The 57,671-nt window shown below is 35.3% G+C and carries 38 protein-coding genes (1 of these 38 running past the window's edge); 25 read left to right on the top strand and 13 right to left on the bottom strand.

Translation table 11 applies throughout. The annotated features are described in order from the left end of the window. Positions 1-305: 305 nt before the first annotated feature. Entirely contained in the window at positions 306-755 is a 450-nt protein-coding gene (locus AC3E9W_RS06480) for a DUF1810 domain-containing protein (protein ID WP_306155966.1), read from the bottom strand. Positions 756-1,225: 470 nt separating this feature from the next. On the opposite strand from AC3E9W_RS06480, the gene AC3E9W_RS06485 reads away from it, so the two are divergent. The 12 genes from AC3E9W_RS06485 (at position 1,226) to ku (ending at position 15,345) form a co-directional block, all read left to right on the top strand. Beyond that, complete coding sequence (locus AC3E9W_RS06485; RefSeq protein ID WP_488767612.1) at positions 1,226-1,534, top strand: hypothetical protein; 309 nt, start codon at positions 1,226-1,228, stop codon at positions 1,532-1,534. 102 nt (positions 1,535-1,636) lie between these two features. After that, the gene (locus AC3E9W_RS06490; RefSeq protein WP_456896031.1) at positions 1,637-3,292 is read left to right on the top strand and encodes a peptidase domain-containing ABC transporter; all 1,656 of its coding nucleotides are present in this window, start codon (positions 1,637-1,639) and stop codon (positions 3,290-3,292) included. A gap of 2 nt (positions 3,293-3,294) precedes the next feature. Next, on the top strand, positions 3,295-4,647 hold the full coding sequence (locus AC3E9W_RS06495) for an HlyD family secretion protein (protein WP_306155963.1): 1,353 nt from the start codon (positions 3,295-3,297) through the stop codon (positions 4,645-4,647). 1 nt (position 4,648) lies between these two features. Next, on the top strand, positions 4,649-6,046 hold the full coding sequence (locus AC3E9W_RS06500; protein WP_456896034.1) for a TolC family protein: 1,398 nt from the start codon (positions 4,649-4,651) through the stop codon (positions 6,044-6,046). Positions 6,047-6,583: 537 nt separating this feature from the next. After that, positions 6,584-7,705 (top strand): N-acetylglucosamine-6-phosphate deacetylase, encoded by a 1,122-nt coding sequence (gene nagA / locus AC3E9W_RS06505; protein ID WP_488767614.1) that lies wholly within the window; start codon positions 6,584-6,586, stop codon positions 7,703-7,705. Positions 7,706-7,859: 154 nt separating this feature from the next. Further along, positions 7,860-9,074, top strand: coding sequence for a hypothetical protein (locus tag AC3E9W_RS06510; protein WP_488767615.1), 1,215 nt, complete (start codon positions 7,860-7,862; stop codon positions 9,072-9,074). Beyond that, positions 9,065-10,093, top strand: a complete 1,029-nt coding sequence (locus tag AC3E9W_RS06515; protein ID WP_488767617.1) for an NHL repeat-containing protein — start codon at positions 9,065-9,067, stop codon at positions 10,091-10,093. Before AC3E9W_RS06510 ends, AC3E9W_RS06515 begins: the two co-directional genes overlap by 10 nt. Before the next feature lie 702 nt (positions 10,094-10,795). Continuing rightward, positions 10,796-11,827: a methionine ABC transporter ATP-binding protein MetN gene (metN, locus tag AC3E9W_RS06520; protein ID WP_488767618.1), complete on the top strand. Its 1,032-nt coding sequence runs from the start codon at positions 10,796-10,798 to the stop codon at positions 11,825-11,827. Next, positions 11,820-12,473 (top strand): methionine ABC transporter permease MetI, encoded by a 654-nt coding sequence (locus AC3E9W_RS06525; RefSeq protein ID WP_306155956.1) that lies wholly within the window; start codon positions 11,820-11,822, stop codon positions 12,471-12,473. The genes metN and AC3E9W_RS06525 overlap by 8 nt, the downstream gene beginning before the upstream one ends. A 194-nt stretch (positions 12,474-12,667) precedes the next feature. Continuing rightward, positions 12,668-13,489 carry a methionine ABC transporter substrate-binding lipoprotein MetQ gene (metQ, locus tag AC3E9W_RS06530; protein ID WP_488767621.1) on the top strand — a complete coding sequence of 274 codons (822 nt, stop codon included), beginning with the start codon at positions 12,668-12,670 and terminating at the stop codon, positions 13,487-13,489. A 226-nt stretch (positions 13,490-13,715) separates the two neighbouring features. Beyond that, entirely contained in the window at positions 13,716-14,315 is a 600-nt protein-coding gene (locus AC3E9W_RS06535; protein ID WP_488767622.1) for a murein L,D-transpeptidase catalytic domain-containing protein, read from the top strand. Positions 14,316-14,565: 250 nt separating this feature from the next. Further along, a complete protein-coding gene (gene ku, locus AC3E9W_RS06540) occupies positions 14,566-15,345 on the top strand; it encodes a non-homologous end joining protein Ku (RefSeq protein WP_306155953.1) in 780 nt (259 codons plus the stop codon). Here the strand turns inward: ku and ligD are convergent. The 10 genes from ligD to AC3E9W_RS06590 all read right to left on the bottom strand — a co-directional run bounded on the left by ligD (position 15,342) and on the right by AC3E9W_RS06590 (position 34,413). Continuing rightward, positions 15,342-17,918 (bottom strand): DNA ligase D, encoded by a 2,577-nt coding sequence (gene ligD, locus AC3E9W_RS06545; protein ID WP_488767624.1) that lies wholly within the window; start codon positions 17,916-17,918, stop codon positions 15,342-15,344. The two genes, ku and ligD, sit on opposite strands and share 4 nt — an antisense overlap. 15 nt (positions 17,919-17,933) lie before the next feature. Further along, entirely contained in the window at positions 17,934-18,386 is a 453-nt protein-coding gene (locus AC3E9W_RS06550; protein WP_488767626.1) for a hypothetical protein, read from the bottom strand. A 428-nt stretch (positions 18,387-18,814) separates the two neighbouring features. Beyond that, positions 18,815-20,305, bottom strand: coding sequence for an aminotransferase-like domain-containing protein (locus AC3E9W_RS06555; protein WP_488767627.1), 1,491 nt, complete (start codon positions 20,303-20,305; stop codon positions 18,815-18,817). A 324-nt stretch (positions 20,306-20,629) separates the two neighbouring features. Beyond that, the gene (locus AC3E9W_RS06560) at positions 20,630-21,901 is read right to left on the bottom strand and encodes an acyltransferase family protein (RefSeq protein WP_488767628.1); all 1,272 of its coding nucleotides are present in this window, start codon (positions 21,899-21,901) and stop codon (positions 20,630-20,632) included. A gap of 80 nt (positions 21,902-21,981) precedes the next feature. Then, positions 21,982-24,975, bottom strand: coding sequence for a serine hydrolase domain-containing protein (locus AC3E9W_RS06565; RefSeq protein WP_488767629.1), 2,994 nt, complete (start codon positions 24,973-24,975; stop codon positions 21,982-21,984). A 60-nt stretch (positions 24,976-25,035) separates the two neighbouring features. After that, complete coding sequence (locus AC3E9W_RS06570; RefSeq protein WP_488767630.1) at positions 25,036-26,544, bottom strand: sodium:solute symporter; 1,509 nt, start codon at positions 26,542-26,544, stop codon at positions 25,036-25,038. Positions 26,545-26,711: 167 nt separating this feature from the next. Further along, positions 26,712-27,539 (bottom strand): N-acetylmuramic acid 6-phosphate etherase, encoded by an 828-nt coding sequence (murQ, locus tag AC3E9W_RS06575; protein WP_306155946.1) that lies wholly within the window; start codon positions 27,537-27,539, stop codon positions 26,712-26,714. Positions 27,540-27,904: 365 nt separating this feature from the next. Next, positions 27,905-29,104: an exo-beta-N-acetylmuramidase NamZ family protein gene (locus AC3E9W_RS06580; protein WP_488767632.1), complete on the bottom strand. Its 1,200-nt coding sequence runs from the start codon at positions 29,102-29,104 to the stop codon at positions 27,905-27,907. Positions 29,105-29,361: 257 nt separating this feature from the next. Next, on the bottom strand, positions 29,362-31,095 hold the full coding sequence (locus AC3E9W_RS06585) for a RagB/SusD family nutrient uptake outer membrane protein (RefSeq protein ID WP_488767634.1): 1,734 nt from the start codon (positions 31,093-31,095) through the stop codon (positions 29,362-29,364). A 33-nt stretch (positions 31,096-31,128) separates the two neighbouring features. Next, positions 31,129-34,413 carry a SusC/RagA family TonB-linked outer membrane protein gene (locus AC3E9W_RS06590; protein WP_488767635.1) on the bottom strand — a complete coding sequence of 1,095 codons (3,285 nt, stop codon included), beginning with the start codon at positions 34,411-34,413 and terminating at the stop codon, positions 31,129-31,131. Positions 34,414-34,663: 250 nt separating this feature from the next. On the opposite strand from AC3E9W_RS06590, the gene AC3E9W_RS06595 reads away from it, so the two are divergent. The 10 genes from AC3E9W_RS06595 (at position 34,664) to AC3E9W_RS06640 (ending at position 52,364) form a co-directional block, all read left to right on the top strand. Beyond that, positions 34,664-35,413: a DeoR/GlpR family DNA-binding transcription regulator gene (locus AC3E9W_RS06595; RefSeq protein ID WP_488767636.1), complete on the top strand. Its 750-nt coding sequence runs from the start codon at positions 34,664-34,666 to the stop codon at positions 35,411-35,413. 298 nt (positions 35,414-35,711) lie between these two features. Beyond that, on the top strand, positions 35,712-38,627 hold the full coding sequence (locus AC3E9W_RS06600) for an FAD-binding and (Fe-S)-binding domain-containing protein (protein ID WP_488767638.1): 2,916 nt from the start codon (positions 35,712-35,714) through the stop codon (positions 38,625-38,627). Positions 38,628-38,652: 25 nt separating this feature from the next. Next, positions 38,653-39,480 (top strand): alpha/beta hydrolase, encoded by an 828-nt coding sequence (locus AC3E9W_RS06605; RefSeq protein WP_488767639.1) that lies wholly within the window; start codon positions 38,653-38,655, stop codon positions 39,478-39,480. A 504-nt stretch (positions 39,481-39,984) separates the two neighbouring features. Continuing rightward, the gene (locus AC3E9W_RS06610) at positions 39,985-41,820 is read left to right on the top strand and encodes an outer membrane protein assembly factor BamB family protein (RefSeq protein WP_488767641.1); all 1,836 of its coding nucleotides are present in this window, start codon (positions 39,985-39,987) and stop codon (positions 41,818-41,820) included. 306 nt (positions 41,821-42,126) lie between these two features. Next, positions 42,127-43,608: a glycoside hydrolase family 10-like protein gene (locus AC3E9W_RS06615; RefSeq protein ID WP_488767643.1), complete on the top strand. Its 1,482-nt coding sequence runs from the start codon at positions 42,127-42,129 to the stop codon at positions 43,606-43,608. A gap of 10 nt (positions 43,609-43,618) precedes the next feature. Next, positions 43,619-46,120: a beta-N-acetylhexosaminidase gene (locus AC3E9W_RS06620; RefSeq protein WP_488767645.1), complete on the top strand. Its 2,502-nt coding sequence runs from the start codon at positions 43,619-43,621 to the stop codon at positions 46,118-46,120. 4 nt (positions 46,121-46,124) lie between these two features. Beyond that, positions 46,125-47,429, top strand: coding sequence for a serine hydrolase domain-containing protein (locus AC3E9W_RS06625; RefSeq protein WP_488767646.1), 1,305 nt, complete (start codon positions 46,125-46,127; stop codon positions 47,427-47,429). Positions 47,430-48,237: 808 nt separating this feature from the next. Then, complete coding sequence (locus AC3E9W_RS06630; protein WP_488767647.1) at positions 48,238-50,100, top strand: TonB-dependent receptor plug domain-containing protein; 1,863 nt, start codon at positions 48,238-48,240, stop codon at positions 50,098-50,100. Positions 50,101-50,295: 195 nt separating this feature from the next. Then, the gene (locus tag AC3E9W_RS06635; RefSeq protein ID WP_488767649.1) at positions 50,296-51,927 is read left to right on the top strand and encodes a sulfatase-like hydrolase/transferase; all 1,632 of its coding nucleotides are present in this window, start codon (positions 50,296-50,298) and stop codon (positions 51,925-51,927) included. Between the two features lie 176 nt (positions 51,928-52,103). Then, positions 52,104-52,364 (top strand): hypothetical protein, encoded by a 261-nt coding sequence (locus AC3E9W_RS06640; protein ID WP_488767651.1) that lies wholly within the window; start codon positions 52,104-52,106, stop codon positions 52,362-52,364. Positions 52,365-52,496: 132 nt separating this feature from the next. Here AC3E9W_RS06640 and AC3E9W_RS06645 read toward each other — a convergent pair whose 3' ends face one another. Both AC3E9W_RS06645 and AC3E9W_RS06650 read right to left on the bottom strand, forming a co-directional pair. Beyond that, positions 52,497-53,255, bottom strand: coding sequence for an SDR family oxidoreductase (locus AC3E9W_RS06645; RefSeq protein WP_488767653.1), 759 nt, complete (start codon positions 53,253-53,255; stop codon positions 52,497-52,499). Between the two features lie 14 nt (positions 53,256-53,269). Continuing rightward, entirely contained in the window at positions 53,270-54,850 is a 1,581-nt protein-coding gene (locus AC3E9W_RS06650) for an FAD-dependent oxidoreductase (protein WP_488767655.1), read from the bottom strand. A gap of 210 nt (positions 54,851-55,060) precedes the next feature. Here AC3E9W_RS06650 and AC3E9W_RS06655 point away from each other — a divergent pair, with 210 nt between their 5' ends. The 3 genes from AC3E9W_RS06655 to AC3E9W_RS06665 form a co-directional block, all read left to right on the top strand. Next, positions 55,061-55,396, top strand: a complete 336-nt coding sequence (locus AC3E9W_RS06655) for a hypothetical protein (RefSeq protein WP_456896090.1) — start codon at positions 55,061-55,063, stop codon at positions 55,394-55,396. Between the two features lie 103 nt (positions 55,397-55,499). Further along, positions 55,500-55,703 carry a hypothetical protein gene (locus tag AC3E9W_RS06660; protein ID WP_306161145.1) on the top strand — a complete coding sequence of 68 codons (204 nt, stop codon included), beginning with the start codon at positions 55,500-55,502 and terminating at the stop codon, positions 55,701-55,703. A 216-nt stretch (positions 55,704-55,919) separates the two neighbouring features. After that, on the top strand, positions 55,920-57,671 hold the 5' portion of the coding sequence (locus AC3E9W_RS06665; RefSeq protein WP_488767657.1) for a PAS domain-containing sensor histidine kinase. Its footprint extends 918 nt past the window's final position; only the first 1,752 of its 2,670 coding nucleotides appear in the window; the start codon lies at positions 55,920-55,922; its stop codon lies beyond the right edge, outside the window.

Below are 57,671 nucleotides of genomic sequence, written 5' to 3' on the forward strand. Positions count from 1 at the left end.
TTGGCAGAACACTAGTTTACCAACAGACATTCCTAGAAAATGCTTAAATGTTCCGCTAGGAACATTTCGTCGGTAGTTTTTTGGCCACAGATTAAATGATTTTCACAGATTTTTTTATATGTTCCGCTAGGAACATTTTATCGGTAGAATCATGTAGCAATAAATATTCACATTCCGTAGGAACGTTTCATTTTTTTAAATCATTTTTTTTAAATTGGGTATATCAAACGTTCCTACGGAACATGATTGCTGGGTTATTATTGTTTTTACCAACCAAACATTCCTACGGAATGATTATTTGATATTTATTGTTCCGCTAGGAACATTTCGTTGGTTGCAAAATTTAAAGTCAATGGATCTAAATGTCCATAAAAAAAGGTATCCAAAACTTGTTGAAATACAGGATCTGCATTTTCTACCTGAACAAAAAGACTCATAGAAGAATGTAGTTTCCTAGCTCCAAGTTCGCCCAAAATGCCTTCAGCAGATTTTTTCTTGTATGTCAAAAGTAATTTTGAAATCTCGATTAAATGTTTCGCCAAAATGGGGTGTTTCAAATATTCCGTTGCTTCTTTCAAATCGGCTATACCATAATAATCAGAAAGAGTACTTTTTCCTAAACCTTTAATCTGCGGGAAAATAAACCACATCCAATGCGTTTCTTTTTTACCTTTTTTGATTTCAGAAAAAGCAGTTAAATAAAGTTTGTTCTGTGCATCTAAAAATCGGGTCAAATCATTTTTTGCGTAGATCATCTTTTGATTGTGTATTAAATGGTTAAATCTAATTTCTGTAACGGGTAACATTATATATTTTTTTATAGAACTAAGTCAAATTTTCGATATCCAAAAGTAGAACGGATATCGCTGTAAGAATTATAGAATTCTGATCAGTCTTTACATAATTCCGATAGCTCTGTAAGAATGACTTGTTAATTAATTTTTAAAGTTTCTAAATAAGCGAAATTCTAATGTTATTTTAATGTACGGCAAAAAATATGGGTCTAACTTGCGCGCTCACAAAAATTAGAATAACACCGCTAAATCATTGGGTTTTTAGATGAAAAAAGATCGTTTTTTGCCAACTAAAAAGTAAAATTTAGCAGTAGAATAAAATATTTATTTTAGAAATGTTGAATAAAATTAAAAATAGCTTTTTATGTAAATGCCTTCAGGCGTTACTTGTCGGCTATTTTTTAATTAGCAGTTTGAACATTTCTAACAGCGTGAGCCGCATCTTAACAGATAATGCTGAAACCTACACCGTAAAAGGGATTACGTGTAATTTCTTGAAAAAAATCTTCAAATGTGACGGAATTCCAGAAGAACTGGATGACTATAAAACAAAAGATACTAAAACAGCCAAATTAGCAAAAGGAATTCCCTTAATGGAATATTTGATTTCATCAGAATCATTGATGCCTAATATGGGTTTTCGAATTGAATCTGAAGGAAAAAAATATATTGACAATACAATCTTCTCCTTTGGTTTTCATGGTAAAATAGACATACCGCCTCCTCGGCTGAATTCATAAATACTTGTTTTTTAAGGATTAGGATCAAAATCTTAATCTATAAGTGCGGTTTTTGCCGTATATTTATTCTATGTAATAATCTTGTATTTATACTTACATTTCATGACACCATTTAAACGTTTTTATAACTTATTGCAGCTCGATAAGCGCGATGTATATCAAATTATCTTCTATGCTGCATTTGCAGGGTTAGTAAATCTTTCTCTGCCTTTGGGAATCCAAGCCATTATTAATTTTATTCAAAGCGGACAGCTGAGCGTTTCGTGGATCGTTCTAGTGATTCTGGTAACAATTGGAGTTGGTTTTGGAGGAGTCCTTAACATTTTACAGCTGCGTATTGTAGAGAATCTGCAGCAGCGAATTTTCGTTCGTTCTTCTTTCGAATTTGCTTACAGAATGCCTTTAATTAAATTTAAAGAAATGTATTCTGAGTATGCTCCAGAAAAAGCCAATCGTTTTTTCGATACGCTGATGGTGCAGAAAGGTACAGCTAAATTGTTGTTAGATTTCTGTACAGCATTTCTTCAGGTCGGTCTGGGGATTATTTTATTAGTTCTGTACCATTCTTTCTTTATGGTAATCGGACTTCTTTTTATTGTGATCTTATATGTCATTTTTAAATTTTCGTATAAAGACGGACTGGAAACCAGTTTGAACGAATCAAAATTTAAATATAAAGTTGCAGCTTGGCTTCAGGAAATTGCCAGAAACAGAGAAAGTTTCCGCAGAAAAGGAGCTTTTGAATATGCTCTGGAACGAAATGACGGCTATGTAACCAACTACGTCAATTACCGTGAAAAACACTTTCAGGTAATGAAAAAACAATACATTCAGCTTACTATTTTTAAGGTAATTGTTACTGCTGCCTTATTATCGATCGGTGGTTTTCTGGTAATTCACCACCAAATGAACATAGGGCAGTTCGTAGCAGCTGAAATCGTAATTGTATTATTAATCAACTCGGTAGAGAAAATTATCTTCGGATTGGAATCTTTTTACGACGTTTTGACTTCTGTTGAAAAAATCGGTCAGGTGACAGATATGGAGATTTCATGCATTCCGCAAACTTCAGACAAAACAGAAAAAGGAATCAATATCGAAACCGAAAGCATTAATTACAATTATCCGCAACACAATAAAAAATCGCTTAAGAATATCAATTTAAAAATCTCTCAAGGAGAAAAAATTATTCTTACCGGAACAAACGGTGCAGGAAAAAGTACTTTACTGCGATTACTTTCGGGCGTTTTAGAACCAGAAAGCGGCGCTATGTATGTGACAGACAATTATATGAATCGTCTTAACGAAGATACTTATAGAGCGCAGGCAGGAACGTACTTGCAGGGCGACACGCTTTTTGCAGGAACGATTCGCGAAAATATTGTTTTTGGAAACGAAAAACTAAATAGCGATGATTTAAAATGGGCTTTAGACAATGTTGGTCTTACACCGTACATTAAAACTTTCGAAAACGGGCTGGAGAATCAAATTCATCCCGGAGGTCGTGAACTTTCTGCTTCTGATGTTCAAAAAATTCTTTTGGCCAGAAGTATTGTGGGGAGACCGAATATCTTATTCTTAGAAGATCCAGTAGATAAAATGGACGACATTACTTCGAGTAAAATAGTTGACTTTTTACTTTCTGAAGAAAATGACTGGACTGTTATTGTAACTTCTAAAAATGATGTTTGGAAAAGCAAATGCACTCGTATGATTACGATTGATGACGGAAAAATTATTAACGACATAAAGCTTTAATCATGCTCAACATATCTAAAGATAATAACGTACTTATAACGCCGGGCAAATACAAATCGATTACAAGCGTTGCCCGCAGACCGCATTACAGAATTTTGAACAAAGTCATTATCGGATTTTTGATTTTTCTAGTTTGCTGCCTTTTCTTGCCTTGGACGCAGAATATTTCAGGAAGCGGTTCTGTAACAACTTTAAAACCAGATCAAAGACCGCAAACGGTTCACAACGCTATTGCGGGACGTATTGAGAAATGGTTTGTAAAAGAAGGAGATTATGTAAAAAAAGGAGATACGATACTTTTTATTTCGGAGATCAAAGAAGATTACTTGGATCCGAATCTGGTTGGCAATACCAAACAACAAGTAGATGCCAAAAAAATGGCTGTAGAATCGTATGGCGATAAAGTAAACTCGCTTGACGTGCAGGCGCAGTCGCTAAACACAGAAAGACAATTGAAATTACAGCAAGCGCAGAACAAAATTCGCCAGTCATTGCTAAAAATAAAAAGTGACAGTATGGATCTTGTGGCAGTTAAAACACAGCTTCGAATTGCCAAAACGCAATTTGATCGTTCAACTGCTTTAAACAAAGAAGGTTTAAAACCTTTGACAGATGTCGAGCAAAAAAGATTAAAATTGCAAGAATCTGAAGCTTATGTAATTACGCAAGAAAATAAATTGCTAAGCAGCAAAAACGAATTGATTAATGCGAAAGTAGAAATCAATAGAATTACGGCAGAATATGCTGAAAAAATATCAAAATCGAGAAGCGACAAATTTACCGCTTTAAGCACGCAATACGATACAGAAGCTCAGGTAAATAAGCTAGAAAACCAATACACCAATTACAGACTTAGAAACGGTTTGTACTACATTACAGCACCTCAGAGCGGTTATGTAAACCGTGCTTTATTGGCTGGTCTTGGAGAAACGATCAAAGAAGGAACTTCTGTGGTAAGTATTATGCCTTCTAAATATGATATTGCGGTAGAAACCTATGTAGATCCAATCGATTTACCGTTGGTTCACCGAGGTGCAAAAGTTCGTGTTTGGTTTGACGGATGGCCGAGAATCGTATTTTCTGGATGGCCAGGATTGTCTTACGGAACTTACGGAGGAAAAGTCGTTGCTATTGAAAACTTTATAAGCCCGAACGGAAAATACAGAATATTAGTAGCTCCAGATGGAGTAGACCGCCATTGGCCGAAAGAGTTAAGTATTGGAGCTGGAGCGCAAAGTATTGCTTTGCTAGAAACGGTTTCGGTTTGGTATGAGATTTGGCGTAACTTGAATGGTTTCCCGCCAAACTATTATAATTCAGGCGAAAAAGAAGAAAAAGGAAAGGAGAAAAAGTAAAATGAGAAATCTTGTAAAACTGTTTTCTTTCTTACTGGTATTTTGTTTTTCTACGCTGCAAAGTCAGAACTTTAATCAAGAGGAACTTACTTATATCGAGTTCTTGGGTTATGTAAAAAAATACCACCCATTGGTAAAACAAGCCAATCTTGAAGTGTCCAATGCGCAGGCAAAATTGATGACAGCACGAGGCGGATTTGATCCAAAATTGGAAGTAGATTACAATAAGAAAGAATTTAAAGGCACAGAATATTATTCGTTATTAAACAGCAGTTTCAAAATTCCGACTTGGTATGGAGTGGAGATCAAAGCAGGTTTTGACGATACCAGCGGAGAATATTACAACCCGCAAAATAAAACTCCAGAAGCGGGTTTGACTTCGCTTGGAATTAATGTTGCTCTTGGTCAGGGAATGTTTATTAACCAAAGAATGGCCGATGTAAGAGAAGGAAAACTTCAGGTAAAACTAAGCGATGCACAGCGAAAACTAAGAGCAATCGAAGTTTTATATCAGGCTAGTGAAGCGTATTTTGAATGGAGAAAAAGCTATAACGAAGCCGAATTGTACAAAAACTATTTAGGTTTTGCCAGCACTCGTTTTCAAGGAGTTAAAAAACTAATCGCTGCGGGAGATGCACCGGCAATTGATAGCGTTGAAGCTAAAATTACAGTGCGAAATAGAGAGCTGAATGTTGAAAACGGAAATCTAAAATTAGCGAAAGCAAAACTAAAACTGGCTAATTTTTTATGGATTGAAAATGTTCCAGTTGAATTGGGAGACGTAGTAAAACCAGAACAAAATCTAATACAGACAATCGAAGAGACCCTGAGAACAGATGCTATGATGGTAGATGTGGAGTCGTTAGATTCGCATCCGAAAATTCAGTCTTTAGAAACTAAAATGGATATCTTAGAAGTCAATCGTCAGTTGAAAGCCAATTCATTGCTTCCAAAAATAAATGTCGGTTACAATTATATTTCAGAACCGAATTATTGGAATAACTTCAACGCTGATGATTATAAGTTTAACATCGATTTCAGTTTCCCGATTTTCTTGAGAAAAGAACGCGGAAGCTTAAAAATGGCAAAACTGAAAATTCAGGATATGCAATACGATATTGGACAGCAGCGATTGGAGCTTAAAAATAAAATCAAAGCACAGCAAACCGAAATTGCTTCTTTGCGAAAACAAAAAATCGTAATCGATAATCTGGTAAACGATTATATGACGATGCTGAACTCAGAAGAAAAATTATTTTCTTTTGGCGAAAGTTCGATTTTCTTAATCAATTCCAGAGAAAATAATTTGGTAAGCGCAAAGCTTTCGCAAATAAGTCTAGAGAATCAATTTTATCTTTCGAATGCCGAATTGTATAAAATATTGGCCAATCCAGATTAAAGATTAACCATTCTAATTCAGCATAGCCCACGATTTCAACCGTGGGAGCGTAAAGAAAATCCGTATTGTATTTCAATAATTTATGCATAAATATGTCGCTCCTCTGGAGCTTTTGAATTCACGGGTTTAAAATTTATCTATAAATATTTTGCTCTTCCAGAGCACAAATGATTTTAAAAGTCCCAGCGGGACGAAATATTTATAGAAATATATTTTTAATTAAGCAAAAGAACCCCAGCAGTGTGAAACCTACCATAGCCCACGGTTTCAACCGTGGGAAACGGATGAAATTTCCGCATTGTGTCAGAATAAATTTGCGCAATGAAATATGCAATTCACGGTTTCAACCGTGGGAAACGTAAAGAATGTCCATATGATTGGCAGCAAAAAAGAAGCTTTATCTCTTGTAATAGCTTCATTATATTAATTTTCAGAATTTAAATTCAAAAAAGCTTCAGATCTCTTTCTGAAGCTTTTTTATTTAGAGAATAATCCAAACTTCTTTTTAAATTTGGAAAAAAGAAATTAATCCAAAACATGAAACAAGCAATTGTCAATGCTGTGGTGCATACAGGTGACGAAATAATAGAAAATGGAGTTGTAATTGTAGAAAACGGAACTATTATTTCGGTACAAAAAGAAATTCCAAACGATATTGAAACAATCGATTTGAACGGAAATCACCTTGCAGCGGGATTCATAGATATTCAAATAAACGGCGGAGAAAAGTATTATTTCAGCCAGACTCCAAACGAAGAAACCATTCAGGATATTTATGATGCCAGCATGAAATACGGTACGACACAGGTTTTACCCTGTTTAATTTCTTCTTCGCGAGAAACCATTCTGCAAGGAATTGAAGCCGTTCGCGATTACATGAAAAAACATAAAAATGGCGTAATCGGAATGCATTTGGAAGGCCCATTTTTGAATCCGTTAAGGCGTGGCGCTCATAGTATTGATCAAGTGAGAAAACCAACGAATGAAGAACTTCAAGAAATTATCAGCAAAGGAAAAGACGTTATAAAAGTCATCACCATTGCTCCAGAATGTTTTACAGAAGAACAATTGAATATGCTGATCGAAAGCGGTATAACAATCTCTATCGGACATTCGACCATAACACATAAAGAAGCGCAAGTTTATTTTTCTAAAGGAATAAACCTAGTAACGCATTTATTCAACGCCATGACACAATTCGGACATCGTGAGCCAGGTTTGGTTGGAGCCGTTTTTGAAAATGAAGAAGTATATGCACCCGTTATTTTAGACGGAGTTCATTGCGATTACGCAGCCGCTAAAATTGCATATAAATTGAAACAGGATAAGTTTTTCTTAATTAGTGACGCGACATTTTTAGGTCGAAAAGTTTCCAACTTTAAATGGGATAATTTCGATGCTCATTTAGTAGATGGTTTCTATAGAAATGAAGATGGGAATTTGGCAGGTGCTTCAATCTCGATGACAGAAGCCGTGCAAAATGCCTTTAATAATCTGAACATTTCGGCAGATGAAGCCATAAAAATGGCAACCACAAGAGTCGCTGCAGCAATTGGCCTGCAGGATAAAGTAGGAAAAATCAAGTTAGGATTTCCTGCGAGTTTTGCCCAGTTCAATTCTGATTTATCTGCAATCAAAACTTTGGACTTGAGCCAATAGAATTCTAAAATATAACTTTTAAGTATAGTAGGTATTGGTATAAACTTACGGTTAGTATATTTTATATTCGTATTTTTCTTGCAAGAAGCTTGTTTATACCAAGCATATTTATAGTTTTGCATGAATATTTAACCCCAAACCTACTTACTTACTGATGAGAAAAAACACTCACTTTTTTGTACTTGCCCTATTAGCAAGTATTATTTTTGGCTGCAGTGATGATGGCGAAAACTACAAGCCAAATTACCTTCCAAGTATTGACGCTTCAGCTTTACCCGCAGAAAATAAACCGATGACCATGTTTGAAGATGACGAAAGTTCTTCGAAAATGTATGATAAAACAGACCGCTGGTTTCGAGTAAACGAACCCTTTCAGGTTATTCAAAAAGGAAAAGATTCTGTACAAGTTTCGTTGTATTCTCCAGTCGGATTGACAGATGTAAAAGTTTATGCCAAACTGCCTAATTACGACAAGAAGTTTTTGCTTTTTAGCTTTTCAAAAGTTCCCGCATTTCATCGTTCGTTTCATAAAATTCCTTTGACAGACAAGACAAACGATTATTTGTTAGAAACTGGAAATACCGTTACAATCGATAAAATAGAAGGATTTTCGTCTGGAGCAATCGAATTTTCTGTAGAATCGGAAGATCCTTTATTTCAGAAATTCAAAAAAATAAAATCGAACCATTTAGTTCAGTTTCATGACGGTTACCACATTAATGAATTGGGTAAATTTCTTCCAATGAATCCGGCATTGGCAAAAGAAGCGATTACGATGATTATCAATTATTCGTATGCACTAAGCCATCCTTTGTATTACAGCACTTTTACCAATTTTGACAAATACAAACAAGAGCAAGCAGCAACAGCAGGAACTGCAATAAACGGGGCCTTAAACTGGCACGGAAATGCTGACGATGTTGATGGCGTTTACGATTATTATTCTAAAGAAGAAATCGAAAAAATATATTGGAATTACTTGGATAAAAGACCCGTTTGGATGGCTATGGTAGGAGGAGATTCTGCTTGGGGTGGAGGAAATCTGGCATCGCAATGGGAATCGGGTTATGTAACCGGACATTGGGTTGGAGAAATGTCGGTTTGGTCTCACGAATATTCGCATCATATTGGTTTTAGCCATAGTAGCAATCTTGCAAATAGCGGAGAGGGCGGAGGACAGCAGGAAATGTTGACTCATTTTTATAAATACCTAATTCATCTGAATGATCTTCCGTTTACAGATCCAGAGGTTTTAAAAACGTATTCAAAAACAGCTTACGTAAAAGGAAGTTATAAAAAACCAGTATTTAAAATCGATCCTAAAAACCCATTTTTGCTGAAATATAAAGGCGAAGGAAAATGGAACTAAAATATACCTCACACATGAAACATATCCTGCCCCTAATTTTAGCACTTTGTCTGTTTACCAATTGCAGTAAAGACGATGTTGCCTCTAAAGATTACACCTATTATTATCCGACTGATGAAGCTGTAATTACGAACGAAAATATTCCAGGAAGTACAGAAGCATTTGACCCAAAAGGCATCGCTATTGCGAATGAAAAACTGTATGTGATCAACGGAAATGTTTTGGAGATTTTTAATGCTCTAACATTGCAACACATTAAAACCATAAAAGAATATAAAAAAGGAACCACAACTATTGCGCTGACGAGTTTAACATCGGTTAGCGTTGATAACGGCCGTATTTATGTTGGAAGTACAGAATCGAGATTATTTGTTTTTGATGAAATTACGAATGCCGGAATCAGCACGGTTGGAAACGGACAATGGTGGCAGACTTTTGTACACGTTTTTGGCGTTGTGGCAAAAGACGGATTGATATTCGTAAAAGAAAAAGAAAAAAGCATCAAGGTTTTTGAAGCTTCTCAAATTACCGAAACAAGCGATTGGAATTTACAACCAATTGCCAAACTGAATACCTTAAACGGATACACTGAAGTATATTCTATGGATGTTTCTGATGGAAATCTGGTTGTAGCAGGAAGAGATGCAAAAAGCTATTTATATTACAATATTGCCCAAATTAAAGCCAATGCTGCGGCTTCGTTAACGACCCCTATTGAGCCACAAAAAGTGCAATTTGTAGATATTAAGCCAATTGCAGTATCTTTTAGTAAAGATTGGGCTGTAACTTCAGAAAATGTGGGAAGCGCGTCTTATTTAAAACTATTTCCAAAAGCAGATTTCGTTAAAATGAATTACAAAGCAGCTTTAAGCGTTTCTGATATTTTAGGAAAAAATGCTTTCGGAACTATTGTAGGGACAGCTCAGCTAGACGACCGTATTTTCTTATCGGATAATACCAATAAAAAAATCAGAGTAATCAAACTGAATAAATCTGTAATTGCAGAACAAAATAATTAGAAATTAAATTCCAATATTTTTAAATTCCAAATTCCAAATGTCAATTGGGATTTGGAATTTTTATATTTAGAGTTTCATTCCATTTGGACTTTTTTCATTTTGAATATTTTCAAGATGCGAGAAATCCCGAAGGGATTATATGTTTATAGAAAGATATTAAGATAATGTAATACGACCCCATCGGGGTCGCACATACAACTATTTTGAGCTTTTATAAATATTTGACCTCTTCGAGGTCCTAATGAAAATGATTTAAGAGTTTCATTCTGATTATTTGGGATTTGGAATTTAAATATTAGAATTTTCATTCCCCATTTGGAATTTGGAATTTTTTTATTTGGAGTTTAATTCCATTTGGAATTTCAAAGATCAATTGGAATTTGGAATTTTTTATTTGGAGTTTCATTCCCATTTGGAATTTGGAATTTCAAAATTGGAATTTTTCTAAAATAACCTACTACATTGATAGGGAAATAAAAGTTTTAGCAATTTATGCCTTAAAATTGAAAATAACTATTTAAATTTGCACTCGCTATGAAGAAACAGAACCAGAAAATGAATAATTATTATCGCTACAGTATGATGTGCTGTGTTGCTGTTATGGTATTTATTGATCTGGCTTATATATAAAATAATAAAATTTATTTCGAAAAGCCTTTCAACTTATTTATGAAAGGCTTTTTTGTTTTTAAAACTCAAAAAATGATTGAATTAAAAAATGTAACCAAAACTTTCCATCAGAAAGACAAAATCGTTTCGGCTTTGTCTGATGTCTCGCTGACAGTTCCTGAAGGGAAAATTTTTGGTGTAATTGGAACTTCAGGAGCAGGAAAAAGTACGCTGATTCGCTGTGTCAATTTATTAGAAAGGCCAACTTCTGGTGAAATTATAGTGGATGGTAAAGCACTAATGCAATTATCAAATGCAGAATTGGCGATTGAAAGAAGACAAATCGGAATGATTTTTCAGCACTTTAATCTGCTTTCTTCTAGAACCGTTTTTGATAATGTGGCTTTTCCATTAGAATTGGCAGGAACTCCAAAAAACGAAATCAAAACGCGTGTTTTAGAATTATTGCAATTGGTTGGTTTAGCCGAAAAAGCAAACGATTATCCAGCAAGTCTTTCGGGCGGACAAAAACAAAGAGTTGCGATTGCGAGAACTTTAGCCAATAATCCGAAAGTGCTTTTGTCTGATGAAGCGACAAGCGCATTAGATCCTGCAACAACAAGATCGATTTTAAATTTACTGAAAGACATTAACAAACGTCTGAATATTACAGTTCTATTGATTACACATCAAATGGAAGTAGTAAAATCAATTTGTGATGAAGTGGCAGTAATCAGTCACGGAAAACTGATAGAGCAGGGAAGTGTAGGCGAAATTTTTGCTGATCCAAAACACGAACTGACAAAAGAATTTATCGCTTCGTCTCTTCATATTGATATTCCAGAAGTTTATCAGGATAAATTGCAAAAGCAAGATAACGGAACTTTAAATCCGTTATTGAAATTGGAAATGACAGGAAAATCGGTTAATGAGCCTGTGATCTCAGAAGTGTCAAGAATTTTTGATACCGATTTCAAAATTGTAAGCGCACAAATGGATCAGGCTGGCGAAGTTAATTTTGGTGTCATGCTGATTGAATTATCAGGGAAACGCGAAAATTACGATGCGGCGATTCAATATTTTAATTCCAAACACATTAAAACAGAAATTTTAGGTTATGTCTGATTCTATTATAGATTTATTGCTAAAAGGAACATGGGAAACCATTGTTATGACTTTTGTATCGGGATTTTTCGGTTTTTTATTGGGACTTCCAACAGGAATTTTACTTTTCCTAACCCGTAAAAACCAAATTTTGGAGCAGCCAGTTTTAAACAGAACATTATCTGTTATAGTAAATGTTTTTCGTTCTATTCCATTCATTATTTTAATCGTTTGGATGATTCCGTTTACACGTGCCATTGTAGGAACTTCAATTGGAGTAAGTGCCGCTTTGGTTCCGTTAAGTATTGGTGCAGCGCCGTTTATTGCACGTTTGGTAGAAAATAGCTTGCTAAGTCTTCCGTCAGGATTGATCGAAGCGGCAAGAGCATTAGGCGCAACACCTTTTCAGATTGTATACAAAGTATTATTGCCAGAAGCATTGCCATCATTAATCAATGCGGCTTCGATTACTTTAATCACGCTTGTCGGATATTCGGCTATGGGTGGAGCAGTTGGCGCTGGCGGATTAGGACAAGTTGGTTATCAATACGGATATATTGGTTATGATGCCGTGACGATGAATTCTGTTCTAGCTTTATTGGTCATTTTAGTATTTATAATTCAGTTTGCAGGAGATAAATTATCAAAACGATTTGACCATAGGTAACAATAAAGATTAAATTTTACCGCAAAGTGCGCAAAGTTTTTTTTAGAATATGATAGGTTTTACAGAAAGGCAAAGTTCGCAAAGCTTTGCGAACTTAAATTGTGTTCAACAATGAAATCTTGTTAACCTTTTGCGAAAAACCTTTGCGAACTTTGCGGTAAAAATACACACATAAATAATTAAAAATTGAAAATATGATTACGAAAACAAATTTTTTAAAAACGGCTGGAGTTGTAGCTTTAGCACTTGTTTTATCAAATTGTGGAGGCGATAAAAAAAATAATGATCCTCATTTTATTAAAGTGGGAGTAGCTTCTGGACCAGAATTAAAAGTGGCTGAAGCGGCTAAAAAAGTAGCCAAAGAAAAATTCGGATTGGAAGTAGAACTGGTTTCTTTCAACGATTATGTAATTCCAAACGAAGCATTAAGTCAAGGCGATATTGATGCTAATGCATTTCAGCACAAACCGTACTTGGATGAACAGTCTAAACAAAGAGGATACAAACTGGCAATTATCGGAAATACATTTGTTTATCCAATTGCGGGATATTCTAAAAAAATAAAAAGTCTTTCTGAGTTGAAAAACGAAAGCGCGATTATTATTCCGAATGATCCAACAAACGGCGGACGTTCTTTATTGCTTTTACAGAAAAATGGATTATTGAAATTGAAAGATGGAGTTGGTTTATTGCCAAAAGTGACTGATATTGTTGGGAATCCTAAAAATTTAAAAATTTTAGAATTAGAAGCGCCTCAATTGCCTCGCGCTCTAGATGATGAAAACGTTTCTATCGCCATCATCAACAATACATTTGCTTCTGCGGCGGGATTGGTTCCGTCTCGTGATGCTTTGTTTATTGAAGACAAAGAATCTCCTTATGTGAATTTGGTGGTGAGCCGCGAAGACAATAAAAACGAAGAAAAAGTAAAACAGTTTCTGCAAGCTTTTCAATCTCCAGAAGTAGAAAAAGTTGCTCAGGAACAATTTAAAGGTGGAGCGGTAAGAGGATGGTAATTTGAGTTATGAGTTATGAGTTATGAGTTATGAATTATGAGTTGTGAGTTATGAGTTGTGAGTTGTGAGTTTAACTTGAAACCTGAAACCATAAAAGACAGATGATTTTATCATCTGTTTTTTTTATAAAATAAAATCGTATTATGTTGTTTTTCAGTCTTTTGTAGGTATTTGTTTTTTAGAACGGCAAGTAATTTTGTACTGTTAATTTCTAAGAACAATTACAATGAAAATTCTAAGTCTGATTGCTTACTCTTATTTTATTTTCTTTGGAAATCCGAATGAAAGTAGAGTCTCAGGAGAACCAATAAGTCCTGATATGGAACGTCTTTATGTTCAGCTTCAAGAAGTAAAAAACACAATTTCGAAAAATAATACCTACAATACAAAAATTGCTTTTTTAATCGATATGAAGATTAAATCTGGCAAAAACAGATTTTTTGTTTACGATCTTGAAAACAATAAAATTCTTGAAGAAGGTCTAGTTGCCAATGGCTCTGGATCTGAAACCAATGGAAGAGGAGATCTAAAATTTAGCAATGAACCCAATTCTAAATGTACATCTTTAGGGTGTTATGCGATTGGAAAATCGTATCGCGGAATGTTTGGCAAAGCCTATAAATTGCAAGGTTTGCATGATACCAATAGCAACGCCGAAAAAAGGGCAATTGTTTTACATCCTTATTCAGCGGTGCCAAATGAAGAACAGGATTATTATATCTACAATAGTCAAGGCTGTCCAATGGTTAGCGAAGCTTTTTTCAAAAAATTAGAAAAGATTATCGACAGCTCCAAATCAAAAATAATTTTGAGTATTTATTATTGATTTTTTAGGGACAAAGAAACAAAGAAACAAAGAAACAAAGGGACAGAGGCTCTAAGATTCGGAAGTTTGAAGTTTGAAGTTTGAAGTTTCAAGTTTTTGTAGGGTCATAATTCATAACTCACAACTCATAACTCACAACTCATAATTCATAACTCTTTTTCCTCATAACTTTATAAAACAAATCTTTGATTTTGTAAGACTTACGTTTTTTAGATGAACTAAATTAGAGTTCAATTTAAAAACAAAAGCTATGAGATCAATTTGGACAGGTTCGGTAAGTTTTGGATTAATTAATATTCCGATAAAAATGTTTTCGGCAGTGCAGGAAAGCAGTTTGGATATGGATATGCTTGACGCGAAAGATCATGCCAATATCAAGTTTAAACGTGTTAATGAAGACACGGGCAAAGAGGTTGATTTTGGAAATATAGTAAAAGGCTACAAGTTAGATGATAAATATGTCATTTTAGAAGATTCTGATTTTGAAGCTGCCGATGCCATTAAAACCAAAACGATTGATATTGAAAGTTTTGCTTTCGAAAAAGAAATCCAAAGTATTTACTACGAACAGCCGTATTATCTCGAACCAGACAAAGGTGCAATGAATGCCTACGGATTGCTCCGCGATGCGCTTGAAGCTTCTGGAAAAGTTGGCGTTACGAAATTTGTGCTGCGAAATAAGGAAAGTCTGGCGATTTTAAAACCGTACAAAAATGTTATTGTTTTAAATCGAATTCGATTTGAACAGGAAATTCGAAGTACAGATGAATTAAAGCTTCCGCCAATGTCTAAAAAGGCAACAAAAGAAATGGATATGGCCGAAAAACTAATCGACCAACTGACGGAGAAATTTGATATTTCTGGTTATAAAGACGAATATACCGCTAAGCTTTTAGATATTATTAAAAAGAAAGCCAAAGGAAAACCGCAAAAAGCAGCTCCAAAACTAAAAGTCGTGCACAAACAAAGCGACGATTTAATGTCTATGCTAAAAGCAAGTTTAGAGACCAAAAAGAAAAAATCGTCTTAGCTGTTCTGGCTTGCTTCCAGTTTATGAATAATCTTTTTAATATTGGCGCCTTTGGATAAAACAGGTTTCCATAAATCGCCTTTTTTCTCAAATCGCTGCAAAACATTTTTAATGGTAAATTGCGACGGATGGAGTTTTTCATTGACTTCGCTCCACTCTAAAGGAGTAGAAACTGTTGCGCCAGGTTTTGGACGAACAGAATAAGGCGCCGCCAAAGTTTGTCCGCGTCTGTTTTGCAAAAAGTCAATGTACAATTTGTTGTTTCTTTTTTTGATGCTTCTATCCACAGACGTAATATCTGGAAGTCTCGATTGCACTTCTTTTGCGATCAATTCGCCTAAGATTTTTATAGAATCGTAATCGTACTGGGCACCAAGCGGAATGTAAATATGAAGTCCCGAAGCGCCCGAAGTTTTGCACAAACATTCGGTTTCCAATTCGTCTAAAACTTCTTTTACGACCAACGCGGTTTGAACAACTTGTTTAAAATCGTCTTTTGCGGGATCTAAATCAATTACGAGCCAGTCTGGATTCTGAATATGTTTGATGGTAGAGTTCCACGGATTCATTTCGATACAGCCTAAATTAGCCATATAAAGCAATGTTTCTTTATTGTTGCAAATCAGATAATCGATATCGGCATTGTTTGATTCAGAGAAAATCTTTTTGGTTTTAAGCCATTTCGGAATTTTATCGACATCAACATCTTTTTGATAAAAACTAGGTCCGTCAATTCCGTTGGGAAAACGGTTCATCGATTCCGGACGGTCTTTCAAATATGGAAGAATAAGTTCTGCAACTTCGTCATAATATTGAACAATTTCGCCTTTTGTGATTTTATCTTTCGGAAAATAAACTTTATTCTGATTGGTAAGATGTAAAACCGTTTTTCCGACTTTCAAATCGAAATCATTTTCTGTTTTAATCGGGGCTTTATTTTCTTTTGTAACTGTCATTTCTTCTTGGTTTAGTTTTGCTGTAGTTTCATTTTTAAAAGACAGAAGCACTTCTTCTGCTTTTTTGTCTACTCGTATTCCGAGATAAACGGGATGTCGCAAATGCTGATCCTGTGTCCATTCTGAAAATTTAACCTGACAGACGACTTTTGGTTTTACCCATTGAATTTTGTCTCGTATCGGAATTTTCGCGTCAAGCGGAGATGCATCAATAAAAAGAGGTTTCAATTTGGCGTGTAAATCTTTCAGTGTGCTTTCTGTAAAGCCGGTGCCACATTTGCCAATGTATTGCAGTTTTTTGCCATCATATTGTCCAAGAAGAATCGCGCCAAAATATTTTCTCGAATTTTTAGGTTCGGTAAGGCCAATGATAATGGCTTCTTCTTCGTTGGCAGTTTTTATTTTCAGCCAATTGGTGCTTCTTCGATTCACGGTGTAGTTACTGTCGGCTCTTTTGGCAATTATGCCTTCCGTTTTATTTTTAGCCGCTTTTTCAAATTGTTTAATTCCGTCGCCGACTGTATGCTCCGAATAAAAAACATTCGAAAAGGAATATTTATTAAAGAGAATTTTAAGCAGTTCTTTTCGCTCCAAAAGAGATAATTCGGTAATGAGATTTCCATCTAAATTCAATAAATCAAAAACATAATATTTCAGATTCCCAATTCCCGTTTTCATGTAGTTTTGAAGCAGTTGAAATTCTGCTTTTCCAGCCTCATTTTCAACCACAATTTCGCCATCAAGCACCACATTATGATCTATTTTTTTAAGCTCTTCGGCAATAGGTTTGAAATTAGTATTAAAAGAAATTTCATTTCTGCTGAATAAATCTACTTCTTGTTCGTTAATAACAGCAATGGTTCTGTAGCCATCGTATTTATTTTCAAAAATCCATTCATCATCATCAAAAGGTTCTTCGCGTACGCTGGCAAGCATCGGTTTTAGGAATGTTGCTTTTTCAGTTTCTGGATCAGACTTTTTTTTTACTGCTTTCTTTTGAGCTGTTTTCGGCGTAGTTTTTTCTTTGGTTTTTGAAACCAGTTTTTCAGCATTTTTCTCCAATTGTTCCAAACTTCTTTTAGAAATAACCGATTTGTTTTTTTCTAAAATATCAGTATCAGAAGCATATTTATCATCTTTCTTAATTAAAAGCCAGGCGTTTTCCTGTTTTCCATGCAGTTTGACTAATGAAAATTCGCCTTTTAGTTTTTTGCCTTTTAGAATAAAACTCAAACGGCCTTTTGCTAAATCACTTAATAATTGTTTTTCGTCAGAAGCTGTTTTTTCATCAGAAGTATACGTTCCGTTATCCCAGACAATCACATTTCCTGCGCCGTAATTGCCCTCTGGAATTGTACCTTCAAAATCTTTGTAACTGTAAGGGTGATCTTCGACCATCATGGCGAGACGTTTTACTTCTGGATCCATTGACGGACCTTTTGGCACGGCCCAGCTTTTTAGAACCCCATCCATTTCCAGTCTAAAATCATAATGAAGATGAGAGGCAGCATGTTTCTGCACCACGAAAATTAATTCGCTTGCCGATTTTTCGATTTTTCCTTTCGGTTCACGCGTTTGTTTAAAATCTCTTTTCTCGTTGTATTTAGACAGTGACATAAGCTTTTTCGAGTATTAAAAGATTAGCGGAATAGCGTAGAGCGCCGTTGCGACAACACCAAAAATAATATGGGCAAAGAACAGCTGAATATAATAACCTTTAAAATCAATGGGGGGTTGATGATCGGTCATTTTGAATATAACTATCCAGCTGAGTATTCCAATTACACCACTGACAGCACCTAAAATAAGTGCACTTAGTGGCGAAATTGGCAATATGTCCTTTACCCATACTATGTGATATCCCATAACAAATAGAAAACCAATAATGTAATGTATCAGCCATGCCCAAATATCTTGTGCTTTTCTAGAAAGGTTGATATTTGTTTTTTGCAGAGCGTAACTCAATAAAACAGGCTCTTTATACAATTCTCTAAAGCTTTTCGACACTGCGTAACTAAACCAAGTCATTGCCGATGTCGCCCCAATTGCAACTAAAATTAATTGTATAATTAGATATAAAATCATAAGCCGTTTTTGTTTGAATGAAACTCTATTTCAAAGTTACTTTCAAAAAGGCTTTTTTTGTTATAGGATTAAAAAGTGTAATTATATAATTATCAGTAAAATATGACTCTTTGGGGTTTGAAAAATAGCTTAGAATGATTTTAACATAATCCTATTCAAACATAGCCCAAGGTTGAAACCTTGGGCTATGTTTTTAGATTCAAGCTGTAAAAATGTGATGATTTTGCTTCGTTTTCCTATTTGTATTTAAATAAGCATAGCGCCTATTTTATTTACAATATTTTCTAGACAATTTATTCAACCATAGCCCAAGGTTTTAACCTTGGGTACACATAGAGTAAAACCACATTCTATGTGCATTTAAACAAGTGAAACGCCTTTTACGCGCTCCTAAAAACTATGTTTCTATGTGTTTAGAAAAATAAACATCATTTCGCTAAAATAATCTCCAAACATTCATCCAAAATAGCCACCGCTTTTTCCATTTCTTCTATTTCCAAATGTCCAAATCCCAAACGGGTCGCAGTAAGATTTTTGGTCTGATACAAAATAGTTTTCGGCAGAAACAAACCATGATTAGAACATTCCTTCTGCAATTGTATCAGATTAAAATGATCCAGCCATTCGACCCAAATAGCCAATCCACGAGGCGGAACCTTAAATTTGATTTTACCATTTAATTTTTCATTTAAAACAGCAACAAAATGATCACGGCGTTCTTTGTAGATTTTTTTATTTTTTTTAGAAAGACGGTGCACTTCTCCTTCCGTAATCCATTCCGTTAAAACTTGTTCTTTGAGCACATCAATTCTTGGTTCTAGAATGTTTTGATGCTTTTCGAGTTCTTTAATAAATTCCGCTGGAGCGGCAACAAAACCATAACTGAAACCAGACGGCAGCGATCTTCCAAAAGAACCAATATAAACCACTTTCTGATTCGAATCAAAAGCCGCCAAAGGCAGAACGGGATTATTATCGTAATGAAAATCAAAATCGTAATCGTCCTCCAGAATCACAAATCCGTATTGATTGGCTAATTCCAGAACTTCGATTCGTTTTTTCGCGCTAAGCGAAATTGTCGTTGGATAATGATAATTGGAAGTTAAATACAAAACCCGAATTTTTGATGTTTCGCAGATTTCTTTCAAACGTTTCGTGTCGATTCCGTCGTCATTTACAGGAATAGAAATAATCTGTGCTCCTGTATTCGTCAGTGTCATATTAGACATATAATAGCCTGGAGAAGCAACAACAACTTTGTCATTTGGGGCAATAAGGACTTTGGTAACCAGATACAAAGCAATTTCGTGACTGCTTGCGGTAAGCAGATTTGAAGTCGAAATTCGAATGCCGCGGGTAAGATTGAGATAATTGGAAAAGTGCGTTTTAAAATTCGAATGCGAACGTATTTCTATCTGCTCGTAGGTTTTAGACGTTTTTCTTCTTTTTAATTTCGAAACGTATAATCGAGCTAGAACATCCGTTTGCACTAATCTTAAATCGGGCATTCCGTCATTAAATTGGTGGGGAAGATTGCTAATTTCTATCGGATTTTCTAGAATGGTCGAACGCTGAAAACTAAAACCGATATTGTCTTTGGATATATTTTGCTCTTTCGAAATCGTAAATTCTGCTTTGCTTTTCTGTTTTTGCTGCGAAAGGATAAAAGTTCCCTTATTCGGAAGTGTTTCAATCCAGCCTTGGGATTCTAAATCTTGAAAAGCTTTGATTAAAGTATTTCGGTTTACGGAAAGGACTTTGCATAAAATTCGTGTGCCGGGAAGTTTGGTGCCTTCAGGAAGAAAACCTGTTTGTATGGCTTTGATGAACTCAAAAACCAACTGCAGGTATATTGCAGTGCTTTCTTCTGGTTTAAGCTGAATAAAGCTTTTAAAAGGAATTTCAACCGGACTATCCATAATTTAAAATCTGATGCTTTGATTAGTACGGCAAGATACTGCTTTTCTTAAAATTTTTAGAAAAGAAAAGCAGTTCCTTTATACAAGCATCAGAAAACATAACTAACAAACAATTATGTAGACCGGCTGAAATTATTTTTTTCTCAGAAATTCATTCCGTAGGAATGTTTCATTGGTAGAACAATTTGGAATTGTGGTTATACGTTCCGTTAGGAACGTTTGATTAATAAAATAGCGCTCCTAAAATCAGGTGTTCCTACGGAACACAATGGAAAAACTACATATTATTTTTCTACCGATGAGATATTCCTACGGAATATTAGATTACACTTTAAATATCAGTTTCTTTTTGTAGAAAATCCATAAAATAAACGACCAGAAAACCGCATAAGACAAAGCATAAGCCAGCGAAGCATTCATCGGATTTTCAAAACAAGGCACAATTGCATGATCGTAAATGTAGGCTTGAAGACCGATTTCTTCTCCAACATTTTCTGGATCTGCCACTTTTATCGAACTTAAAACTCTCGGAATTATTCCAGAAAAGAAAAACACGATCATCGGGTTTACACCCCAAATCAAGAATAATTTCGTCCATTTATTATAACCTTTCACATCAATGATAAAATATAAAAGTGTCAATGAAATAATTGCAATTCCAGCGGTGTATAAAACATAAGAACTTGTCCAAAGCGATTTGTTGATCGGGAAGAAGATGTTCCAAATTAAACCTCCAATTACTAACGCAACACCTGTGATGGCCGTCTTTTTTACGATTTCTATTTTGGTAACCGATAAGTTTAAAAGCTGTCCGATATACATTCCTAAAATTCCAGTTCCAATTGCTGGCAGCGTGCTCAAGATTCCTTCTGGATCCCAAGTTTTAGACGATGCCCATAAATGACCGTTTAAAAAAGTATCATCTACCCAAGCTGCTAGATTGGTTCCTTTATCGAAGTTGGCAGGGCCAAATCCTGGAACGGGAACAAAAGCCATTAAAAGCCAATATCCGATTAAAAGTGTCGCTAGAACTAAAAGCTGTGTTTTTAAATTGGTCTTTAAATACAAAATGGAGGTAAAGAAATACACAATGGCAATTCGCTGTAAAACGCCAGGAATTCTAGTGTCTTCAAAATGTTCTAATCCGCTAAATGAAAGTGCAATTAGTATTATAAAAACGCTCACTGCAAGAATAGTTTTGACTTTCATAGTGAAGTTTCCTAAGAGCGCATACGCCACAGCAAAAGCAATAACCAATCTTAATCCTAACAATGGAATTCCTTCTAAACCAAAAAGATGAATTCTGCTGAAAACGCTTAAAAACAATCCTAAGCAGAAAATTCGAAGCGAGCGGACTAAGATTTTATTGAAAACGCTTCCGTCACAATGTTTTACTGGCATTGCAAACGGAATCGCTGTTCCCATTATAAAAACAAAAAACGGGAAAACTAAGTCAGTAGGCGTACAGCCATGCCATTCAGCATGTTCTAAAGGCGGATAAATAGAGGACCAGCTTCCCGGATTATTGACGATGGTCATCAAGAAAATGGTAAATCCTCTAAAGACATCGAGTGAGGTTAAACGTTCTTTTGTCATGGTTAAATATTTTAGATTTCAGATTTCAGATTTTAGATTTGGAATTTGGGATTTGGAATTTCAGATTTGGTGTTTGGAATTTATTTCATTATTGCATCTTGAATTATCTGCTGAATTTCTTCTCTTATTTTTCCTTTGGCTAATTTGTTTTCGTCGTTTACAACTTCAGGATACGTTCTGTTGGATAGAAAAACATAAACAATTTCGGTTTCTGGATCTGCCCAAGCCATGTTTCCTGTAAAACCTGTGTGTCCGAAACTTGCTTCAGAAACGCAGTCGCAGGTTGGACCGCCTTTGTGAACTCTTTTATCAAATCCTAAACCTCTTAAAACACCTTCATTTTTGTAATAGCAGGTATTGAAAGCATCAAAAGTTTGCGGAGAAAAATATTGAACGCCGCCATAATTTCCTTTCTGTAAAAACAGCTGCATCATTTTGGCAACATCCATACTGTTCGAAAAAATTCCTGCGTGACCTGCAACTCCGCCTTCCATCGCGGCTGCCATGTCGTGCACATAACCTTGAATAACCTGATGTCTGAAATAATTGTCAATTTCAGTTGGAGCAATACTGCTTTTGTCAAATCGGTCCAGCGGATTGTAAAGCGTGTTGGTCATTCCTAATGTGCTGTAGAAATTTTCTTTGCTCAAATCTTCGAGCTTTCTATGCGTTTTTCTTTCTAAATATTCTTTTAAAATGATAAAAGTAAAATCGCTGTATTTGTATTCTTTTTTTGGAGAAATCGGACTAGCTGCAATGATTTTCATAATCGTGTCGTGATAGTCATTTCTTATATAAAGATTCTCGGCTACTTTGGTCGTAAAACCTGGACCTGCTATTTTTCTATAATATTTTTCAGAAGGCTGATTGTTGCTGTCCAATGTCGCTTTGTAAAACGGAATCCAAGCTTGAAGTCCAGCATAATGGTTTAATAAATCTTTGAAAGTGATGTTTTCTTTATTGGTCTTGGCAAAAAATGGCACCATATCTTTTAGTTTGGTGTCTAGTGTAACTTTTTCTTTATCATACAATTGCATCACATTTGGTAGTGTCGAAATCATTTTTGAAATCGAAGCCACATCGTACAAATCAGAATCAGTTACTTTTTTTCCATTATCGTAGGTTTGTGCTCCGTACGATTTCTGAAAAATTACGTTTCCTTTTCTCGCTACCAAAACCTGCATTCCTGGCGCCATTTTTCCGTCAATTGCTTTTTGCGCTACAGCATCTATTTTAGATAAAATGGCAGGATTCATTCCCGCATTTTCTGGAGCTGTAAAAGCAAGTCTGTTTAGTTTTTCGGTAGTTAAGCCATCGTTTACATGAAAGGCATCATTTATAGAAACAGGCAGTTTTCCTTTGGCTGCGATGGCTCCAAAAAGTAATTCTGCTGAAACCACTTGGCTAATATCTGAGTTTTGATACGAAACAACCAATCCTTCAATATCATCAAAATCTTTGATTGACAAGAGTGAATATGGTTTTGCAAAAATGTCTAAAATTACGTCGTTGTGTTTTGCAATTTCTTTTAGCCAAAGCATTTCTGTTAAGGTAAATTCTTGTTTTTCCCAAGCTTTATTTACTTTATGATAGCTAATGATAACCTTGTCAAATTTTCTCAGTTCCTTATTCAGACTGTCCAGATTGGTGTCTTTGACTTCTGTAATGGTAGTATATTTTTTTAAAGTCGAAACAAAAGTGCTGTTGGTATCTTCGCCCAATTTGATGTACGCAATTTTTTCGCTTAAATCTTTTATCGGAAGAATCTCTTTTTCATTTTTTAAAACTGTAATGGCATTTTCATATAATTTATAATGCAGCGCATCATTTTGCGTCGGATTTAAATCTTCAACCAAATTATTTAAATCAATCGGTTTGTATTTATTTAAGCCTGCTTTGTATTTGAAATGCAATATTTTTTTAACCGAATGTGCTAATCTTTCTTCAGTAATTACTTTTTCGTTGTAAGCCACTTCCAGTTTTTGGAAAGCTACAGGTACATTTTCTGGACAAAGTAAAATATCATTTCCAGCCAAAAGAACGGCAATTTCTAAATCGCCAGGGCCTTTAAAATTGGCAGCGCCTTTCATCGCTAAACCGTCTGTAAAAATCAGTCCGTTGAAACCTAATTCTTTTTGTAGCAGATTCGTCACCACATTATAAGAAGCCGAAGAAGGACAATTTGGCTGTGATTCTAAACTCGGAATATTAAGGTGCGCAACCATTACAGAAGCCAGACCTTCGTCGAATAATTTTTTATACGGATATAATTCGACTAAATCCATTCTTTCTTTAGTGAAATTAACTGTTGGCAAGGCATGATGCGAATCGGTTGAAGTGTCGCCATGGCCTGGAAAATGTTTCCCTGTACAGAAAACGCCATTTCCTTGAATTCCTTTCATTAAGGCTAAAGTTTTTTCGGTTACATTTACTTTGTCTTCGCCAAAAGAACGGTTTCCGATAATCGGATTTTTAGGATTCGTATTAATATCCAAAACAGGAGCAAAGTTGAAATGAACGCCGATTCGTTTGTTTTCGGCAGCCATATTTCTTCCCACTTTTTCAATTAAACTCAAATCTTGAATCGCGCCCAAAGTCATGTTCCAAGGATAACGATAAGTGGAGTCTAAACGCATGGCTAATCCCCATTCGGCATCGATTCCGATCATTAAAGGCACTTTTGCTTTAGACTGATATAAATTGGTCAATTTTGCTTGGCGAACGGGCCCGCCTTGAAAGAAAATAACGTTTCCTATTTTATAATCTTCAATCAGTTTGCTAATTTGATTAACGTGAACAGAATCTTTATTCGAATAAGCAGAAACCATAAACAGCTGGCCAATTTTTTCCTGCACTGTCATTTTATTGTAAATGCTGTCTACCCAAGCGGTTTCCTGATCAGAATCTTTAAAGAAAGTTTTTTTCTCGGCACTATTTTTTTGAACGTAAACAACGGTGTCTTTTACAGGAAGATCCTTTTTGGCATCGGTTACGGTATTTTTTTTAGAAGCACAATTGGTTATTAAAAATATAAAAGTGGCGTATAAACTGATTTTTAGGAATGAATTTTTCATATAATTATTTTTAAAAATCAATTTGAATTTAAATAGGAAATCCAAATTGATTCCACTGTATTAGAAGCTTATTTTTTCGCTCGTTTTAGAGCTTGTCAGATATAATCCTAGATACGTTATTAATCCGTTTAGGACGATTAATTCATTATCAAAAACATATCCTGCAAATAAAAGTTTCGAATTTTCATTAATTAAATACGTGAAAAATGGAGACAATAAACAGATTATTGGCACTAATTTGTCATTTACATTTCTTGATTTTTGGAACAAACCAAAAGCGTATAAACCTAATAACGGACCATAAGTGTAGGAAGCCACTTTGAAGATCATTCCGACAACAGAACTGTCGTTTATTGCATTAAAAATCAAAATGATAAAAAACACCAAAATAGAGAAACTGATGTGTACTAAATGTCTAATTTTTACGGTGTTTTTCTTATGGCTGTTTTCTGCTTTATCCATTCCTAAAAAGTCAACGCAGAAAGAAGTGGTTAAAGCTGTTAAAGCTGAATCTGTCGTAGCAAAAGTCGCCGCAATAATTCCCAATAAAAAAACAATTGCAGGAACAAGGGCCAAGTGATTTAAAGCAATTTCTGGGAAAAGCAAATCGGTTCTTGGTTTTCCTGTCACTAAATCTGTCGGAACAGCGATTCCATTTTTATTGGCGTAGATATATAATAACGCTCCAACGCTCAAAAAGAAAATATTGATGATGACAAAAATTCCTGTAAAAGTAAACATGTTTTTTTGTGCTTCGCCAATGTTTTTACAGCTCAGATTTTTTTGCATTAAATCCTGATCCAATCCCGTCATAGCTATAGTTACGAACATTCCGCCTAAAATTTGTTTAACGAAATGAAACTTGCTTCCCATGAAATCATCGAAGAAAAATATCTTAGAATAATTGCTGTTTTTTACTTCTTCAAAAGCGGTAATGGCACCCAAATCCATTCGGTCACAGATGAAGTAAATCGTTAAGAAAACAGAAGTCACCAAAAAGAAAGTCTGTAAAGTATCGGTAATAATAATCGTTTTCAATCCGCCTCTGTAGGTATAAGAGAAAATTAATAGTAAAGAAATCAAAACTGTAAAAGCAAACGGAATATTATAAAAATCGAACACAAAACGCTGTAAAACAATGACAACCAAATAAAGTCTAAACGCCGAACTGATAGTTCGGCTGATTAAGAAAATAGAAGCGGCTGTTTTATAGCTAAAAACGCCCATTCTCTGTTCTATATATCCATAAATTGAAGTCAGATTCATTCTATAATACAAAGGCAGCAATAATTTTGTAATAACAATAAATCCTAAAGCATTACCCAAAACAAACTGAAAATATTTGAATTGCTCTCCGCTGGCAGCGCCAACTTCTCCAGGAACCGAAATGAAAGTCACACCAGAGAGCGCTGTTCCAATCATTCCGAAAGCAACTAAATACCATTTTGAATTTTTATTGGCTGTAAAGAAAGCTTCGTTTCCGCTGTCTTTCTTGCTGACTCTGTGCGAGATATAAAATAAGGTTCCGAAATAAATTATAATTAATAGAAGAATGGTACTTGGTGTCATTTTATAATTTGGTAGTTTTTTGGTTTTTTAAAATAATTCAGATCAAGATTTTTTAAATTGACCTGACGGATTTTACTCTGTCAGGTCGGTGTTAAAAACTCCAAAAAATGAATTTATTCAGCTTTTGAATTTGTATAAATCTATAAAAGATTTTGATAATGTGGTTTTTAGTTTTCCTGATTTTTGCTATGCGCCATTAAAACAGCTCTCACGCTTTTGTGTTTATGCAGCAATTCTTCAGCTAGATCATGCTCAATTTCCAATTCTTCCATAATCATTTTGATAGCGCGTTTTACTAATTTTTCATTAGATAATTGCATATCAACCATTTTATTGCCTTTTACTTTTCCAAGTTTGATCATTACCGAAGTAGAAATCATATTCAAGGTCAATTTTTGAGCTGTTCCTGCTTTCATTCTTGTACTTCCAGTTAAGAATTCAGGTCCTACAATCAATTCGATAGGATAATCTGCTTCTTGCGCAATAAGTCCGTTGCTGATGCAAGAAATACTTCCTGTTTTGATATTGTGTTCTTTTGCTTTTTTAAGAGCACCTAAAACGTAAGGCGTGTTTCCAGAAGCCGCGATTCCGATGATCATATCCAAGCTCGAAATTTCAAATTTGGCTAAATCTTTCCAAGCTTGTTCGGTATCGTCTTCGGCATTTTCAACTGCTTTTCTAATCGCAGTGTCTCCACCTGCAATAATTCCGATAATCATATCATGCGAAACGCCAAAAGTAGGCGGACATTCTGATGCATCCAAAATTCCAATTCTTCCAGAAGTTCCTGCTCCGATATAAAATAATCTTCCGCCCAACTGCATTTTTTTCACAATGGCTTTAACTAGTTTTTCTATTTTAGGAATCTGTTCTTCAATAATATGCGGAACTTTTTTGTCTTCTGTATTAATGTTGGTAAGAAGTTCTTTCACGCTCATTTGATCCAAGTCTTTGTACAAAGATTCTTGTTCAGTTTCAGGATTTTTATTTTTCATTTTTCTTTTTTTTGATTTTTGAAATCCATATTCTGGATTTACAATTTTGATATTTTTATACAGAATGTTTTTTTAAACACATAGAGACATAGCTTTTGTAGTGTGCAAAAGGCGTTTCACTTGCATTAATGCACATAGCTATGTGTACTTTTTTTAACACATAGAGACATAGTTTTTTGTAATGTGTAAAAGACGTTTCACTTATCTTAATGCACATAGTTGTTGTGTGAAACTTTGTCAAAGTTTTAAACTTTGACAAAGTTGGAAACGTCTAGCTATGTGTTGAGAAACGAGTTTCTCTTCTAAACTCTTTTTTCAGAAAATAGAAATTCTATGTTTCTATGTGTTAAAAAAAATAAATTTTACTAATAAATTAAATACTGTTTTCTCATTATTTTGAAAGCTTCAAGGTCTTTTTGCCATGTTTTTCTGATCTCACTTTCAGAAACACCGCTTTCAATTTGCTGTTGTAATTTTTTTGTTCCAGCCAGTTTGGTAAAAAATCCATTAAAGAATTTTGTTTTGTCGCTGGTGTTTTGGTAGGCTTTAATCAGCCATTTTAACTCTAGCTGTTTTAGTTTTGGATATGCTGTTAAGTCTTCGCCAAAACATTCTTTCCCGTTATATAAAGGATCTTTTGCACCAAAATTTGGCTTTGGCGTAAAGCTGAAGTTTGTTTTAGTTAAATAAGGCGAACCGTAAATTTGAAATTGCTTTTCGGTTCCGCGTCCCATGCTTACGTTTGTTCCTTCAAAAAGGCATAAACTCGCATATAGATTTATCGATTGGTCGTTAGGCAAATTTGGAGATGGTTTTACCAATAAACTGTAAGACATTGTTCTTTTATAATCGACACAAGGAATAACGGTTAGTTTGCATTGAGCGCCATCTTTCAGCCATTTTTGTCCATTTACCATTTGTGCGTATTCACCAATTGTCATTCCGTGAAGGAGCGGAATAGGGTGCATGCCCACAAAACTTGTAAATTCTTTTTCTAAAAGCGGTCCGTCTACAATAGCGCCGTTTGGATTTGGACGATCTAAAACGATAAGCGGAATATTATTTTCTGCACAAGCTTCCATCACATAATGCAGCGAAGAAATGTAAGTGTAGAATCGCGCGCCCACATCCTGAAGGTCAAAAATCATAACGTCAAGACCAGCTAACTGCGCTGGTTTTGGTTTTTTGTTGTCACCATAAAGCGAGATAATCGGCAAACCCGTTTTCGGATCTTTTCCGTCTACAACATGTTCTCCAGCATCGGCTGTTCCTCTAAATCCGTGTTCGGGAGCAAAAATAGTTTGAACCGCAATTTTTTTCTCCAGAAGAAAATCAACTACATGAGTTTTATTGGTTAAAATTCCAGTCTGGTTGGTTACAATCCCGACTTTTTTATCTTTTAAAAGAGGCAAATATTTTTCGTAATTGTCGGCTCCGGTTTTTATTGCACCGTAATTAATTTCTTCTGAACTATTGCTTTCCATTGATCGATTTACCGTCGAATAGGACGGTGCAGAAAATAGAAAGGCTGCAACAAAAGCGCTTTTTGCTATAAATTTTATCATTTTAAATACAGTTTATTAGTTAAGACAAAATGGACTAATAAAATTACTATTTTATCGGAGTATATATGAATGTTTAAAGTAGATTGGGGAATCTAAAAAAACTAAGATTGAAAACATGAATTTTCAGGGCGAAATTTTATTGGGTCTTTTTTACCAGTCTCGTTTTGTTTAAAAAAGAGTATTTTAAAATACTGCCTCTAAAATTTCTCATTTCAGAGGCAGTTTATTATGGGGCAATTATCTGGTTTTTAAGTGTATTACCAGCCTGGATTTTGTTTTAATTCTACACCTTCTGCAGCGTATAAACTGATATCATTTGTAGGTATAGCAGTTAAGTAATTTTTTGGAGAAACAAATGGTCTTGTAACACCTGCAGCGTAAGGAATTACATATCCTTCTGCGTTTACTTTTGTTTTAGAATTAGTTCCTATCAAGGCAGGAATTTTAGCTCCTAAAGCAACATCAGGATTCGCATTTGTATCTAAGTAATCTCCTTTTTTCCAACGCATAAGATCTTCTTTTCTCATTGTAGTCCAGCTCATAAACTCGATTCTGCGCTCACGACGAATCTCCCATATAATTGGATTAACAATTCCTGAAATTTGTTCTAATGCTGCTGTTCTTTGTGGATCATCGATTTGTACTCCGTTAGCAGAAGCATTTGTACCATCTGTAGTCAAAGTAGCAATTCCTGCACGAGTACGAACTTTATTAAGAGATAAATTAAGATCTGCAGTAGTGATCGTTCCTAATTCGGCACAAGCTTCAGCATAATTTAAATATACTTCACTTAATGTGAAAACTGGAGCGTCAATTTGATTTTGGCCAATTGTTGAAACCTCTGTACCTGTTGTAGCAGGATTGTTGTATAATTGGAACACATAACCCGTAATAGAGGTCAAGCCAGTATAAGGTTTGTCAGAATAAGCATAATCTACATTGCTGAATGCTTTAGCGAATCGCGGATCTCTGTTGGCAAAAGTATTAGCAATAGTATTATCGCCTAAATATTGAGTATTGCCCGCTTGTTTGATTGGCAGTCCATTAGTAGTTACATAACTCTGTGCAGCAAATTTTGTCAATCCGTTTTGAACTGTAGAAGTATTGGTATAGGCTTGAACAGAATTTCCTAAAACACCTTTGATATATCTCTTTGTCAAGATTACTTCAGCATTTCCTAATAATTCTACAGAATTATAAAGCGATTTCCAGTCTGCGTTTAATTTGTACAAACTATTGTTCATTACTGCTAAAGAAGCGTCTTTTGCTTTCTGAAGATAAGCATTTCCATTCTGTCCACCATTGTATTTTCTGTAAGTACCTTCACTTAAACACACGCGGCTTAATAAGGCATAAGCAGTATATTTATTTACAGTAACATTGCTGTCATCAACGTTTAATAACATCGGAATTGCTTCTTCCAAATCTTTAATTACATTGTCAACCACTTCTGCTCTTGATAAAGCTGGCTTATATACGTTCGCATCACTTTGAGCTAAATATTCATCTGTATAAGGAACATCGCCAAACTGCTGTGCCAAACGGAAATAAGTATGCGCTCTAAAGAATTTAGCAACACCTATGTAGTGATTTTTCTTTGCCTGATCCATTGGTACATTAGGTACTCTTGCTAGCATAAGATTACAACGGCGAACCAAAGTATAGTATTCGTTCCAGTTTGCATTAGTTGCATTTGGAGCCGTTGGAAAGTTGGTAAAAACGTTATTAGCTAGGTTATCATCAATTAAACCTGTTCCTGAATGGAAGTAAAAGTCAGCTGTAGTACCTGCATTATTTCCATAACCGTTAAAGGTATTATAGTTCAACCAAGAGAATGTTTTTACGTTATTTTCTGAAGTCCAGAAATTGTCATCTGTAAACACATCTTCAGGTGGAGTGTCCAAAAAATCTGAACAGCTAACCGTTACACTTGCAATAGCGAACAAGGCAACTGTTAGTTTTATCCTAGAGTTTGTTATATATTTTCTCATTTTGATTAATTTTTTAAATTTTAAATACCTTTTTTAGAAAGCAAGTTGAATACCAAATGATATCGTTTTAGAATAAGGGAACGTTCTTCCCCATGCCGCTTCAGTTTCATTAATCTCAGGATCTACTGGCAATTTGCTGCTTTTCCAAGTTGCTAAGTTTAAGCCAGAAACGTACGGTCTAATTTTATCGATTCCGATTTTTTCGGTAATGCTTTTAGGAAAAGTATATCCAATCGTTACTGATTTTAAACGTAAATAAGACATGTCTAATAAATAACGTGACTGTGCCACAAAGTTGTTAGATCCAGGTGCATAAGTTCCAAAAGCATTTCCAGCATGGTTAGGGTACGGATTAGGGAAATAAGCATCTGTGTTTTCTGGTGTCCAGTAATCATTCTGGTTTACATACATAGCATCTGTTCTATTGTAGAATGGCAATACTAAATCAGAAGTCGCCCAGTATTCACGTTTACCAACTCCTTGAAAGAAAGCATCAACGTCAAATCCGTATAAAGCACCTCCTAAACGAATTCCATATTGGTAACGAGGAGTTGTATTACCAATAACTTTTAAATCTCCAGGTTTAAGAGCTGTTCCATCTCCTCTAGAGATTACACCATCGCCATCTAAATCTTTATACATTACATCTCCAGCGCCAAATTTAAAAGCACCAGTTCTAATGTTCTTATAATCAACACCATTTACGATTAATCCAGTTGCATCAATTTGATCTGTAGTTTGAATCAAACGATCTGTTTCTAATCCCCAGATTTCGCCCAATTTTTGACCTGCGTAAAAAGATGTAGTTGAGATCAGTTTAGCAGAGTTGTTCCATTCTGTTACTTCAGTAGTATTGTCAGAAAGTGTAAGATCTGCATAAACACTAATGTTTTGGTTGATTTGCTTGTTAAAGTTAAGCGCAAGCTCCCAACCTTTTGTTCTTAAATTTCCTGAGTTTGTATTGGCAGCAGCCTGACCAAATGAACCTGGAAGTGTTTTACCTGGAGCCAACATACCTTTAGTATCTCTTTGATAATAATCAAAAGTCAATCCAAGCATATTAAAGATACGAATATCAATACCAATATCCTGAGTAGTTACTTTTTCCCAAGTTAAATTAGGATCAACGTTTGTTGGCTGATTTACAGTTGGAGGAACAGTTGAACCGCTTCCTATCCAATAAGGGTTAGGATTAGTAGTAACATTCGTCATAACTGGTAAAAAGGCATTGTTAGCAATATTCTGATTTCCGATTGAACCAACAGATCCTCTAATTTTCAAATCATTTAACCAGCTTTTTGTACCTTCCATGAAAGCTTCTTCCGAAATTCTGTATCCAACAGAAGCAGAAGGGAAGAATCCCCATTGCTCATTTGTAGGGAATTTAGACGAACCGTCATAACGTCCGTTTACCTCCAAAAGATATTTTCCTTTGTAGTCATAATTCACACGTGCAAAGAATCCGGCAATGGCATATCTTGATAAACCTGGGTTTAAGATATCATTAGCCACAAGAGGTGCAGTAAATTGATCACCAATAGCTAGATTAAACTCTGGTTTGTTTTTATCCAAAAGTGTATTTCTACGCGCATAGGTTCTTTCTTGATCGTACCACTCCGTGTTTAAACCGCCTAATGCTTTAAAGTTGTGGTTTTCACCCAAAGTTTTAGTATAATTTGCATAAATATTGGCTACATTTCTAGTGTAAGATGTTTTAGCTTGCGCAACAAAATCATTTCCAACTTCCATAGAGGTAGGTTTTCCTGCAACTAAGTCAGCAGCGCTTGTCCACCAGTCCCAAAGCGGCACTTGACCACCATTCATTTTAAGGCTCGAAAAATTATTGTTTATACTATATTCTCCAATAAGATTAAAGTCTTTTGTAATTTGAGCCGTAAGTTTTCCGCTTATCCTCATATCATTTGACTTATTCTCATTTTGAGATGCGTTTGCCATATAACCTGGTGCATGTCTGAAATAAGTGCCATTGTAAGTACCATAAGGGAAATAAGAACCCCAACGCATATAATATCCAAAATATCCATTTCCAGCCGTATCAACACCATTGTTATAGTAGTTAAAAGGAGAATTATATTCTTGAAAAGTTCCCAATACTTTAAAATCTCCAGTAAGCCAGCTTGTTAATTGAGTAGTCATACCCATATTAAGACTGAATCTTTGATTGGTTTCGGTATTAATTTTCATTACACCATCTTGATTAGCAAGACCTAATGAAACAATAAACGAACTTTTTTCACCCAAAGAACCTTGCGCCGATAAATTATGAAGCGTTTGTATAGCATTCTTTTTTAGCATTTCAGCGTGCGGATCCCAGATTCTGTAAAAATATTCTCTACCACCAATTACGTCAAAATCCTCTCCTAAAATCATGTTTTTATCATTAGGATTTCTTGTTGCAGCATATTTTTCTTTCCAGTTAATGATACCTGGCAATAATGTTTTGTAGTTCATACCAAAAGATTCTGGATTGGCATTACCCGCTCTAGCTTGTGCCTCGATCATGGCAGGAAGCTCTACTGTAGGATCATTAAATTGAATCAAAGAAATTGGGTTGCTAATACCCGTATTTACGCTATAAGCAAATCGTACTTTGCCTTTTGCGTTTTTACCGCTTTTAGTAGTAACCAATATAACTCCAAATGCAGCACGTGCACCATAAATAGAAGCAGAGGCAGCATCTTTAAGAACAGACATCGATTCTACATCTTCTGCATTTAATAAAGAAAGATCACCCGGAACACCGTCAACTAAAATAAGTGGCGATCCTGAAACCTCTCCGTTTACAATAGTTCCGGCTCCACGAATATTTATTTTGGATTGTTTACCGATGCTACCTGAATTATAAGTAATATTAAGTCCTGGAGTAGTTCCCTGTAAACCTTTTGTAATATCTGTAACAGGAATACTTCCTAAAGCTTTTTTTACATCAACTTTAGCAACTGCACCAGTAAGATTTGCTTTCTTTTGCGAAGAGAATCCCACGACAACTACTTCATCTAACTTTGCAGCGCTTTCTGCCATGTCAACGTTGATTTTCTGTTGTCCTTCAACTTTCACTACCGCAGTTTCAAAACCCATGTAGCTAAAACTAAGGCTTCGTCCAGGAGCAACACTAATGCTGTAGTTTCCATCAAAATCTGTAGTTGTGCCATTTGAAGTTCCTTGAATAAGGACACTAACTCCGGGAAGAGGAAAGCCATCCTTCTTGTTTTTTACTGTTCCAGTAACCGTTTTTGCTTGTCCAAATACTGTTTGAATGCACAAAAACAACACTGAAATAAAGAGTAATTTTTTCATGATTAATCTGGTTTTTTATGGTTGTTGTTGAGCAAATATATTTAATTATTGCATACAAATGCGTTATTTTGTATTATTTTTCGAAAATAATTTTAAATAACGCAAAATAACGCAAATTTTGATTCGAATTATTTATTTGGTTTATTTTAAAAATTTAGTAAATGCATGATTTTGCAGTTTTAAGGGTCTTTTCTGATATAATTTGAAATATTTGATATATTTGTGATGAATTTTAACTTTTATAAAAAACATGCTGAAAGCCGAAAGACATAAATATATAATGACTAAGCTTATTGAAGACCAAAAAGTTGTTACAACAGATTTAGCTTTGGCTCTCGATTTGTCAGAAGATACTATAAGAAGAGATTTGAACGAATTGGACAGTAAAAAGCAGTTGGAGAAGGTCTACGGCGGTGCAGTTCAAGTTAAAGAAAAACCTGCAAATGTATTTGACATTGCGATAACTTCTGAAGAGGAGAAAAAGAAAATTGTAACAAAAGCATTGTCATTACTTCATGACGATCAGGTTATTATAATGAGCGGAGGAAGTACAAATTTGGTTTTTGCAAAGTTAATTCCTGCTGATTTAAAAGCTACTATATATACTTATAGTTTACCAATAGCGATGCAATTGTCTCAGCATCCGAATATCGATCTGATTTTTATTGGAGGGAAAATGCAGAAAAATGCAATGGTAACAATAGGTATGGATGTAATTCAGGTGGTGTCTAAAATTAAAGCCGACATTTGTTTTATCGGAGCCAGTAGCATCAATATAAAACAAGGGCTTACAGAAGTGGGTTACGAAATTTCTATAGTGAAAAAAGCAATGATAGAAGCTTCTGACAGAGTAGTTTCGATGTTTGCTTCTAATAAATTAAATACCAAAATGCCACACGGCGTTTGCGATCTTACGCAGCTGGACACAATTGTAACAGAATTGGATCCTGAAGATGAAAGGCTGGACGAATATAGAACATCTGGCGTTTTTATCTTATAATCTAAACGTATCTAAAATACTTTTTGCGTTTTGTTGCGTTTTTGTAATTTTACTATGTTAAAAAACGCAAAATAATGTATTTATATCTTTTTTGTATCTATATTTGTTAAAACTAATATTGTTAGTCAAATATATTTATGAAAACCATTGCTTCATTTGGAGGGAGTTCAAAGCTAGGCACTTTAATAAATATTGATTTCTAATTAAAATTAGAATTTGTTTTGTCATCGATCAGTTTTTAAAACTGAGTTTAGAAATAAAACATTATTAAAAAACCAAAAGCAACACAACCAATTCAATGTCCGATTCTCTTCAACTACAAGAATTAGAAAACTCCTTAGAAGGAACCCTTTTTTATGATGAACTTCATAAAAAAATATACGCCACAGATGCCTCTGCTTATAGAATTATGCCTCTTGCTGTGGCGATTCCGAAATCAGAAAATGATATTGTCAATATTATTCGTTTTGCTTCCAAAAATAAGATTTCAATAACGCCAAGAACAGCTGGAACTTCGCTTGCGGGACAAACAGTTGGAAGCGGTATCATTGTCGATGTTTCGAAACATTTCAATAAAATCATTGCTTTTGATCCTAAAAATAAAACCGTAACCGTTCAGCCTGGAGTAATTCGTGACGAGTTAAATTTATATTTAAAACCGCACGGATTATTTTTTGCACCGACAACATCAACCACAAATAGATGTATGATTGGCGGAATGGTCGGAAACAATTCTTCAGGAACAACTTCAATCCGTTACGGCGTTACTCGAGATAAAATTGTAGAAATAAAAGCCGTTTTAAGCGACGGATCTACAGCGGTATTTAAAGATTTAACTTCTGAAGAATTTATTGAGAAAACAAACGGAGATTCTTTAGAAAGTAAAATCTATAAAACGATCTACGAAGAACTTTCGAACAAAGAAAATCAGGAAGAAATTTTAAGAGAATTTCCAAAACCAGAAATTCACAGACGAAATACAGGTTATGCAATAGATGCATTACTAAATTCAGAACTTTTTTCGGGAACAGAAAATACCATCAATTTAGGAAAACTGCTTTGCGGAAGCGAAGGAACTTTGGCTTTTACAACAGAAGTGACTTTAAAAGCTGACGATCTTCCGCCGACGAATAACATTATGGTTGTAGCGCATTTTCATACTATTCAAGAAAGTCTAGAAGCTGTAGTTACTGCAATGAAACATCATTTGTACACTTGCGAAATGATGGACGATACGATTTTAGATTGTACCAAAACAAACAGAGAACAGTCTAAAAACCGTTTTTTTATTGTGGGAGAACCGAAAGCAGTTATCATGCTCGAAGTGGGATCGCACATTAGTATGGAAGATGCCGAACTACAAGCTGATGCTTTGATTAAAGATCTTCAAATTAATGGTTTCGGTTATGCATTGCCAAAGATTTACGGAGCTGATATTGAAAAGGTAAATGAAGTAAGAAAAGCAGGACTAGGACTTTTAGGAAGTATTGTTGGAGACGATAAAGCAGCCGATTCTATTGAAGATACTGCCGTAGAACTAAGCGATTTGCCAAATTATATCGCCGAATTTGCGGCCATGATGGAAAGTCAAGGACAAAGCGCGATTTATTATGCTCACGCTGGAGCAGGAGAGTTGCATTTGCGTCCGAAAATCAATTTGAAAACAAAAGATGGGTTACGCCAGTTTAGAAATTTATCGACTGAAGTGGCTCATTTAGTAAAAAAATATAGAGGTTCGTTAAGCGGTGAACACGGCGACGGAATTTTGCGCGGTGAGTTTTTGCCTTTTATGATTGGCGATAAAAACTACGAATTGCTGAAACGAATCAAAAAAGCATTTGATCCCGATACTATTCTGAATGTTGGAAAAATTGTAAACGCTTCTAAAATGGATGAAAACCTACGTTTTGAAGCTGGAAGAGTAGAACCGGAGATTAAAACAATTCAAGATTTCTCAGACAGTTTAGGAGTTTTACGCGCGGCAGAAAAATGCAACGGTTCGGGCGATTGTCGTAAATTGCCATCAGCGGGCGGAACTTTATGTCCGAGTTACCGAGCTACAAGAAACGAAAAAGATACTACGCGCGCACGTGCCAACGCTTTACGCGAATATCTGACGAATTCTGAAAAAGAAAATAAATTCGATCACGAAGAATTATATAAGGTTTTCGAATTGTGTGTTAGCTGTAAAGCCTGCGCAAGCGAATGTCCTAGTAATGTGGATGTCGCGACTTTAAAAGCCGAATTTTTATATCAATATCAGAAAGCAAACGGTTTTTCTTTCCGAAATAAAATATTTGCTTTCAATTCCAAATTGAATGAATTGGGAAGTATGGCGCCATCTGTTACCAATTGGGCTTCTAATCTTTCTTTCGTTAAAAAAAGAATGGGAATTGCACCAGAAAGACAAGTGCCTTTACTGGCTCCAAAAACGTTTAGAAAATGGCATCAAGCCAATAAGAAACTTTTTGCGAATAACGCTTTTGAAAACGGCAGCGTTTATCTTTTCTGTGACGAATTTACCAATTATTACGATGTTTCAGTCGGAATCGATGCTTACGAATTATTGACGAATTTGGGTTATAGAGTAATTGTAATTGATCACGAAGAAAGCGGAAGAGCTTTTATTTCGAAAGGTTTTCTAGAAGAAGCACAGGAAATTGCCAATAAGAATGTCAATACTTTTAAAAATATAATTTCAGAAAATACGCCTTTAATCGGTCTTGAACCTTCGGCAATTTTAACTTTTAGAGATGAATATTTACGATTGGCTGGAGATAAGGAAAGTGCCGAAAAAATAGCCAAAAACACTTTTACGGTTGAAGAGTTTTTCAAAAGAGAAATTACAGACGGAAAAATTCACGCAGGACAATTTTCTGAAAAAGAAAAAAGCATAAAGATCCACGGACATTGCCATCAAAAATCATTGAGCAGTGTTGAGGCTTCTTTTGCAATGCTGAATATTCCAAAAAATAATACGGTTACCATTTATAATTCGGGCTGTTGCGGAATGGCGGGTTCATTTGGTTACGAAAAAGAGCATTACGAAATCAGTATGAAGATGGGAGAAGATACGCTGTTTCCGAAAATCAGGGCAACAGAAGCAACAACAGCAATTGCTGCTGCAGGAACCAGTTGCCGCCATCAGATTTTTGACGGAACGAGCAGAAAAGCCCAACATCCGGTTACGATTTTAAAAGCATGTCTGAAATAATTATTTTAATTGAAATTCCAATAATATGAAGAAAACAATCTGCATCTTAATCTTTTTAGTTTCGCTATTTTCTGCCAAAGCAGCGCAGGTAGATACTATTCAGGTTTATAGTGCTTCGATGAAAAAGAACATCAAAACTTGTGTGATGCTTCCGGATAGTTATAAAAAAAGCAGCGAAAAATTTCCTGTAGTGTATCTTCTTCATGGTTACAGCGGTAATTATGGTTCTTGGGCAAAAGATTTTAAAGAACTTAAAAGACAGGTAGATTTATATAATTTTATTGTAATTGGCGTAGATGGAAATTATTCTAGCTGGTATTTTGACAGTCCAATTGATCCTACATTTAAGTACGAAACTTATGTAACGGGAGAATTGGTTCCTTACATTGACAAAAACTACAAAACAATTTCAAGTCGTGACGGCCGTGCTATTTCTGGTTTGAGCATGGGCGGACATGGTGCTTTATATTTATCTATTAAACATCAGGATATTTTTGGAGCAGCAGGAAGTATGAGCGGCGGAGTAGATTTTCGTCCGTTTCCTGATAACTGGGATATTAAAAAACGCCTTGGAACTATAAACGAATTTCCAGAAAATTGGAACAAAAACACAGTAGTCAATATGCTTGATTTACTGCCAAATAATAGTTTAAAACTAATTATTGATTGCGGCGTTGACGATTTCTTTATGAATGTCAACCGAGATCTGCATGCCAAAATGCTGGCAAAGAAAATAAATCACGATTATATCGAGCGTCCAGGAGAACATAATCTTAAATACTGGGAAAATGCTTTAAAATATCAGCTTTTGTTTTTTCATGATTTCTTCAACGAAAGTGTAAAAACAAAGTAACATAAAGTGCATTGCGAAACTACCGATAATTCGCAATACATAAATTTTGGTTGGTTATCCCTAACAGGTTTTTTTAAGCCTGTTAGGTTTTTTTCGCAACAGATTCACGAATTATATCTTTTGAATCTGCGAAAGCAACGAGAGGAAAGAATAGCCACAGATTATAAGATTAAAAGATTTTTTTTGCCACAAATTTCACAAATTTCCGCAAATTAAATCTGCTAGATCTGCGAGAGAAAAACTTTGCGAACATAGCGCAAATCCTTGTGTGCTTTGCGGTTAATTTTTAGCCATAAATTTCACAAATTTCCGCCAATTAATTTGCTTAATCTGTGAAATCTGCGAGAGAAAAACTTTGCGTCTTCGCGCCTTTGCGAGATAAAAAAAAAACAAAACTTTGCGAACGTTGCGTAAATCATTGCGCGCTTTGCGGTTAAGTGACACAGTAAATTCCGAAATAAGAACTGTTTAAAATAAATTATTGCTAATTAACTAAAAAGAACCATGAAACATCTATTTTTCAGAATACTATTGCTTTTTGTAATAACATCTGGATTTTCGCAGAATGCAGAAAAAAAGGAAATTATAAAATTTGTTCAACTTACAGACTTGCACGTTTCTGTAGGGAATGATAATGATTTTTTACTTCAAAATATTGTAAAAGAAATTAATAACTCAGATTTTGAATTTGTAATCGTAACTGGAGATTTAACCAATCGCGGTGCCGATGACGAGTTGAATGAAGTGCATAAAATACTTTCAACACTAAAGAAACCGTACTATGTAGTTTCAGGAAATCATGAAACCAATTGGAGCGAAAGCGCTGGACTGACGTATAAAAAATTGTGGGGAGAAGACCGATTTGTCTTTTCAAAAGGAGATTATGTTTTTATCGGATTTCCGTGTGGCCCTTATATGAAAATGGGAGACGGATTTGTTAAACACGAAGATATACTTTGGCTGGATAAAACCTTGCAGGACAATTTAAAAAACAGCAATAAAAAAGTATTGAATTTTGCTCATTATCCTTTAGATAACAGCGTGAGCAATTATAAAGAAGTGCTTTCAGTTTTACAAAAATATCCAACTGTAGCTACTTTTTGCGGTCACGGACATACTTTAAGAAAATACGATTTCTCTGGTTTGAGTGGTTTAATGGGAACATCGATTACTTCGCTTGACGGAAAAACAAAAAGCTACAATGAGGTTATTGTAAGTAAAGATAGTATTCGCATTTATCAGAAAGAGCTTGATAAGCCTGGCGTTTTTAAATTTGCTGTTCCATCAACACCTTCAAAAATTGAAATTCCGAAAGATAATCCAGCAAGCTTAAATCCTTTTATAAAAGATATTGCCTCAATTTACAATCTTCCGGCGTTTGATAAAAAGAACCTTTATTTTACAAATTCGCTTGGCGAAATTCAATCGGTTAATTTGAAGAATAAAGCAGTGAATTGGAAGATTCAGACTGGAAATTCACTTTATTTTTCGCCAATTGTAGTCAAAAATAATCTGATTGAAGGCACAATCGAAGGGAATATTTTAGGAATCGACACGCAAACAGGAAAGCAAAAATGGAGCACTTCTGTAGGCGGTGTTTTGGTTGGCTCTCCAATTGTTGAAAACAACAAATTATATACAGAAAGTTCTAGCGCATTTGTTTGTATTGATGCGGTTACAGGAAAATTGCTTTGGGAAAATAAACTGCCAAAATCGTATTCGCAGGGAATTCCTGTAATACATGGCGATAAAATTATTTATGGCGTTTGGGATTCTTACATTTACTGCCTTGATAAAAACACAGGAAATCTGATTTGGAAATGGAATAACGGAAACGAAAACCAAATTTTATACTCGGCTGGAAATGTTAATATGGTTGCAACAAAAAAGAGATTGTATTTTGTTACGCCTCAACGATTTCTGACTATTTTAGATGTTGAAACCGGAAAAACTCTTTTGAGAACTAATAAATGGAAAATTAGAGAATCGATGGGGAAAAGCAAGGATGGAAAATGGTTTTACGGTAAAACAATGGAAGGCGAACTTGTAAGAGTTCCATTAAGCGATGATTTGGAATTAACAGAAGAAAATGTAATTGCCCAAAGTAAAGTTTTGGATTTGAAATTAGGTTACGAGCATAATCCAGCAGGAATAATTGAAAAAAATAATAAAATCTATATCGGAAGTCGAAAAGGCGAAGTGATTATTGTGGATGCTGTAAAATTTGAAATTAGCAAAGTGCTTAATTTAGGAAGCTCAAGTGTAAACGGTTTTACTGTAGACAATAACGGAAAAGTGTGGACATCACTTATCGAAGGTGGAATTTACAAATTGGACTAACTTTTAATTGCTCGCAAAGTCGCAAAGACGCAAAGAATATTAAAAAAGCTTAAAAAGAAAAACTTTGCGTCTCTGCGCCTTTGCGCGATTAATAAAAAACTTAGCGAACATAGCGTAAATCTTTGCGCTCTTCGCGGTTAAATTTTCGCCACAAATTGCACAAATTTCCGCGAATTAAATCTGTTGAATCTGCCAAATCTGCGAGAGAAAAAAATTGCAACAGATTAAAAAAACTTAGCGAACATAGCGTAACTCCCTTGCGCTCTTTGCGGTTAAACATAACGATACTAACCCAAAATAATAATTATGAAAAGCATAAAAATCATAATTCTAGTTTTACTGATTCAAACCAAAATTTTCAGTCAACATTCTCCAAAGAGAGAAATGCGCGCCGCTTGGATTTCTACAGTAGAAAACATCGATTGGCCGTCTAAACCAGGTTTGTCAGACAAAGAAATGAAAAACGAAATGATTGCCATTTTGGATAATCTTCGTTCGTATAATCTAAACACCGTCATTTTTCAGATTCGCCCAACTGCCGATGCCTATTACAAATCGACAAAAGAACCCGCTTCGCATTGGATAACCGGAACTCAAGGCGTTGCTCCAGGTTTTGATCCGCTGCAAATGATGATTGATGAAGCAGGAAAACGCGGTATGAATGTGCACGTTTGGCTGAATCCGTATCGTGTGCAAAAAGATACGGTTAGAGATGTACTTTCAAAAAATCACTTATATTTTAAAAAACCAGAACTTTTCCTGACTTACGGAAAAACAAGATATTTTAATCCAGGATTACAAGAAACCAGAAATTTTGTTGCTTCTGTTGTGGGCGAAATTGTTCGTAAATACGATATTCAGGCAATCCACATGGACGATTATTTTTATCCATATAAAATTGAAGGACAGGAATTTCCAGATAATAAAGCTTTCGCTAAAGAACCGCGCCAGTTTAAAGACAAAGACGATTGGCGAAGAGACAATGTCGATTTAATCATCAAACAAATAAGAGATACTATAATTGCCAATAAACCAGAAGTTGAATTCGGAATTTCGCCTTTTGGAGTTTGGAGAAATATCGCCAAAGATTCTCAAGGCTCTAAAACTAATGCAGGAGCTACAAACTATGACGATTTGTATGCGAATATTTTAAAATGGCAAAAAGAAAACTGGATCGATTATGTTACGCCTCAATTGTACTGGCATATTGGTTTTGACCGCGCTAATTTTGAAGTTCTGGCAAAATGGTGGGCAGAACATAAATATGGAGCTAATGTGTATGTTGGTCATGGCGATTATAAAATTTCGACTTCGGCAAAAGAACCAGAGTGGAGAAGTCCCGATCAAATTGTAAAACAAATCGAAATGATTCGTAAACTGCCACAAATTGAAGGTTCGATGCATTTTACCGCTTCTAATTTTCTGAAAAAAGGAGATACGTTGAGAAAACCACTTCTTGAAAAAGAATACAAATACATTGCTTTAACTCCAGAAGCAAATAGAATTACAAGATTAAAACCAGAAGTGCCAACAAATGCAGTAATTGCTAAAAAAGGCAATAACGCAGTTTTGACTTGGAAAGCGGCACTAAATGACAAGAAATATGTGATTTACAGATTTCCAAAAGGAAAAATAACCGATTTCTCAAATTCTGAAAACATTTATTACGTGACAACAGCTTTAAAACTAGAAGTGTCAAATGCTGATTTGGAAAACTACGTTTATGCGCTCACTGCTTTGAGTCAGACCCAGACAGAAAGCAGTCCGATTGAATTTTCAGTAAAATAAAAATATAGAAATGAGAAAAAGTATTCTCCTAATTGCCCTATTTCTAAGTTCGTTAGGTTTTGTACAAGCCCAAAAATTAGATATAATTCCGAAACCAGTTTCCGTTCAGCAAAGTGCTGGTCAGTTGGTTTTGACTTCGCCACTAAAAATAGTTGTAGATAAAAAACTAAAAAACAGTGCCGATTATATTGCTGCAAGTCTTTCAAAAAATACAGGAATTAATCCGATAGTTTCGATTGGAAAAAAGCACGGAAAAAATAGCATTTCATTTTTAGTAGATAAAAAAATAAACCTTCCGAATGAAGGTTATCAATTAGAAATAAGCGAAAAAGGAATTTTCGTAAAAGGAAAAACTGCAAACGGAGTTCTAAACGGACTCCAGACTTTATCGCAAATTTCTTCTGCAAAAGAAGTAAAAAAAGGAACTGTTCCATTTGTGAAAATTGAAGATTATCCTCGTTTTGACTGGCGCGGAATGATGCTCGATTGTTCAAGACAATTCTTCGATAAACAAACCGTAAAAAATTATATCGATTGGCTGGCGGCTCACAAAATGAATGTTTTCCACTGGCACTTAACCGATGATAACGGTTGGAGAATCGAAATTAAATCTATGCCAGATTTAACTTTAAAAGGTGCTTGGAGAGGCCCAGGCGAAGTTTTACTGCCCTCTTACGGTTCTGGAGACAAACGTTACGGAGGCTTTTATACGCAAGAAGACATTAAAGAAGTAGTCGCTTACGCAGCCAATCGTGGAATTTCAGTAATGCCAGAAATTGAAATTCCTGGGCATTCTCGTGCGGTAACGGCTTCGTATCCAGAAGTAGGTTGCGCTATAACGCAGGAACTGAAAAGTGTACAAGGAGAAGTGAAAAATGTTTGGTGCGTGGGTCGCGAAGAGAATTATGAACTTCTGGACAACATTATAAAAGAAGTTTCTGGATTATTTCCTTTCGAATATATTCATGTTGCAGGAGACGAAGTGAATCGCGCCAATTGGGAGCATTGCCCAAAATGTCAAGCTTTGATGGCGAAAGAAGGATTTACAGATAGTTTTCAGCTTCAGAATTATTTCTTTAGAAGAGTTCAGAAAATTGTAGACAAATACCATAAAAAAACAGACGGCTGGAATGAAATCCTGAAAGGTGGAGAAATCGACCCGAACACGCTGATTTCTGCTTGGCAGGGAATCAGTTACGGAATTGAATCGGCTAAAAAAGGATACAAAACCATTATGATGCCGGGACAATTTACGTATTACGATATGGCGCAATCAGAAACAGAACGCGGTCATCGTTGGGCGGCGATTACAGATACAAAACGCGCTTATTCGTTTGAGCCAATTCCAGATGCAGATTTAACGCCTGAAGAACAAAAAAATATAAGTGGAGTTCAAGGTGCTTTGTGGAGTGAATATTTGGATCGTCCAGCAAGAATTATGGAATACCAAAGTTATCCAAGAATTTGTGCTTTGTCTGAAATTGGTTGGTCTAAAAAAGAAGATAAAAACTGGGATGATTTTTATGGAAGATTGACCAACAGTCATTTGCAAAGATTGGCTGATATGGGAATCGCTTTTAGAGATTTTGCTCCAACAGCCATTTATAAAAACGGAATTATTACGGTAACATCTCCTTATGAAGGTGCTGTTGTGCGATTTGATAAAGATGGAAATGAGCCAACAAGACAATCGCCATTATATACAGGGCCAATTCAGACGAAAGATTACGAGCAATACAGGTTTATAGTTTTCTTTAACGAAACTTCGGCAAGTCCTGCGGTTAAAGTGGAGAAATTGCCTGTTGCTAATTGGAATACTTCGAAAGTTGAAGTTTTAACTGTTTCGGAAAATATTTCAGAACATGTAGATAAAAAAGGGATTTGGTATTTGAGTTTTAATCCAACAGATGACGGTGTAAACGGTACAATTAAAAATGTTTCTCTTTTTGAAAATGATAAATTATTGCAGACGTATTCAGATGAAAAGTCTTTGAAATCAAAACCTCGTTTGAGATTTTTGATTGAAAATTATAATGAAAAAAATACGTACAGATTAGAATTTACGGTAGAAAATAAAGAAGAGAAAAAATCGGCAGCCAATGTAAAATTTACTTGTACGCCATATCAGGAACCAGAAGTGAAAGTGACTTCTTCGATGGCAGAAAATCCGAAGTTTCCAATTTCAAATCTACAAGATTATAACGAAGAATCCTATTTGCGTACCGATGTAGCGTGCAAAGATGGCGACTGGATTTTGTACACTTTTGCAAATCCGGTAACTTCCTCTAAAATTGATGTTTTAACTGGAGTTCCGCATCACCCGAGATTTATAATAAACAACGGTTTTGTAGAGTTTTCATACAACGGAACGGATTTTATAAAAGGCGATAATTTTGATTACGGAAACGCGTCAATTTATCCGAAACAGCCTGTAAAAGCGGTTAGAATAAAAATTACAGGAACCAATAACGAACCTTTGATGGCAGGACAGGACTTAAAAATTAATCCATAGAAATATGAAAAATATTGGTGTCAAAATTATAATTGTTTCCTTGATTTTTCTGGGAACAAAAGGGTATTCTCAGAGAAACTCAAAACAATCTTTTGATGTAAAACGAAATGAAGTTTACATTGATTCGATGATGACCAATGCGCTTGAAAAAGGCTTTTTTCCTGGAGCACAAATTATTGTGGGAACTAAAGATGAAAATCTGATTTTAAAAAACTACGGTTTTCATGATTACACTAAAAAGCAATTAGTAAAATCAGAAGATGTCTTTGATTTGGCTTCAATGTCTAAAGTTTTAGGAGCGACTTTGGTAACTATGCGTTTGGTTGGTGAGGGAAAACTAAAGCTTACAGATCAAGTTGGCGAAATTGTTCCGATGTACAAAAACACAGCCATTGCCGATTTGACGCTTTTTGAATTGCTAACGCATACTTCTGGATTAACGCCAAGTATTACTTTTTATCAGGCGTTGCTTTCTACGCCAGACAATTCGCCTTTGCTGAGCAATCAGAAATCAGAGCAATATGTTGAGCCGTTTGATATTATGTTTGTCAATAAAAACATTGTTTACGATTCTAAATATTTGGCTTTTGAACCAAAAGAAAATTGGATTCAGGTTTATAAAAACATGTGGCTGAATCCAGAATTTTATCCGTCGGTTTACGAAAGGATTGCAAAGGCAAATACCAATCCGAGAGGAAAATATTTGTATAGTGATTTGAATTTGCTTTTGGTGAAGCAAATGATTGAAACTAAAACAGGAAAGAAATTAGATTACTTCACAAATGAAATTTATACAGAATTAGGCATTTCAAAAATTGGCTATAATCCGTTAAAATGGACTTCGATAGATGATGTCATGCCGACTGAAGTAGATAATCTTTTTAGAAAAGATACCATAAAAGGCTATGTACACGATGAAGCGGCTGCGATTTTTGGTGGCGTTTCTGGAAATGCAGGTTTATTCGCAAACGCCGAATCGATTGCCGTAATCTGCAAAATGCTACTGAATAACGGGACTTATAAAGGCAAACAAATTTTAAAAGCGAATGTCGTAAAAGAGTTTACAGATTCTCCGCTTGCAAAAAATGGAATTTATAGAGGTTTAGGTTTTGATAAAAGAAAACCAGACGAATTTTATAAAAAAGATGATTTCGGACATACGGGTTTCACAGGAACTTTCTTCTTCATGAATCCTGATAACGGTAGGTTTTTAATTATTCTAACCAATCGCGTTAATCCAACGCGAACAAATAGATTAATGTATAAAGACGATTTTACAGCTAAAATTTGGAGAGAGATTAATAGATAAGTTTTTGCCACAGATTGAAAGGATTAAAAATGATTTTTTTGTTTCACGCAGATTAAATTGATTTAAGCAGATCTTCTAAATAAAAAATCTGCGTAAATCTTTATTCGGTATCTCAATCTGCTAAATCTGCGGGATCTGCGAGAAAAAAAATAGCCACAGATTGCAAAGGTATTTTGTCTCTCGCAGATCCCGCAGATTTAGCAGATAATTTTTAAAGAAATCTGCGGAAATCTTTATTCGGTTTCTAAATCTGCTATATCTGCAAAATCTGCGAGAAAAAAATAGCCACAGATTGAGAGGTTTTATTCGCCACGAATTCACGAATTATTTTTAAAATCTTTATGGTAAGCCATGCTGAATTACCCGAATTATTGCGAATGAATTAGTGTAATTCTGCGTTTTTTTTCATACAGATCGGAAAAAATAATTCGTGAATTGCTTCGCCTGTTCGCTATCGCTCGGGTCGTGGCTAAAAAAATCTGCGAAAATCTTTATTCGGTTTCTAAATCTGCTATATCTGCAAAATCTGCGAGAAAAAAATAGCCACAGATTGAGAGGTTTTATTCGCCACGAATTCACGAATTATTTTCCAATCAGGTTGAATATATTTATGCGATTCGATTATTTGCCACGAATTATTACGAATATATTAGTGTAATTCAGCATGGTTTATCACAAAAGATTTTAAAATAATTCGTGAATTCGTGGCTAAAAAAAAGAATTTCAACCGGACTATCTATAATTACAAAACTGGTATGCTTGATTGGTACGGTAAGAAACTACTTTTGCCAAAAAATAGCAAACCAAAATGAAAAAAATCTATTTTGCTGTATTTACAGTAATTTGTACCAATTTTTACGCACAGACCAAGAACGATTCCATTAACCAAATGGATGAAGTTATTATTAATGAAGGGCGTTTTAACACGCCAATTTCCAAACAAAACAGAAACGTCTATGTAATTTCTAGCGAAACCATAAAAAAACTGCCTGGAAGAACATTACAAGAAGTATTGCAATATGCCAACGGAGTAGATATTCGCCAAAGAGGGCCTTTTGGAACTCAAGCCGACATTAGTGTTGATGGCGGAAGTTTTGAGCAGACTGTTGTTTTGCTAAACGGCGCAAAAGTAATCGATTCGCAAACGGCACATAATATGCTGAATCTGCCTCTTCCGGTTGAGGCGATCGAAAGAATTGAAGTGGTTCGTGGTCCGGCAGCGAGAATTTACGGAATTAACAGTTTAACGGGAGCGATTAATATCATTACAAAAAAGCCAACCGATTCTGGATTTATGGTAAGCACTTATGCAGGTTCTAATTTCGAAAAAGACACGCAAGATACAGGAGATACTTTTTACGGAGCAGGAATTCAGGCTGGGGCAGTTTTAGGAAAAGAAAAACAGCAGCATTTAATTTTTGCTTCACACGATAAAAGTAACGGTTACCGTTACAATACAGCATTCGAAAACAATAAAATTTTCTATCAAGGAAATGTGCAGATCAATGATAAGAATGAAATTTTATGCTCTGCAGGTTACATCAACAACGGATTTGGTGCTAACGGATTTTACGCTGCGCCGGGAGATAGAAATTCTACTGAAATTGTGCAGACTACATTTGCCAATCTTCAGTCGAATCATCAAATTACAGACAGCTGGAAAATTATGCCAAGAGTAACGTATCGCTACAATTATGACGATTACCGTTATTTAGGAAATTCAAATTTAGCAGTTGGAAGAAGCCAGCATTATACAAATTCTATTGCAGGAGAATTGAACTCTACAGTGAAATTGTCTAAAGGAGAAATTGGATTTGGAGCTGAATTTAGAAGCGAAAATATTCACTCTTCAAACATTGGAGATCACGATCGCGAAAATGTTGGACTTTATGCAGAATACAGAACAAGTTTTACCGAAAAACTAGATGTAAATATCGGAACGTATTTAAACTATAATTCCGATTATAAATGGCAGATTTATCCAGGAATTGATGCGAGTTATGCGATTACAGACGCTTTTAAAATTATTGGAAATGTGGGAACAAGCCAAAGAATTCCGTCATTTACTGATTTGTATTTGAAGCAAACAGGAAACATTGGAAACGCAGATTTAGATTCAGAAAATGCTTTTCAGAGCGAGATCGGATTTAAATACAATAAAAGAGCTTTGAGTTTTAATGCTAATTATTTCTACAGAAAAATTGACAATTATATCGACTGGATGCGTAATCTTACGACACAGCCGTGGCAAAGTCAGAACACTGGAGATTTGAATACCAACGGAATCAATTTGCGTGGAACTTATAGATTTGATTTTTCTAAAGATTCTAGATTGAATATTCTTTTAGGATACACGTATTTGGATTCTGAATTCAAAACCATGCGTACAGAAACGTATTCAAAATATGCCATTTCATCCTTAAAACATCAAATTACCAACACGATAGATTATCAGTTTAAAAACTTATCGGTAATGTTTGCAACTCGTTTTAACGAAAGAATTACTGGCCCGTCTTATTGGGTAAATGATTTTAGAGTAAGTCAGACAATAAATAAATTTACTATTTTCTTAGACGGACAAAATATATTTAATGCAACTTATTATGAAGTTGGAGCAGTACCATTGCCTTCTAGATGGTTTACTTTGGGAGTAAAACTGGTTACTTTTTAAAAATACTTTTATTTAGGATTAGATTGTTATAAAAGCCTGTAAACTTTGTGTTTGCAGGCTTTTTGTTTTTTTATGCATGACGATGTAGAAAAAAAATAGGTTTCATATTATAATTTGAAACATAAAATCATGTTTTTCAATGTTTTAAAAATTCGATTAACTATAGATTTGTAAGAAATTATAATTATTATGCTTATGAGAACTACAAATTGGATTACATTTATTTGCGGAATTTGCCTGACAAGTTTTGTAAATGCGCAAGAACCAGTAAAAATATCTGGAAAGAAAGGATACGATCAGCCGAATCAGTATCTCGTAAAAAAAACTACAGTTCTAGCTCCAAATATGGAACCAGTAATGGTGAACGAACAGCAGAATAATAATGTGAAGAAAAAGCTTGCTGATCTGGAGAAAAAACATGGTAAGAAACCCAATATTATGATTTTTCTTTTGGATGATGTGGGCTATAGTGATTTTGGTTTTAATGGAGGCGGAACTGCCGTTGGAAATGCAACTCCTGATGTTGATCGTTATGCCAATAATGGTTTAGTGCTTAGTTCGGCTTACTCGCAGCCAAGCTGTTCGCCAACTAGAGCAACTATTCTAACGGGACAAAACCAGATTCACCACGGAATTCAGTCTCCTCCAATGTACGGACAGCCTGGTGGAATGGAAGGGCTTACGAGCGTTGCCAAATTGTTGTCGGCTCAAGGTTATACAACTCAAGCTATAGGAAAATGGCATATTGGAGAAAATGATGGGTCGCAGCCTCAAAATGTCGGATTTGACGATTTTAGAGGATTTCTTTCGGTATCTGATATGTATACCGAATGGAGAGATGAGGCTTTTAATCCTGAAGTTGTCCTGAGTCCAGAACGTTACGATTTTATCAACAAACTGCCTTTTAATAAATCGGATGTTCATGCTGTTAAAGGCGGAAAAATAGAAAACTTATATGAAATCACGAATGAGAATATCAAAGATCTCGACCAGAAATGGATGGAATATGGTGTAGATTTTCTTAAGAAACAAAAAGGAGCTAAAAAGCCATTTTTCTTGTATTATGGTACAAGAGGCTGCCACTTTGATAACTATCCTAATGATTATTACAAAGGACGTTCTGCTGCTAGAACCACTTATAGCGATTGTATAGTAGAAATGAATGATATTTTTAATAATCTAATGAAAACTTTAGAAGAAACTGGCGAGGCAGAAAATACAATTGTTTTCTTTCTCTCAGACAACGGACCAGAGGCAGAGGTAGCTCCACACGGGCGCACGACTTTCCGTGGGGCGAAAGGTTCAACTTGGGAAGGCGGAGTTAGAAGTCCTGCTTTTGTATATTGGAAAGGTGTAATCGAACCTCGTAAATCTGACGGACTTTTTGATTTTTCAGATCTCTTCAATACTAGTTTATCGATTGCAGGAAAACCTGGTGCAGATTTAGCAAAATTAGTTCCTACGAGTACTTATATAGATGGTATCGATCAGGCTTCGTTTTTAATAGAGCCAAATGGCGTTTCTAACCGTCGAAGCGTTTTTTATTGCTGGAATGATAAAATTTCTGCTGTTCGTGTGGATGAATTTAAATTTGTTGTACTACCGCAAATATTAAATTCTGTAGTTCAGTCAGGTCATATAGGAGGTTTTAGCGGAACAGTACAGCAATCTGCAGGTTCAAATATGTTTAATCTGTACACCAATCCTCAGGAAGACGAAACAATAGGAATTCGTCATATTCCAATGGGAATGCCACTTCAAGCTGAATATTTAAGATATGTGGAAGTTTTAAAGGAATATCCAGCAAAAAGACAGATTGGATTTTAACAAAAATATTTTTTAAGGCCTTTCTCTTTTAGCTATTTAGAATCATATAAACTTTCTCCAAAATAATGTAACAATTTCTTGGCGTAATTTGCTGAATTTTACCAATCTATGAAAACGAAGTAATAATCATACTTTCAGTTTCTTCAGTTTCTGATGGTATAAAAAACGAATTAAAAATGGATACAAGAAATGAACCAAACGATTTATTCCAAGATGGAATCGATCGTACGCAAGAATCAAATTGGGATCCTATTTTGGGTTATCAGATGTATTTTCCAAGTGAAGAAAATAAAGATGATCAGGTGAGTGAAAGAAATAATCCTATTCAACAGCCTAATACTGGAGATTGGGGAGATGATGCCGATTATGAAGAACTTAGGCATAAGGATAATTTGCACAGAGACATTGCAGAAAATGATGCCACAAAAATAGATTAAGAAAGAGAGCAGTATTACTACTGCTCTTTTTTTTTGTTGCTTTTGTTACAAAATATCAAAACAAAAACACCTGCACAGTAAATTGCACAGGTGTTTTCAAATTAAAAAAATGAAAAAAGTGAGGTTTTATTTTTAAATAATTTGCAAATGAGGTCTTACTTGCATACTAACTATATCGCAACGTTTCGGCTGTGCCAAACAGAACAAAACGCTCATTGCGATATCTTTTGCTTCAAGCATTTCCATATCTTTTATTTTTTCTTTTTGTTCTTCTTTTGAATCGGGCTGCATATCGCTCATTACCGCTCCCGGTTCTACATGCGAAACTTTAATTCCCAACGGATTAATTTCTTTTCGAAGTGCCGTGCTAAATCCTCTAATCGCGGTTTTGGTTGCGACATAGATAACGCCTGTTTTTTCTTTTACTTCGGCACTCATAGAACCAATATTGACAATATGTCCCGATTTCTGTTCCTTCATTCGATTGACAGCTTCTTTCGCGAAAGCGATATATCCAAGAATATTAGTTTCTAAAATATATTTCCAGTCATCATATTCGCCTTCAATAATTCCTCTGGCAGGAAGAGCAGCATTATTAATTAAAATATCGATGCCGCCAAGAACTTTATCGACCCTGTCCCAGATTCGTTCAATATCTTCTTTTTGGGTAATATCTGCTGTTTCTCCATAGATTTCTCCTTTCGATGATTTCTCCTTAATATCATCCATGGCTTTGTAAAAGTCGTTTTCGTCCCTTCCAAAAATAAACACACGGCCACCAAGAGAAACAAGCAAATCTGCAATTGCTTTACCAATTCCTGTTGTACCGCCAGTGATCACAATTCGTTTGTGGCAGATAGTATCCTTAAAGTAATTCGACAAGATTTCCATATTGTATATTTTTATTATTTTATTTTAAGATCTTTTAAGTTGCTTTCGGCGGGACCATTAATTACCGTTCCATCAGATGAAAATCTCGAGCCGTGGCAAGGACAGTCAAAAGATTTTTCGTCAGAATTCCATTGGACCACACAGCCCAAATGCGGACAAACCGCTGAAAAAGCATGTAAGGTTTTGTCATAATCTCGGTACACCGCAATTTTTCGCAAACCGACAGAAAGAATCCCGCCGTCTCCAGCTTCTAAGTCAGCTGTATTGTTAAGGTCAGATGCTGTAATCCAGTCCAGATATTGCGAAGCCATATTTCCAGCTTCTTTTAAATAATCGCCCATAGCTTTAAAAGTTATTCGCGACGGACTGTACAAATCCTGCCATTTGTTTTCAATTCCCTGAATCATATCAGTAATAATCATAGCTCCAATCGTAGCATGTGTCATTCCGTTTCCAGAATCTCCTGTAATCACAAATACATTTTTGTCTCCAGGATTTCTTCCAAGAAAACCTAAAGAATCAAAAGGTTCCATAACTTGTCCTGACCATTTATAAGTGATTTCGTCTAAAAGCGGAAAGTATTTTTTAGCCCAGATTTCCAAAAGTTCATAGCGCGAAAATTCTGAAACTCCTTCTTCATCGGCTTGTCCGGTTTTGTGGTCTTCTCCGCCAACAATCAGTAAATCATATTCATCATCAAAATTTTGCAATCGTACATAATGATACGGCTGCGCGACCCATTTCGATTCTGGATCTCCAGTATCCCACCATAAAGTATGTGGGAGACTGCCTTTCGGAATTTTTCCTGCAATCACATACGTTCTGTAGGCGTGCTGTTTGGTATGCATGGTCAGGACATCATTAATAGGCGTATTGGTTGCCACAACAATATATTGAGCAGAAAAATTATAGCCATTTACAGTTGCACCTTTATCGTCTATATTTTCTGCGTGAGCTTCGGTATAAATAGTTCCGCCCAAATCTATTACCGCTTTAGAAAGGGCTTTTAAATAATGCAAAACATGAAACTGCGCCTGATTTTTAAATGCCAAACATCTTTGATCCTGAGCTTCTGCCAAAGAAGGAGTATGATTTAAAAGAACCGTTTCCAACCCTGCGTTTTGAGTAGCTTCAAACTCTTTATCGAGATTTTTTTCCTTGTCATTTGGGTGAAGAAACAAGTAGCCATTTACACGTTCAAAGTCGCAATCTATATTTAATTCAGTAACTATTTTTTCAATTTCATCAATAGCAGCGGTATGGCTTTCGGCAGCAAGTCTTGCATTTTCTTTTCCAAAAGTGCTTTGAAGGTAGTAATATCGATCGTCTAGCGCACAAGTCAGATGCGCTGTAGTTCGTCCAGTTTCTCCGCTGCCAATGAAACCGTCTTCAGCCAAAACCACTTTTTTTCCTGCTTTCAAAAGTTTATAAGCAGTTGTAAGTCCAGCAATACCGCCTCCAATAATCAAAACTTCCGTTTTAATATCCTGAGTTGGTTTTTCAAAGGCAATTATATCGGTAGAATCAATCCAGAAAGAAACATTATCGCCAGATGAGATACTGCCTTCATTTATATTTTGATTTAGATTTTCCATTGTTTATCTTTTTAAGGCGCTAAAACATTTATATCAAAGCTACTAAGTAAAAATAGGAGAAGGCTTACAGCATTATTTCTAAAATTTTATAGGATTTCCAGTATGATTTTATATAACAATAAAAAGAAATGGTATAAACGTAACCGATTTATAAATAGTTACTTAGCTTTTACGAAATCAAACAAGTTTAAAAATCGAAAAGCAATTATTATGAAAGCAATTCAGCAAACGACAATTATGATTCTGATTATCTTCAGCGGATTATTAATTTCTTGTAAAAACAATAAAGACGGCTATAGTGATGAAATAGATACCGTTATTTCACCTCTTGACAGTGCAAAAAGTACAACAGACAGCATAAAAACGGAAGAACATATTTCTACCAATATCGAAACGACACAAAAAAATGGTTCTGAGAGTACGGCTGGTACAGGAAGCGGACCTGGAGAGAGTTCGCAAGACGGCTCGACTTATACCAGTGCTGCCGGACTGCAGAAAGATAGTTTAAGACCCCAAAGAGATACCGTAAAAAGTAAAAAGAAGTAATTCATTATATAAGAAGTTTTTAAAATTGTGTAAAAATCACATTTGTAAAAACGGTTATTTTTATACTTATTAAATTAAAAAATATTCATTTAAAAATATAATTATGAAAACTCAGATTTTAACTAGAGCCGCTTTCTTGGTTCTTCTGACAGGATTGGTATTTTCTTGCAAGAAAAATGAAAGCGCAACAATAGATTCATACGAAAATGATACTATTCAAAATACGATTGACACAGTGGGACCAGAAGTTGATACGATTAATATGGACACCACAACGACCGTTAAAGCCGATTCTATCAAGCAATAACGATTCGTAATAAAAACAAGTAAAAGCTGAATCTTCATGATTCGGCTTTTTTTGATTTTTTAATTCAAATACAAAGAATTTATAGATGATTAAATTCACTTTAACAAATCTTTAAAGTAATTGCCTTTTTCTCTATATTTGAGAAAGAATTTAACAAATTTATATGCCTTTGGTATCCAGAAACAACATTAGAAAGTATTCTTACTCAGTACGATAATGGAGCTAATAAATAATTTAGACCTTTTTCAGACCGTTTTTAATTCTGCACCAAATGGTATTGCAGTGCTAAAATCTTTGCGCAATGGCAAAAATAAAATTCAAGATTTTTCGATACTGCTATTGAATGCTTACTTTGTCAACTGGATCAAAAATGAAGACTACAAGGGAAAAAGATTCAGTCATATTTTCTCCAAAATAGAAGGCAATATTCTTGAAAAGCTTATTGAAACTGCAGAAACTGGAATTGCCGCCAACTTCGAACAATCGTACCAAGGCGAGACCGCAAAATATTGTCTCAAATTTACCGCTGTCAAACAAGATGATTTGTTAGTAGTGACAATGGAAGATATCACCGAAAAGAAAGAGGCAGAAAGGGCTTTGACTAATGCATTGGCTGATGCAGAGAAACAGAAAAGACTTTATAATTCCATTATATATGCGACTCCCGATTTGGTTTACGTATTTGATCTTGACTATAAGTTCACGTACGCAAACAAAGCCTTATTGAATATGTGGGGGAAATCGGCAGAGGATGCCATCGGCCGCGGATTAAGAGAAAATGGCTATGAAGAATGGCATGCCGAAATGCATGAACGAGAGATAGATACTGTAGTGGCAGAAAAAAGAGCCGTGAGAGGAACAGTTTCTTTTCCGCATGCTGAATTGGGAAGAAGAATTTACGATTATATTTTAGTTCCGGTATTTAATGATAAAGGGGAGGTTGAGGTGGTTGCCGGAACGACTCGAGATATTACAGAAAGCAAGCAGGCCGAAGAAAAATTGCAGCAAAGCGAGAATCGTTTCCGAAAAATGATTCATCAGACTCCTGCACCAACTTTAGTGCTTAAAGGTGACGATCTTGTTATTGAGCAGATTAATAAGCACATGCTGCAAATGATTGGCCGCGGAGAAGAAATTATCGGCATGCGATTGATCGATGTCTTGCCCGAACTCGAAGGTCAATATGTGTGGGAACAGGTTCTAAAAGTTTATAACGAAGGAATTCCTTTTGACCAGAGTGAAGTTTTGGTGCCGCACAATCGTACAGGAGAACTTAAAAATTACTATTATAATCTGGCTTATCGTCCGTTAATAGAAGATGGACAGATAACAGGAATGATTCAGGTTGCCGTTGAGGTGACACAGCAAGTTGTGGCACGCCAAAAAATGGAAGAAAGCGAAAGCCGTTTTAGGGCTTTAGTCAATGCCTCATCCGACTTGGTTTACCGCATGGACGCCGACTGGATGATTATGCACAGTTTGGAAGGAGGCGGAAGACTTTCTGGCGCTGGCGGACACGGCATTAATTGGCTGGATAAGTTTGTGCATCCTAGTGATTTGGAACAGGCTGTTCATCTCATTTCTAAATCTATTGTAGAGAAAAGCATTTTTGAAATGGAGCACAAAGTCATCAATGCAGACGATTCTGTTAGCTGGGTTTTTTCGAGAGTGGTACCGATATTAGATGACAAACAAAGAATAATAGAATGGTTTGGTGCAGCAAGTGATATTACTTCGCAAAAAGAACTTCAAAATGTAATTGCAGAAAGCGAGGAAAAATTCAGACAGCTTGCAGATTTGGTTCCGCAAATTATTTGGACAGCACAGCCAGACGGATTTATAGATTATTATAACAGCCGCTGGTACGAATATACAGGTTTTAACAAAAATGAATTTGGCGATTCGAGCTGGGTTCCGACACTTCATCCAGACGATGTTTCTATGGTTTTAAAGACATGGTACCAAAGT

This window comes from Flavobacterium sp. 38 (genome assembly GCF_057799715.1).

Excerpts from the sequence above, each read along its gene's own strand:
- AC3E9W_RS06630 (WP_488767647.1), top strand. The coding sequence starts at position 48,238 with ATGAAAAAAATCTATTTTGCTGTATTTACAGTAATTTGTACCAATTTT.
- nagA (WP_488767614.1), top strand. The coding sequence starts at position 6,584 with ATGAAACAAGCAATTGTCAATGCTGTGGTGCATACAGGTGACGAAATA.
- AC3E9W_RS06535 (WP_488767622.1), top strand. The coding sequence starts at position 13,716 with ATGAAAATTCTAAGTCTGATTGCTTACTCTTATTTTATTTTCTTTGGA.
- ku (WP_306155953.1), top strand. The coding sequence starts at position 14,566 with ATGAGATCAATTTGGACAGGTTCGGTAAGTTTTGGATTAATTAATATT.
- AC3E9W_RS06560 (WP_488767628.1), bottom strand. The coding sequence starts at position 21,901 with ATGACAAAAGAACGTTTAACCTCACTCGATGTCTTTAGAGGATTTACC.
- metQ (WP_488767621.1), top strand. The coding sequence starts at position 12,668 with ATGATTACGAAAACAAATTTTTTAAAAACGGCTGGAGTTGTAGCTTTA.
- AC3E9W_RS06580 (WP_488767632.1), bottom strand. The coding sequence starts at position 29,104 with ATGATAAAATTTATAGCAAAAAGCGCTTTTGTTGCAGCCTTTCTATTT.
- AC3E9W_RS06640 (WP_488767651.1), top strand. The coding sequence starts at position 52,104 with ATGGATACAAGAAATGAACCAAACGATTTATTCCAAGATGGAATCGAT.
- AC3E9W_RS06655 (WP_456896090.1), top strand. The coding sequence starts at position 55,061 with ATGAAAGCAATTCAGCAAACGACAATTATGATTCTGATTATCTTCAGC.
- ligD (WP_488767624.1), bottom strand. The coding sequence starts at position 17,918 with ATGTCACTGTCTAAATACAACGAGAAAAGAGATTTTAAACAAACGCGT.
- AC3E9W_RS06650 (WP_488767655.1), bottom strand. The coding sequence starts at position 54,850 with ATGGAAAATCTAAATCAAAATATAAATGAAGGCAGTATCTCATCTGGC.
- AC3E9W_RS06555 (WP_488767627.1), bottom strand. The coding sequence starts at position 20,305 with ATGGATAGTCCGGTTGAAATTCCTTTTAAAAGCTTTATTCAGCTTAAA.
- AC3E9W_RS06625 (WP_488767646.1), top strand. The coding sequence starts at position 46,125 with ATGAAAAATATTGGTGTCAAAATTATAATTGTTTCCTTGATTTTTCTG.
- AC3E9W_RS06490 (WP_456896031.1), top strand. The coding sequence starts at position 1,637 with ATGACACCATTTAAACGTTTTTATAACTTATTGCAGCTCGATAAGCGC.
- AC3E9W_RS06595 (WP_488767636.1), top strand. The coding sequence starts at position 34,664 with ATGCTGAAAGCCGAAAGACATAAATATATAATGACTAAGCTTATTGAA.
- AC3E9W_RS06565 (WP_488767629.1), bottom strand. The coding sequence starts at position 24,975 with ATGAAAAATTCATTCCTAAAAATCAGTTTATACGCCACTTTTATATTT.
- AC3E9W_RS06660 (WP_306161145.1), top strand. The coding sequence starts at position 55,500 with ATGAAAACTCAGATTTTAACTAGAGCCGCTTTCTTGGTTCTTCTGACA.
- AC3E9W_RS06590 (WP_488767635.1), bottom strand. The coding sequence starts at position 34,413 with ATGAAAAAATTACTCTTTATTTCAGTGTTGTTTTTGTGCATTCAAACA.
- AC3E9W_RS06635 (WP_488767649.1), top strand. The coding sequence starts at position 50,296 with ATGAGAACTACAAATTGGATTACATTTATTTGCGGAATTTGCCTGACA.
- AC3E9W_RS06605 (WP_488767639.1), top strand. The coding sequence starts at position 38,653 with ATGAAGAAAACAATCTGCATCTTAATCTTTTTAGTTTCGCTATTTTCT.
- AC3E9W_RS06500 (WP_456896034.1), top strand. The coding sequence starts at position 4,649 with ATGAGAAATCTTGTAAAACTGTTTTCTTTCTTACTGGTATTTTGTTTT.
- AC3E9W_RS06600 (WP_488767638.1), top strand. The coding sequence starts at position 35,712 with ATGTCCGATTCTCTTCAACTACAAGAATTAGAAAACTCCTTAGAAGGA.
- AC3E9W_RS06495 (WP_306155963.1), top strand. The coding sequence starts at position 3,295 with ATGCTCAACATATCTAAAGATAATAACGTACTTATAACGCCGGGCAAA.
- AC3E9W_RS06510 (WP_488767615.1), top strand. The coding sequence starts at position 7,860 with ATGAGAAAAAACACTCACTTTTTTGTACTTGCCCTATTAGCAAGTATT.
- AC3E9W_RS06515 (WP_488767617.1), top strand. The coding sequence starts at position 9,065 with ATGGAACTAAAATATACCTCACACATGAAACATATCCTGCCCCTAATT.
- AC3E9W_RS06525 (WP_306155956.1), top strand. The coding sequence starts at position 11,820 with ATGTCTGATTCTATTATAGATTTATTGCTAAAAGGAACATGGGAAACC.
- AC3E9W_RS06570 (WP_488767630.1), bottom strand. The coding sequence starts at position 26,544 with ATGACACCAAGTACCATTCTTCTATTAATTATAATTTATTTCGGAACC.
- AC3E9W_RS06645 (WP_488767653.1), bottom strand. The coding sequence starts at position 53,255 with ATGGAAATCTTGTCGAATTACTTTAAGGATACTATCTGCCACAAACGA.
- AC3E9W_RS06620 (WP_488767645.1), top strand. The coding sequence starts at position 43,619 with ATGAGAAAAAGTATTCTCCTAATTGCCCTATTTCTAAGTTCGTTAGGT.
- AC3E9W_RS06480 (WP_306155966.1), bottom strand. The coding sequence starts at position 755 with ATGATCTACGCAAAAAATGATTTGACCCGATTTTTAGATGCACAGAAC.
- AC3E9W_RS06585 (WP_488767634.1), bottom strand. The coding sequence starts at position 31,095 with ATGAGAAAATATATAACAAACTCTAGGATAAAACTAACAGTTGCCTTG.
- AC3E9W_RS06615 (WP_488767643.1), top strand. The coding sequence starts at position 42,127 with ATGAAAAGCATAAAAATCATAATTCTAGTTTTACTGATTCAAACCAAA.
- murQ (WP_306155946.1), bottom strand. The coding sequence starts at position 27,539 with ATGAAAAATAAAAATCCTGAAACTGAACAAGAATCTTTGTACAAAGAC.
- metN (WP_488767618.1), top strand. The coding sequence starts at position 10,796 with ATGATTGAATTAAAAAATGTAACCAAAACTTTCCATCAGAAAGACAAA.
- AC3E9W_RS06550 (WP_488767626.1), bottom strand. The coding sequence starts at position 18,386 with ATGATTTTATATCTAATTATACAATTAATTTTAGTTGCAATTGGGGCG.
- AC3E9W_RS06610 (WP_488767641.1), top strand. The coding sequence starts at position 39,985 with ATGAAACATCTATTTTTCAGAATACTATTGCTTTTTGTAATAACATCT.